The organism is Gracilibacillus ureilyticus (assembly GCF_900111195.1).
GTDB classification, from domain to species: domain Bacteria; phylum Bacillota; class Bacilli; order Bacillales; family Amphibacillaceae; genus Gracilibacillus; species Gracilibacillus ureilyticus.
Map to the genome: position 1 here is coordinate 115,344 of NZ_FOGL01000003.1, position 57,671 is coordinate 173,014.

At 38.3% G+C, this 57,671-nt stretch carries 46 protein-coding genes and 2 pseudogenes (2 of these 48 cut by a window edge); 40 read left to right on the top strand and 8 right to left on the bottom strand.

Features of this window, described 5'->3' with window-relative positions:
- Positions 1 to 580 carry the end of an ROK family protein gene (locus BMW36_RS04965; protein ID WP_089739643.1) on the top strand. 590 nt of this gene lie to the left of the window's left edge, so only the last 580 of its 1,170 coding nucleotides appear in the window; its start codon lies off the left edge, out of view; the stop codon is at positions 578 to 580.
- Positions 581 to 627: 47 nt separating this feature from the next.
- On the opposite strand, the gene nagB is transcribed toward BMW36_RS04965, so the two are convergent.
- The gene (nagB, locus tag BMW36_RS04970) at positions 628 to 1,347 is read right to left on the bottom strand and encodes a glucosamine-6-phosphate deaminase (RefSeq protein ID WP_089739646.1); all 720 of its coding nucleotides are present in this window, start codon (positions 1,345 to 1,347) and stop codon (positions 628 to 630) included.
- A gap of 4 nt (positions 1,348 to 1,351) precedes the next feature.
- Positions 1,352 to 2,509 carry an N-acetylglucosamine-6-phosphate deacetylase gene (gene nagA / locus BMW36_RS04975; protein ID WP_089739648.1) on the bottom strand — a complete coding sequence of 386 codons (1,158 nt, stop codon included), beginning with the start codon at positions 2,507 to 2,509 and terminating at the stop codon, positions 1,352 to 1,354.
- A gap of 208 nt (positions 2,510 to 2,717) precedes the next feature.
- Here nagA and BMW36_RS04980 point away from each other — a divergent pair, with 208 nt between their 5' ends.
- Positions 2,718 to 3,890 carry a TraB/GumN family protein gene (locus tag BMW36_RS04980; RefSeq protein WP_089739649.1) on the top strand — a complete coding sequence of 391 codons (1,173 nt, stop codon included), beginning with the start codon at positions 2,718 to 2,720 and terminating at the stop codon, positions 3,888 to 3,890.
- Between the two features lie 193 nt (positions 3,891 to 4,083).
- Here BMW36_RS04980 and BMW36_RS04985 read toward each other — a convergent pair whose 3' ends face one another.
- Both BMW36_RS04985 and BMW36_RS04990 read right to left on the bottom strand, forming a co-directional pair.
- Positions 4,084 to 6,339 carry a YcdB/YcdC domain-containing protein gene (locus BMW36_RS04985; RefSeq protein ID WP_089739651.1) on the bottom strand — a complete coding sequence of 752 codons (2,256 nt, stop codon included), beginning with the start codon at positions 6,337 to 6,339 and terminating at the stop codon, positions 4,084 to 4,086.
- Between the two features lie 165 nt (positions 6,340 to 6,504).
- Entirely contained in the window at positions 6,505 to 7,389 is an 885-nt protein-coding gene (locus BMW36_RS04990) for a TIGR01777 family oxidoreductase (RefSeq protein WP_089739653.1), read from the bottom strand.
- Between the two features lie 252 nt (positions 7,390 to 7,641).
- On the opposite strand from BMW36_RS04990, the gene BMW36_RS04995 reads away from it, so the two are divergent.
- From BMW36_RS04995 to BMW36_RS05105, 23 genes are all read left to right on the top strand, one after another.
- Positions 7,642 to 8,208: a cysteine hydrolase family protein gene (locus tag BMW36_RS04995; protein ID WP_089739654.1), complete on the top strand. Its 567-nt coding sequence runs from the start codon at positions 7,642 to 7,644 to the stop codon at positions 8,206 to 8,208.
- 2 nt (positions 8,209 to 8,210) lie between these two features.
- Positions 8,211 to 9,674 carry a nicotinate phosphoribosyltransferase gene (locus BMW36_RS05000; RefSeq protein WP_089739656.1) on the top strand — a complete coding sequence of 488 codons (1,464 nt, stop codon included), beginning with the start codon at positions 8,211 to 8,213 and terminating at the stop codon, positions 9,672 to 9,674.
- An 18-nt stretch (positions 9,675 to 9,692) separates the two neighbouring features.
- Entirely contained in the window at positions 9,693 to 10,520 is an 828-nt protein-coding gene (gene nadE / locus BMW36_RS05005) for an ammonia-dependent NAD(+) synthetase (protein ID WP_089739658.1), read from the top strand.
- 169 nt (positions 10,521 to 10,689) lie between these two features.
- Entirely contained in the window at positions 10,690 to 11,673 is a 984-nt protein-coding gene (locus BMW36_RS05010) for a ring-cleaving dioxygenase (RefSeq protein ID WP_089739660.1), read from the top strand.
- A 262-nt stretch (positions 11,674 to 11,935) separates the two neighbouring features.
- Positions 11,936 to 13,573 (top strand): Ig domain protein group 2 domain protein, encoded by a 1,638-nt coding sequence (locus tag BMW36_RS05015; RefSeq protein ID WP_089739662.1) that lies wholly within the window; start codon positions 11,936 to 11,938, stop codon positions 13,571 to 13,573.
- A 151-nt stretch (positions 13,574 to 13,724) separates the two neighbouring features.
- Positions 13,725 to 14,831: a phosphate/phosphite/phosphonate ABC transporter substrate-binding protein gene (locus BMW36_RS05020; protein WP_089739664.1), complete on the top strand. Its 1,107-nt coding sequence runs from the start codon at positions 13,725 to 13,727 to the stop codon at positions 14,829 to 14,831.
- A gap of 108 nt (positions 14,832 to 14,939) precedes the next feature.
- Positions 14,940 to 15,722 carry a phosphonate ABC transporter ATP-binding protein gene (gene phnC / locus BMW36_RS05025; protein ID WP_089739665.1) on the top strand — a complete coding sequence of 261 codons (783 nt, stop codon included), beginning with the start codon at positions 14,940 to 14,942 and terminating at the stop codon, positions 15,720 to 15,722.
- Positions 15,715 to 16,530 (top strand): phosphonate ABC transporter, permease protein PhnE, encoded by an 816-nt coding sequence (gene phnE, locus BMW36_RS05030; protein WP_089739668.1) that lies wholly within the window; start codon positions 15,715 to 15,717, stop codon positions 16,528 to 16,530. Before phnC ends, phnE (BMW36_RS05030) begins: the two co-directional genes overlap by 8 nt.
- Positions 16,531 to 16,555: 25 nt before the next feature.
- On the top strand, positions 16,556 to 17,362 hold the full coding sequence (phnE, locus tag BMW36_RS05035; protein WP_089739669.1) for a phosphonate ABC transporter, permease protein PhnE: 807 nt from the start codon (positions 16,556 to 16,558) through the stop codon (positions 17,360 to 17,362).
- Positions 17,363 to 17,442: 80 nt separating this feature from the next.
- Positions 17,443 to 18,288, top strand: a complete 846-nt coding sequence (locus BMW36_RS05040) for a putative RNA methyltransferase (protein WP_089739672.1) — start codon at positions 17,443 to 17,445, stop codon at positions 18,286 to 18,288.
- Positions 18,289 to 18,413: 125 nt separating this feature from the next.
- Positions 18,414 to 19,412: a substrate-binding domain-containing protein gene (locus BMW36_RS05045; RefSeq protein WP_089739673.1), complete on the top strand. Its 999-nt coding sequence runs from the start codon at positions 18,414 to 18,416 to the stop codon at positions 19,410 to 19,412.
- Positions 19,413 to 19,431: 19 nt separating this feature from the next.
- Positions 19,432 to 21,228 carry a cache domain-containing sensor histidine kinase gene (locus tag BMW36_RS05050; RefSeq protein WP_089739675.1) on the top strand — a complete coding sequence of 599 codons (1,797 nt, stop codon included), beginning with the start codon at positions 19,432 to 19,434 and terminating at the stop codon, positions 21,226 to 21,228.
- Positions 21,229 to 21,233: 5 nt separating this feature from the next.
- Positions 21,234 to 22,436: a response regulator transcription factor gene (locus BMW36_RS05055; RefSeq protein ID WP_089739677.1), complete on the top strand. Its 1,203-nt coding sequence runs from the start codon at positions 21,234 to 21,236 to the stop codon at positions 22,434 to 22,436.
- A gap of 256 nt (positions 22,437 to 22,692) precedes the next feature.
- Positions 22,693 to 23,799, top strand: a complete 1,107-nt coding sequence (chvE, locus tag BMW36_RS05060; protein WP_089739679.1) for a multiple monosaccharide ABC transporter substrate-binding protein — start codon at positions 22,693 to 22,695, stop codon at positions 23,797 to 23,799.
- Positions 23,800 to 23,874: 75 nt separating this feature from the next.
- Positions 23,875 to 25,425 carry a multiple monosaccharide ABC transporter ATP-binding protein gene (gene mmsA, locus BMW36_RS05065; RefSeq protein ID WP_089739681.1) on the top strand — a complete coding sequence of 517 codons (1,551 nt, stop codon included), beginning with the start codon at positions 23,875 to 23,877 and terminating at the stop codon, positions 25,423 to 25,425.
- The gene (mmsB, locus tag BMW36_RS05070; RefSeq protein ID WP_089739682.1) at positions 25,409 to 26,569 is read left to right on the top strand and encodes a multiple monosaccharide ABC transporter permease; all 1,161 of its coding nucleotides are present in this window, start codon (positions 25,409 to 25,411) and stop codon (positions 26,567 to 26,569) included. The genes mmsA and mmsB overlap by 17 nt, the downstream gene beginning before the upstream one ends.
- A gap of 408 nt (positions 26,570 to 26,977) precedes the next feature.
- Positions 26,978 to 27,829, top strand: coding sequence for an ABC transporter permease (locus BMW36_RS05075; protein ID WP_425431923.1), 852 nt, complete (start codon positions 26,978 to 26,980; stop codon positions 27,827 to 27,829).
- Positions 27,830 to 28,699, top strand: a complete 870-nt coding sequence (locus BMW36_RS05080; RefSeq protein ID WP_089739686.1) for a carbohydrate ABC transporter permease — start codon at positions 27,830 to 27,832, stop codon at positions 28,697 to 28,699.
- A 31-nt stretch (positions 28,700 to 28,730) separates the two neighbouring features.
- On the top strand, positions 28,731 to 30,275 hold the full coding sequence (locus BMW36_RS05085) for an extracellular solute-binding protein (RefSeq protein ID WP_089739689.1): 1,545 nt from the start codon (positions 28,731 to 28,733) through the stop codon (positions 30,273 to 30,275).
- A 121-nt stretch (positions 30,276 to 30,396) separates the two neighbouring features.
- Positions 30,397 to 32,670 carry an AraC family transcriptional regulator gene (locus tag BMW36_RS05090; RefSeq protein ID WP_089739691.1) on the top strand — a complete coding sequence of 758 codons (2,274 nt, stop codon included), beginning with the start codon at positions 30,397 to 30,399 and terminating at the stop codon, positions 32,668 to 32,670.
- Position 32,671: 1 nt separating this feature from the next.
- Positions 32,672 to 34,720, top strand: coding sequence for a glycoside hydrolase family 65 (locus BMW36_RS05095; RefSeq protein WP_089739693.1), 2,049 nt, complete (start codon positions 32,672 to 32,674; stop codon positions 34,718 to 34,720).
- Between the two features lie 32 nt (positions 34,721 to 34,752).
- Entirely contained in the window at positions 34,753 to 37,155 is a 2,403-nt protein-coding gene (locus BMW36_RS05100; protein ID WP_245711591.1) for a glycosyl hydrolase family 95 catalytic domain-containing protein, read from the top strand.
- A 13-nt stretch (positions 37,156 to 37,168) separates the two neighbouring features.
- Positions 37,169 to 37,843: a YesL family protein gene (locus BMW36_RS05105; protein WP_089739697.1), complete on the top strand. Its 675-nt coding sequence runs from the start codon at positions 37,169 to 37,171 to the stop codon at positions 37,841 to 37,843.
- A gap of 140 nt (positions 37,844 to 37,983) precedes the next feature.
- On the opposite strand, the gene BMW36_RS05110 is transcribed toward BMW36_RS05105, so the two are convergent.
- Positions 37,984 to 39,549, bottom strand: a complete 1,566-nt coding sequence (locus tag BMW36_RS05110; protein ID WP_089739699.1) for a Vga family ABC-F type ribosomal protection protein — start codon at positions 39,547 to 39,549, stop codon at positions 37,984 to 37,986.
- A gap of 427 nt (positions 39,550 to 39,976) precedes the next feature.
- Between BMW36_RS05110 and BMW36_RS05115 the strand changes: the two genes are divergently transcribed.
- Together BMW36_RS05115 and BMW36_RS05120 are read left to right on the top strand one after the other, a co-directional pair.
- The gene (locus BMW36_RS05115) at positions 39,977 to 40,459 is read left to right on the top strand and encodes a DUF2798 domain-containing protein (protein ID WP_089739701.1); all 483 of its coding nucleotides are present in this window, start codon (positions 39,977 to 39,979) and stop codon (positions 40,457 to 40,459) included.
- 101 nt (positions 40,460 to 40,560) lie between these two features.
- Entirely contained in the window at positions 40,561 to 41,556 is a 996-nt protein-coding gene (locus BMW36_RS05120) for an NADPH:quinone oxidoreductase family protein (RefSeq protein ID WP_089739704.1), read from the top strand.
- A gap of 50 nt (positions 41,557 to 41,606) precedes the next feature.
- On the opposite strand, the gene BMW36_RS05125 is transcribed toward BMW36_RS05120, so the two are convergent.
- Positions 41,607 to 42,563: a diguanylate cyclase domain-containing protein gene (locus tag BMW36_RS05125; RefSeq protein WP_175480356.1), complete on the bottom strand. Its 957-nt coding sequence runs from the start codon at positions 42,561 to 42,563 to the stop codon at positions 41,607 to 41,609.
- Positions 42,564 to 42,912: 349 nt separating this feature from the next.
- On the opposite strand from BMW36_RS05125, the gene yfkAB reads away from it, so the two are divergent.
- From yfkAB to BMW36_RS05150, 5 genes are all read left to right on the top strand, one after another.
- A complete protein-coding gene (gene yfkAB, locus BMW36_RS05130) occupies positions 42,913 to 44,043 on the top strand; it encodes a radical SAM/CxCxxxxC motif protein YfkAB (protein ID WP_089739709.1) in 1,131 nt (376 codons plus the stop codon).
- A gap of 125 nt (positions 44,044 to 44,168) precedes the next feature.
- Positions 44,169 to 45,221, top strand: coding sequence for a Delta(5) desaturase DesA (desA, locus tag BMW36_RS05135; RefSeq protein ID WP_089739712.1), 1,053 nt, complete (start codon positions 44,169 to 44,171; stop codon positions 45,219 to 45,221).
- Between the two features lie 120 nt (positions 45,222 to 45,341).
- On the top strand, positions 45,342 to 46,481 hold the full coding sequence (locus BMW36_RS05140) for a sensor histidine kinase (RefSeq protein WP_342707249.1): 1,140 nt from the start codon (positions 45,342 to 45,344) through the stop codon (positions 46,479 to 46,481).
- Positions 46,478 to 47,077 (top strand): response regulator transcription factor, encoded by a 600-nt coding sequence (locus BMW36_RS05145; RefSeq protein WP_089739716.1) that lies wholly within the window; start codon positions 46,478 to 46,480, stop codon positions 47,075 to 47,077. The genes BMW36_RS05140 and BMW36_RS05145 overlap by 4 nt, the downstream gene beginning before the upstream one ends.
- Before the next feature lie 108 nt (positions 47,078 to 47,185).
- On the top strand, positions 47,186 to 48,601 hold the full coding sequence (locus BMW36_RS05150; protein WP_089739718.1) for an MDR family MFS transporter: 1,416 nt from the start codon (positions 47,186 to 47,188) through the stop codon (positions 48,599 to 48,601).
- A 39-nt stretch (positions 48,602 to 48,640) separates the two neighbouring features.
- Here BMW36_RS05150 and BMW36_RS05155 read toward each other — a convergent pair whose 3' ends face one another.
- The gene (locus BMW36_RS05155; protein ID WP_089739720.1) at positions 48,641 to 49,465 is read right to left on the bottom strand and encodes an MBL fold metallo-hydrolase; all 825 of its coding nucleotides are present in this window, start codon (positions 49,463 to 49,465) and stop codon (positions 48,641 to 48,643) included.
- Positions 49,466 to 49,728: 263 nt separating this feature from the next.
- On the opposite strand from BMW36_RS05155, the gene BMW36_RS05160 reads away from it, so the two are divergent.
- Both BMW36_RS05160 and metA read left to right on the top strand, forming a co-directional pair.
- Positions 49,729 to 50,334, top strand: a complete 606-nt coding sequence (locus tag BMW36_RS05160) for a YpjP family protein (protein WP_089739722.1) — start codon at positions 49,729 to 49,731, stop codon at positions 50,332 to 50,334.
- Positions 50,335 to 50,521: 187 nt separating this feature from the next.
- Complete coding sequence (gene metA / locus BMW36_RS05165) at positions 50,522 to 51,427, top strand: homoserine O-acetyltransferase MetA (RefSeq protein ID WP_089739724.1); 906 nt, start codon at positions 50,522 to 50,524, stop codon at positions 51,425 to 51,427.
- Positions 51,428 to 51,469: 42 nt separating this feature from the next.
- On the opposite strand, the gene BMW36_RS05170 is transcribed toward metA, so the two are convergent.
- Positions 51,470 to 51,829 (bottom strand): carboxymuconolactone decarboxylase family protein, encoded by a 360-nt coding sequence (locus tag BMW36_RS05170; protein WP_089739726.1) that lies wholly within the window; start codon positions 51,827 to 51,829, stop codon positions 51,470 to 51,472.
- A 110-nt stretch (positions 51,830 to 51,939) separates the two neighbouring features.
- Here BMW36_RS05170 and BMW36_RS05175 point away from each other — a divergent pair, with 110 nt between their 5' ends.
- From BMW36_RS05175 to BMW36_RS05195, 6 genes and pseudogenes are all read left to right on the top strand, one after another.
- Positions 51,940 to 52,149, top strand: coding sequence for a CDGSH iron-sulfur domain-containing protein (locus BMW36_RS05175; protein WP_089739728.1), 210 nt, complete (start codon positions 51,940 to 51,942; stop codon positions 52,147 to 52,149).
- Between the two features lie 459 nt (positions 52,150 to 52,608).
- Positions 52,609 to 53,986: pseudogene (locus tag BMW36_RS05180) on the top strand (PTS fructose transporter subunit IIC); the annotation flags it as partial.
- Positions 53,987 to 54,078: 92 nt separating this feature from the next.
- Positions 54,079 to 54,540 (top strand): annotated as a pseudogene (locus BMW36_RS20835) (PTS sugar transporter subunit IIA); the annotation flags it as partial.
- Between the two features lie 213 nt (positions 54,541 to 54,753).
- Positions 54,754 to 56,025: an ammonium transporter gene (locus BMW36_RS05185; RefSeq protein WP_425431921.1), complete on the top strand. Its 1,272-nt coding sequence runs from the start codon at positions 54,754 to 54,756 to the stop codon at positions 56,023 to 56,025.
- 25 nt (positions 56,026 to 56,050) lie between these two features.
- On the top strand, positions 56,051 to 57,013 hold the full coding sequence (locus tag BMW36_RS05190) for a DUF294 nucleotidyltransferase-like domain-containing protein (protein WP_089739733.1): 963 nt from the start codon (positions 56,051 to 56,053) through the stop codon (positions 57,011 to 57,013).
- Positions 57,007 to 57,671: the 5' portion of an exonuclease domain-containing protein gene (locus BMW36_RS05195; protein ID WP_089739735.1), read on the top strand. Its footprint extends 64 nt past the window's final position; only the first 665 of its 729 coding nucleotides appear in the window; its start codon is at positions 57,007 to 57,009; its stop codon lies beyond the right edge, outside the window. The genes BMW36_RS05190 and BMW36_RS05195 overlap by 7 nt, the downstream gene beginning before the upstream one ends.

Below are 57,671 nucleotides of genomic sequence, written 5' to 3' on the forward strand. Positions count from 1 at the left end.
TACAGCAGTGCTTGGCGAATATAAAAGGATGAAAGCTGCAAAGGAACAAACTATTCTTTACTGTATCAGCGGGCGAGGATTACGATGTGGTGTTTTGCATCAGGGGCAGATAATCCAGAATAAAATCGGGGATGCCAGTGCTTTTGGGGAAATGATCCTTCATGCGGCCTCTCCTGTGAATATGGAGCATAACCAGACCCTTTCACAGTTCATTTCGCTGGAGACTTTAAAGGAAAAAGTTAATCAGCAATTAGACCGGGGAGAAATAGATTCTAGTGAAGAATTATTACAAAGATTAAATGAAGGCGATCCGTTTGTAAAAGAAGTAGTATTAGAGTCAGCCTATTATTATGGAATAGGGATAGCTAATATGATTAATATTATCAGTCCGGACCGGATCATTCTGAACAGCCCGATCCTAAAAGTTTTCCCGGCATATTATGAAAAAGTTGTGGAAACAGCTAAAGCTTACATATACCGTCTTGACAGGCATCCGGGCAATTTTGAAATGGGATCAGAAGATGAAAACGCTGTTTCCCTTGGCGCTGCAGTGATGGTATTTAACAGCTTTTTTGAATAACAGAATGAAAGCAATCAAAGCTTTCATTCTGGAGCTGCGAGAAATAATCAGCATACCGTTTCCTTATCGACAATAACGGTACAGTTGTCGTGCTTGTGTAAAATAGAGGCGGGAAATGTTTCTGTTATTTCTCCATCAAGCAGTCGCTTATATGCATTGTATTTCGTTTTCCCAGATATCAGTAAAATAATCTGCTTACTCCTCATAATTGTCTCAATACCGACTGTAATTGCTTTTGCTGGCACTTGCTCCATGGTCGGGAAAAATCTTGCATTCGCTTCTCTGGTTGATTGATCAAGACAAATGATATGAGTCTGTGCTGAAAAAGGTGTTCCAGGTTCATTGAATCCAATATGTCCGTTCCCGCCTATCCCGAGAATCTGCAAATCAATACCTCCGGATTTTTCAATTAATCGCTCGTATTTTTTACATTCCTCCTGCAAGTTTTCCGCCATTCCGTTAGGGATATGTCTGTTTTCTTCTTTAAGATCAATGTACTGAAAGAAATGCTTTTTCATAAAATAATGATAACTATTTGAATCGGAAGCAGGAAGGCCTACATATTCGTCTAAATTGAATGTAATGGTGTGCTGAAAGCTAAGTCTTTTCTCCTCGTACAGCTTTACTAGTTCTGTATATAATCCCAGAGGTGTTGAACCTGTTGCAAGGCCAAGTGCAGTGTCAGGCTTTGAATTTATTTCCCTGGCGATGATTTGTCCTGCAATTCGGCTCATATCCTCATAGTTTTCCGCTTCAATGATTTGCATGCTGTCACCCCTTATATGCGAGCTCACCGCGGCAGAAGGTATAGGCAATATTCCACTGGTCGTCTACAATAAGAATATCCGCATCTTTTCCTTCTGTGATGGAGCCTTTTTTTGAAAAAATATTAACCCTTTTGGCTGGATTGGAGGAAGCCATTTTAATAATATCTTCTGTCCCGGCATTAGTTAGTTCTGCTATATTCTTAACGGCATCTATCATTTTCAATGTACTGCCGGCAAGTGTTCCATCTTCTAAAATAGCCTTATTGCCTTTAACAGTTACTTGCTGTCCCCCCAAATCATATATTCCATTTGGAAGTCCCTTAGCACGCATCGCGTCCGTAATTAACAATAACCGGTCACTGCCAGTATTTTGATATACAATCTGTAACATCTCCTTGGATAAATGGATCTTATCTGCAATTACTTCTGCATATAACGAGTCTAGTAGAAATGCAGCACCGACCGCACCGATGTCCCGGTGATGGATCCCGTTCATCGCATTACATAAGTGTGTTAATTGTGTCACACCATTTTCTGCTGCTTCTTTTATCTGGGTATAATTTGCATTCGTATGACCTGCTGACATATTTACAGAAAGATTGCTTAAATGTTTAGCGAATTCACAGGTCGTATCTAATTCAGGGGCAAAGGTGACGGTTCGAATTAATCCTTCCGCATCTTCTTCCCAACTGTTAAATAATTCAATATCTGGGGTAGTGATATATTCAGTCGGTTGTGCTCCTGCCTGACTTTTTGCGATGAATGGTCCTTCCAGGTGGATTCCGATAATTTCTGCAGTATTATTTTTTTTGGGGAAATCAGCTATGTTATGTAATGCTTTCTTAATCATCTGAGGTGATTGAGTAATGGTTGTAGCAAGGAAACTTGTTGTTCCCTCTTGTGGCAGTTTTGTCGTAATGGTTTCAAGCGCTTCGCTGGTTCCATCCATGATATCCGCACCATAAGCACCATGTATATGACCATCAATGAAACCGGGAATTACTTTCATCTGATTCGCGTCAATAACATTATCTGCTTGAATAAAAGGGTTCTGCTGATTAAAAATAGAATAAATCTTCCCATCTTTCATCAGTAATGATCCTGCTTCAAGGACCGCTTCTTCTGTGTAGACACGAGCATTGGTAATTAGTGTTGTACTCATTTCATCCATCCCTTTTTCCAATAACTTAACATATATGTGTAGAGTTGTCTATTTGCATTGACGCTGGAAGAAGTATTGCTTGTGTAGTCGGAAATATTCTAAAATAGTGTCAGATAATCAGGAGATTTTTAATAAGGAAAATGGTGGGCTTTCTTAACTAGTTACTATATAATAAAGATATAGTTCTTAAAAAAGGTAGGAATAGTTGATGACGGAGGAAAATCATAATATAACCAGGATTGAGCTTGACGGGAAAGAATATATTTTAATAGGAACAGCCCATGTCTCCAAACAAAGTGCTGAACTAGTAAAAGAAGTGATTGAGAAAGAACAGCCAGATTCTATTTGTGTCGAATTAGATAAGCAGAGATATGAGTCGATTGTTAATGGTAACAAGTGGAAGGAAATGGATATATTCCAGGTTATTAAAGAAAAAAAAGCTACTTTATTACTGATGAATTTAGCGATATCTTCCTTTCAAAAGAGAATGGCAGCACAATTTGATATAAAACCAGGGCAAGAGATGATTCAGGGAATTGAATCAGCAGATGAAATAGGTGCAGAACTCGTACTGGCTGACCGAAATATCCAGATTACCTTTGCCAGAATATGGGGTAATATCGGGTTTAAAGGGAAAATGACCTTATTAACACAGGTAATTGCAGGTGTTTTTTCTAAAGAAGCTATTACAGAAGAAGAATTGGAAAAAATGAAAACACAGGATGCAATTGATAGTGTATTAAGTGAGTTTACCGAGAGCTTTCCAAAGCTGAAGAAACCACTGATTGATGAACGTGACCAATATCTTGCACAAAAAATTAAAAAGGCACCTGGTGAGAAAATAGTAGCAGTGCTCGGTGCAGCACATGTTCCAGGAATTACGAAGGAAATCCAGAAAGAGCATGACTTAAAAGCTTTAACAAAAATACCTCCAAAATCGAAAACACCAAAAATTATAGGCTGGACGATTCCGTTCGCTATTGTTGCATTAATTGCCTACACATTCTGGGCTAATCCAATGGCCGGATGGCAGCAAATAATGAGCTGGCTTATTTGGAATGGAGGCTTTTCGGCATTAGGGGTTATTATTGCATTGGGTCACCCGCTGGCAGTATTAACTGCACTTGTGGCAGCACCGATTACATCACTGAATCCGTTAATGGCAGCAGGATGGTTTGCCGGCTTTGTACAGGCACTTGTCAAACGCCCGCATGTCTCTGACTTTGAGTCACTTTCAGATGATGTTTATACAATTAAAGGATTTTGGCAAAACAAAGTAACCAGAATACTGTTAATTATTATTCTGGCTAATATCGGAAGCTCTATCGGTACTATAGTGGCAGGTACAGATATCCTGCGCGTCTTCTTCGATAATCTATAAATATAGATTGTATATAGACAAAAGGATTGACACATACCAATACTGGGGTAATGTAAATTGTGCTTAATGTCGCTCCCTAGGAACACTTCGCGTCTAGTGGGGCCGGCTTTAGCCTCCTCAAAAATAAATTCTCATGAACATTCGATGCATGAATGGTTCATGAGAATTTTTAATTTTATCGTATTAAGATCTCTTAGTAATAAATATGAAAATTCTCTGATGTGATTAATTTTACTAATTTAAGGTTTGTTACAGCAATTTGCGCATAAGATACTTCATCTTTTGGATGGAAATAATTTTCCTCACCATGTTCCAGTAAACCAAACGAATTAGAGAGAGCAACATAACCGCGATATTGATCACTGATTTCATCAGCACCTTCAAAATCATACTGGAACATATCGTGCTTCTCTCCTATATAGTCAAGTCCCAACGCTTTTACATACCATGAAGCCAATTCTTCAGTAGTTATTGCTGCATTTTCATCAAATGTTTTCTTATCTGTGTCTAAGATTCCCATCTCAACAGCTTGCATTACGACAAAATAGAGCGGGTGATCTTTGCCGATATTGTTGAACGGAGAATCTTCCAGTTCCTCATAATATGGTCTGTCATCAACATATGTTAAAGACTTTAATACAATTTCTAATGCTTCACCTTTTGTTATATTAGCATCCCCATCAAAATTATCCGGGTCATCGACTGTTATAATACCATTGCTAATTAAGAAATTCAGTTCGTCCTCTGCCCATGGATGGCTAACCAGTACATCTGTATTTTTATCATCAGGTAACTGGACGTAAGGATCTAACTCTTCCCAATCCCCGCTAATTGCATTGAAGAAGACCGGATTATTTCTGTCATCCCTTAAATAGTTCAGTTTATATTGTAATGTAGGGTTTTCCTCAAATATTTCTTCAGGATTGTCATTCACGTAATATAGTTCCAGGTCAATCTCTTCTTTGATTGCTTCCAGCGCAACTTCTTCACTAATAGCATCATCCGCTGACGGCCAATTTGTTATATTTGAGCGTTGCTTGAACAGTATTACTAAAGATCCGTCTCTTTTGGAAATACCGACATGAATACTGTCACCTTCCACAAGAAGGCCATTTTTCACTCTAGGGAAACTGAAAGAGTGTACATAGTCTCCAGGACTGTAAAAGTCAGAAGAAGATATAGGATATGCATATTCCTCCATATTAGAATAAGCATATTGTTCAATATACTCCACAGCTTTATTTAATGCATCTTCCCTTGATATTACTTCCTCGACCTCTTCAGAATGGTCGAAATTCCCATCTTTATGGAAGTCCAGCAGTTCACCGGTATTTTTATTTACTGAAATAGAGGAACCGAACCCGCCATATTCATCACTATACATGTAGTGTACTTCAAATACTTCTGTACCATCTGGCAATTTTCTTTCAAACACCTGATCAATAGAAAGAGTTGCCCCATCTACTGTCGAATCTAGTAAACTTTCTACTAATGCTTTTGCTTCCTCTTTTGTAACGGCAGCCGGCTCTTTTGAGCTGCTTTCTAGAAGTTTGATCTGATGCTCGGCCTTTTCCAGTTCATCCACATATTCACCATTAATAAAGTACTTCCCGTTCTTAGCAGAAATCCCTTGAACCGCCGGGACTTCGCGATAAGTAAGATAAGCTTCACTGCTGTTTCCTGTAATGTAATCAGGCATCACAATGTATTGTAATTCAATATTCAGCTCATCTTTTAAGTTTTGTAAAAGCGTGTCTTTATCAAGAATTCCTGTAGTAGATTCATATTGGCCGGAAGTTTGACTGAATGGTGAATTAAATGAACCAACCTCACCATTTCCGTAGATAGTTACATAGATGTTTTGATCATTAACCGGAATTCCGTTTTCCAGTTTGTTAAAATGGAATTCGTATTCAATTGGTTCAGTTAAAGGGCGATTGTAATTATAATAGTAAAGGCTGGAACCACTATCACTTAATTCGAATTCATCCTCTAACCCTAACTGGTTAATAAAATCAATGGCAAGTTGTTCAGCTTCTTGTTTGGATACTTGTGGGGGATATAAGGCGTCAGACATATCTTGCTGGTAGAAGTTATAATGAAGAAGGCTTAAATCCTCTCCCGCAAATTCAAAACTGGCATCCATTTTCGGGCTGGCATAATAAACACTATATACGTCTCCATATTCCGGAGATGGTGAGAAATATTCGAGATGAAAGTCTTCAGAAGATGCAGAACCAAATTTCTCTGGGAACAGGTCTTTAATTTTAGCAATTAAATCAGCTTCTGATACCTCTCCTTGTATGACGGCATCTTTAGCTTCTGTCTGCTTTTCCTCAATTGTAACAGATTCCTTTGTTGAACTTTCTTCTGCACTCACAGTAGATGCTAATCCTCCCACTGCGATGGCAGATGTTAGTGTGATTGCGCTAACAATTTTCCATTTCATGAAAATTAATCCTCCTTTTATCTTAATAGTACATAGTATATCATAGTGAATACCAATATTCACCAAAAATATTAGAAATTTATCACGATACTAACTTCCTAATTACTATAACTATATGAGAAAAGAAAGAACATTAGAATATATATTATCTAATGTTCAGAAAGTTTAAAATATATTTGCCAGGGCCCCTTTAATTGTAGGGAAGTGAAATTCATAGCCTGCTTTGAGAAGTCTCTCTGGTATTACCCATCTGCTTTTTAAGATCAATTCTGTTTCAGTTCTGATAAATGCTGCTCCAAGTTCGAGTACAGGTCTTGGGGCAGGAAGCCCGTATGGCCGGTTCAGCTGCTGACGAAGCGCATTCATAAATACATAATTTTGGATAGGATTTGGTGATGAACAATTAAATACACCTTCTAAGTCTGTTCGGTCTTTTAAAAACATGATGATTTGAAACAGGTCTTCTATATGAATCCAGCTGAACATTTGCTGTCCATCTCCCTGGATACCGCCTAGCCCGAGTTTTACCAGGTTTTTATATGGAATGAGTACCCCGCCATCTGGTCCTAATACGATAGAGATTCGCAGAGCAACCTGTCTGGTATTTTCGAATGCAAAACTAAAGAATGATCTTTCCCACTTTTTGGCTACTTCTACCGAAAAGCCATTACCGTACTCTCCGTTTTCTTCTGTCATTGGCCGGTCATCTGCATGACGGTATATAGTTGCCGTACTAGAGTTAATCCATAATTTTGGAGGGTTTGAACATAATTTTATTGCATCACCTAAAAGTCTTGTTGTCCCTACTCGTGATGTAATGATTTCCCGCTTATTGTTTTCATTATATCTGCAGTTGACAGATTTACCTGCGAGATTTATAACCATTTCGGCATTTTCTAATGCTTTTACCATTCTTTCTTGATCATTCCATGTAATGGCAGGTTTTCTTCTTGAAATCATATGAACTTCATAGTCTAGTTCTTCCAGTTTATTTTTAATATATGTACCAATAAATCCCGAGCCGCCTGCTAATACAACTTTTTGTTTCATTCTGTCACCTCCACTGTTTCCCTTATCCTATCATATATTGATATCCAATAGTTGTTAAAATTTCTGAAAATCATGTGAAGATTTGATATAATAATAAAGTGAGACGTTTGATCATTGGCGAAACTTATCGATGCTTAGTACCTGTTAGCCCCCACTTACTTCCTTTGTATTACTCAAAAACTTGAAGTGGGGGTATTACACGTTTAGCACTGGGATAAATTCATGAGAACGTGAAAAGAGGAGGTATATTTAATGAAGGAACGCGCACTTATTAATATCGACTATACATATGATTTTGTTGCATCAGAGGGTGCTCTAGCTTGCGGCGAACCAGGTCAGCAGATAGAAGGAAAGATTACAGAAATTACTGAGTCATTTATTCTTCAGAATGATTTTACTGTGTTTGCCATTGATGTGCATGATAAAGATGATCCTTATCATCCGGAAACAGATCTATTTCCTCCCCATAACCTTCGCGACACAAAAGGGAGAGATTTATATGGTACTTTAAAAAACGTACATGAAAATTATAAACATAAGGAAAATGTGTATTATATTGACAAGACCAGATATTCAGCTTTTGCCGGAACAAATCTGGAAATATTACTTCGAGAAAGAAAAATAAATGAGGTACACTTAGTAGGGGTATGTACAGATATATGTGTTCTGCATACGGCTGTGGATGCATACAATAAGGGTTTTGACATTGTAATATACCAAGATGCTGTAGCTTCTTTTAATCAGACCGGTCATAAATGGGCACTGGGTCATTTTGCCCAGTCGTTAGGAGCAACTGTGAGAGAATTTGGAGGAAAATAATAATGACTTATGAAGATGATAGCTTAATGCTGCATACAGATTTATATCAAGTAAATATGGCGGAAACCTATTGGCGTGATGGAAAGGCAAACAAAAAGGCCGTATTTGAGTTGTATTTTCGAAAACTGCCCTTCGATAACGGATATGCTGTATTTGCAGGATTAGAAAGAGTGCTTGATTTCCTTGAGAACTTTGGGTTTACTGATAGTGATTTGACTTACTTGAAGGAAATCGGTGGTTATGAAGACGATTTTCTGGAATACCTACGCAATATGAAATTTAGTGGGACAATACGCTCTATGAAGGAAGGGGAAGTAGTTTTTGCTAATGAACCGTTAATTCGGGTAGAGGCACCTTTAGCAGAAGCACAATTAATTGAAACACCTTTATTGAACATTGTGAATTACCAAACATTGATCGCCACAAAGGCAGCGAGGATTAAGCATGTGATCGGAGATAGTGTAGTAATGGAATTTGGTACGAGAAGAGCACATGAAATGGATGCTGCGATTTGGGGAACGAGGGCTGCATATATTGGCGGCTTTTCTGCGACAAGTAATGTCAGAGCAGGGAAACTTTTTGGCATTCCTATAGCTGGAACACATGCTCATTCGATGGTGCAGGCATACCGCAGTGATTATGTGGCATTCAAAAAATATGCAAGTACCCATTATGATTGTGTCTTTCTTGTTGATACGTATGATACTCTTCGGTCCGGTGTACCAAATGCAATAAAAGTGGCAAAAGAATTTGGAGATAAAATTAATTTTAGGGGAATTCGCTTAGATAGCGGGGATATGGCTTATTTATCGAAAAAAGCTCGAAAGATGTTAGATGAAGCGGGATTCCATGATGCACAAATTATTGCTTCTAATGATTTGGATGAATACACGATATTAAACCTGCAGGCACAAGGAGCGAAAATTGATATATATGGTATTGGTACCAAATTGATTACTGCATATGACCAGGCGGCACTTGGCGGTGTATATAAATTAGTTTCAATAGAAGAAAATGGGGAAATGGTAGATACAATCAAAATTTCAGCAAATCCTGAGAAAGTTACTACTCCCGGCAGTAAGCGTGTGTACCGGATCATTAACAATGAAAACAAGCATTCAGAAGGCGACTATATCGCATTAGACCATGAGAGGCCTCAGGATGAAGAGCGATTAAAGATGTTTCACCCTGTACACACTTATATTAGTAAGTTTGTGACTAACTTCACAGCAAAAGACTTGCATGTAGATGTAGTGGTAAATGGAGAAATAAAGTACCAGTCGCCAGGTTTAGACGAGATTCAAAACTATGCCAGTGAAAATTTGAAGCTTTTGTGGGAGGAATATAAACGTACGATGAAACCGGAGGAATACCCTGTTGACTTAAGTGAGCTCTGTTGGGAAAACAAAATGGAACGGATAAAAGAGATCAAAGTGAAAGTAAAGGAAATGAATGGCAAATCTTAAATAAAGGAGTTTGTTATGATGCGTTCATTACAGAAGGAAATTATTACAGCATTAAAGGTAAAACCCGAAATCGACTATCAGGAAGAATTTCGACGCAGTGTCGACTTGATTAAATTATATTTAAAAAAGCACAGTTTCCTGAAAACTGCCGTACTTGGAATTTCCGGCGGTCAGGATTCTACGTTGGCCGGGTATATTAGCCAAACGGCGATCAATGAGTTGAACGAAGAAGCTGGTGGAGAGGAATACCAATTCATTGCAGTTCGGCTGCCATATGGAGAACAGGCTGATGAAGAAGACTGTATAGATGCCTTAGAGTTCATTAAGCCAAGTAAAACGGTACGGGTTAATATCAAGGCAGCAGTAGATGCCAGTCAGGCAGCTGTTGAGAAAGAACTAGGCCCGATCAGCGATTTCGTTAAAGGAAATACAAAAGCGAGAGAGAGAATGAAAGTGCAATACGACATAGCGGCATCATTAAATGGTGTGGTGATAGGAACGGACCATGCTGCAGAAGCAGTAACTGGTTTCTTCACAAAATATGGTGATGGAGCGGCAGATATCGTTCCACTTTACCGCCTGACGAAACGACAAGGAAAAGAAATACTGAAAATGCTGGGCTGTCCGGAACATTTGTATTTAAAAACTCCGACTGCAGACTTGGAAAGTGATAAACCTCAGTTGCCTGATGAGGTGGCGTTAGGTGTATCTTATGAAGTAATTGATGCCTATCTGGAAGGAAAAGAAGTTGCTGAAAAAGATGCAGAAACGATTGAAGACTGGTACGTAAAAACAAGACATAAACGCGAAGAACCTGTTAGTGTGTTTGATGACTGGTGGAAATAATGAGGAAATAACAGAGCTGTCCGAAATATCCGGACAGCTTTTTCAGGTAAAAAGATGTTTGAAAATGATAAAATGAGGAAAAATAAGTATACGAGTGAGCAAAATTGACGGAGTTTACATCAGGGTGCTATAATTATCTTGAATTCGAGATAACAGGAGATGACTAATTATGAACGGTTTAAAGGGTTTACACCATGTTACAGCTATTACTAGCAGTGCTGAGAAAAACTATCATTTTTTCACATATATATTAGGGATGCGTTTAGTAAAAAAAACTGTCAACCAGGATGATATTCAGACATATCACCTATTCTTCGCTGATGATAAAGGCAGTCCGGGAACAGATATGACATTCTTTGACTTCCCTGGTATTCCAAAGGGGACACATGGTACAAATGAAATATTTAAAACCTCGTTTAGGGTTCCAAGTGATGAAGCGATTGATTATTGGCTAAAAAGATTTGACCGTTTAAATATAAAGCATTTCGGTATCAAGGAACAGTTTGGCAAGAAGACATTGAGCTTCATTGATTTTGATGAGCAGAACTACCAGTTGATTTCTGATGAAAATAATACGGGCGTAAAATCAGGAACACCGTGGCAAGAGGGACCTATCCCTTTGGAATACGCTATAACAGGTCTTGGTCCGTTATTTGTCCGTATCCAGGACTTTAAATATTTTAAACAAGTGATGGAAAGAGTACTGCTTTTTAAAGAAATTGCAGAGGAAGATGCCAAACACTTATTTGAAGTGGGTGAAGGTGGAAATGGTGCACAAGTCATTGTGGAAGAAAATAAGGTGATGCCAATGGCTCTGCAAGGCTACGGGACTGTTCACCATGCCGCTTTTCGAGTTGATGACAAAGCAACATTACTGGAATGGGATGAGCATTATCGTAAATTTGGCTTCCAGACGTCTGGTTTTGTTGATCGATTCTTTTTTAAATCCTTGTACACAAGAGTGGCTCCCCAAATACTGTTTGAGTTAGCGACTGACGGGCCAGGATTTATGGGTGATGAGGATTACGAAACTTTAGGTGAGAAATTATCGCTCCCGCCGTTTCTGGAGGATAAAAGGGAACAAATAGAAGGAATGGTTCGGCATATTGATACAGTAAGAAGTACGAAGAATATTGAAAAAGAATATGAATAATCTCAACAGACTTTCTTTCTTAATTGGGAGAAAGTCTTTTTTATACAAAAAAATAAGGAAGCATAACAAATATCTAGTCAAAAAGAAGCCGAATGCATTAGTTGGTTTTAATGGAAGATATATAATTATTTACAAAAAATTTACTGAATAGAAATTATTCCAATATATTATTATGGTAGTTTTTAATAGGTAGAGAAAATGGAAGAAGGAGGATAGGATACATCTTTAATTGTATGTGAATCTATTAATTAGGAGGAGAAAGATGCGAAGTAAATTTACTCAATTAACACTCATTGTTGTTATTGGTTTGTTTCTTTTTATCCCGACTTTAAGTGCGGAAGGACCAATGGATCCTGCCCCGGAAATCTTACCATCTGGCTCAGTAAATGGGAAGTCTGTATTATTTGATAACATGCATGGTCAGACAGCAGGAGCGGCGGACTGGGTAATTGACGGTGCGTTTTCCGATTTTGCTGAGGCAATAGCAGGAGAAGGTTACTATGTTAAAGAATTACGGAAAGAAGGCCGGTTTACACTTAGTGATTTAATTGATTATGATGTATTTGTTATTCCCGAAGCAAACATTCCTTTCTCTACAGGTGAACAACAAGCAATGTTAGATTATGTAAACAAGGGTGGAAGTATTTTTTTTGTTGCCGATCATTATAATGCTGATCGAAACAAAAACAGGTGGGATTCATCAGAAGTATTTAATGGATATAGAAGAGGCGCGTGGCAAGACCCTGCAGCAGGTATGAGTGAAGAAGAAGCTAATTCATTTTATATGCAGGATGTAGAAAACTCAGATTGGTTATCAGATAACTTTGGGATAAGAATTCGTTACAATGCGTTAGGTAACATATACTCTGATGTCATTGTACCACCGTCACAATCTTTTAATATAACAAATGGTGTGCAGACAATGACAATGCATGCTGGATCCACATTAGCAATAACCGATCCCGATAAAGCTAAAGGGATAATCTATATGGAAGAAACGAATGATGCTTGGTCACATGCGGTAGACCAGGGTGTATACAATGGTGGAGGGTTGGATGAAGGACCTTATGTTGCGATATCTAAAGCCAATTTAGGGAAGATAGCAGTTATAGGTGATTCTTCCCCGGTAGAAGATATAACACCAAAGTATAAACGAGAAGAAACTGGTGGTACAAAAACTACTTATGACGGTTTTTATGATCAAGATAATCATATTTTACTTGTAAACTTAATCAACTGGCTGGCTGAGCAGGAGGATTATACATCGTTAAATCAAGTTTCCGGTTTAGAATTAGATCAAGAAACAAATCTATTAGCAATAGAAAATCCGGTAACATCTACAGAACCGCAGTCAGAGCCATGGAGTCAACCAGCCAGTGGCTATGAATGGTGGGATCCGTCTACATTTAAAGAAGGATCATATGGATATGAGGAGGCGGATGGAAATGACGGCGATCCAGTAACTGAAGCGGGATCGGAATTATTTGAGCAGGGTTCAAAGGCTGCATATGCCGAATCTTCTGTCTCGTTATTATCAGGTGTATGGAATTTTGATAATGCACTATTGGGCGATTTAAGTTCAGACAAGAAAAACGGAACACAGTCAGCTCGTATTCGTTCAAATGGTTCCATATCGATGAATTTCAATGTAAATGGAACCAGTAAATTATCTGTATCTCATGCAAACTTCGGAAATGATAGCGGAGCATACTGGACGTTACAAAAATCGACTAACGATGGTTTAACATGGACTAATGTAGCTGGTCCGTTTACTAGTACTAGTTCCTTACAAACGGAAGAAATAAGTGTGAATGAACCGGGTTCACTCAGGTTTCGGATTTTAGTTGGCGGAGTTTCTGGTGCACGGATTAATATTGATGACATGATTATTACACCCTAATTATGTGTCCAATTTATAATACGCTACCCACAGACTTGTGGGTAGTTTTTCTATTTTTACAGTAATTTTACAAAAGTCGAGTATTTACTTAATATTTCTAAATTAAAATACAAGTAGTGTTTAGACAAGTATTCTACTAGGGGGAAAAAAAGTGAAAAAATTATGGTTGTTACTTATTGCATTGTTATTTGCAACAATATTAGCGGCATGTGGTGACTCTGAAGAAGGTTCAGCAAATGAATCTGATAATGAAGCAGAGGCATCAGATAAAGAAAATAGTTCTGCTGATAGTGAAGAGGATTCAGAAGAAGCTGCAGGTGAATCGATCGATACATTATCTATTGGATTTGTTCCATCAAGAGATCCTGAGGAGATCATTACAGCAACAGAACCGCTGAAAGAACTTTTGAAAACAGAGATGGCAGGCTTAGGTTATGATATTGGTGAGGTAGAAATTACAGTTGGTACAAATTATGAAGCGGTTGGAGAAGCACTTTCTGCCGGATCAACAGATGTTGGTTTAATCCCTGGCGGTACATATGTCCTTTATGACGACGGGGCAGAAGTCCTTTTAACATCAACTCGTGCCGGATTAAGTAATGACTCGGACGATCCAAAAGACTGGAATGATAATAAGCCAACAGAACCTGTAGATGAACAAGTAACTTATTATCGATCTTTAGTTATCGCAGGCCCATCTGCTAAGGGACAAGAACTTGCAGAAAAGGTGAATAACGGTGAGGAATTGACTTTTGAAGATTTAAACAGCGCTTCATGGGCGGTAATGTCTTCTTCCTCTTCGGCGGGATATATTTACCCAGCTCTATGGCTGCAGGAAAATTATGATAAAACAATTACCGATTTAGAAAATCTCGTACAAGTAGATTCTTACGGCAGTGCATTTGCGAGACTTGCAGCAGAACAAGTGGATATAGTGGTTTCATATGCTGATGCAAGACGTGATAATGAAGAAGCATGGCAAGGTGAATTCGAGCGAGAAGGAAGCATCTGGGATGAAACAAACGTTGTAGGTGTGACGGATAAAATCTATAATGACACAATTAGTGTGAGCAAAAATTCTGAAATAATGACAGATGATTTAAAAACGGCAATCCAACAGGCATTCATTAATATTGCACAAACGGATGCTGGAAAAGAAGTTATCTCCATTTACAGTCATGAAGGGTATCAGGAGGCATCCTCTTCTGACTATGATAATGAAAGAAGTGCACAGGAATTTTTACAAAGCTTAAACTAAATCTAAATATAAGAGATAAATGAGAACATCAAACGGTGTTCTCATTTTCTCACGATATTTTTCAGTGGTTATAACGTCTTTACTTAAAACCTAGAATGGAGTTTTAACATGATAGAATTTATAAATGTCGATAAAGTGTACCAAAACAACGTGAAAGCATTACAAAATATAAATTTACAAATTGATAAAGGTGAATTTGTGGCGGTTATCGGTTTATCTGGAGCAGGAAAATCAACGTTAATCAGATGCATCAACCGGATGCATGATATTTCACAAGGTCAGCTGATTGTTGACGGAGTGGAAGTAGGCAAATTGAAGGGAAAAGAAGTGCGTAAATTCCGCAGAAGAATTGGCATGATTTTTCAATCCTTTAATCTGATCACACGTACTACGGTGTTGAACAATGTATTAGTCTCATTTGTTCCTGAACTATCCTATATACGGAAATTAACTGGTTTCTTTTCAAAGGAACATAAAATAAAAGCATTAACTGCACTTGATCAGGTAGGAATACTGGACAAGGCGTATGTTAGAGTGGACCAATTATCAGGTGGCCAGCAACAGCGGGTTGCGCTTGCAAGAACGTTAGCCCAAAACCCCGATATCATACTAGCTGATGAGCCAATTGCTTCACTTGATCCGGTAACGTCTAAGCAAGTTATGGATGATTTCCAGCGTATCAACCGGGAGATGGGAATATCGGTGATCATGAACATTCACCATGTAGAAGTTGCGTTGGAATATGCTGAACGAATTATTGGTGTCCGTGAAGGACAAGTTGTATTTGATGGTAAAGCGGCAGAAGTAACGGCGGAGATCCTTGACTATATTTACAAAGGAAAAGCAGAGGAAATTCTGGAGAATTTAGAAGGGGAAGAGGCTTATGTATGACAAAATATTCCCGCCGAAAAAAATACAAATGCCAAATGGCAAAACAGTATTAGAAAAAAGATCCCGAACACCTCTGGTTATTATATTGATTATGGCCGGATTGTTTTTTTCAATAGAATTGACGAATTTTGATATAAATCAAATTATCAAAAACGGCTATAAATTTTACATGATTATAGAAGAAATGATTCCACCAAAATGGGAGCACTTACCAAATATATGGACACCCTTAATGGATACGATAAAAATGTCCTTATTAGGATCAGTACTAGGTTCATTAGCTGCTATCCCATTTGCCTACTTAGCTTCTTCTAATATTGTAAAAAGCAATGTAATAAATACTGCTGCACGGATTTTTCTCAGTCTTTTAAGAACGATGCCGGCATTAGTTACCGCATTAATTGCAACCTTTGTGTTTGGTTTAGGTACTTTAGCTGGAACTGTAGCGATTTTCTTATTCACTCTCTCTTATGTAGGGAAATTATTATATGAACAGATTGAAAATGCTGGTATGGGCTCATTTGAAGCAATGGAGTCATTAGGGATGACAAAATCCCAGGCATTCAGGCAAGCCATTTTCCCGCAGGTATTACCTAATTATTTATCTACATCCCTTTTCTGTTTTGAAGGAAATGTCCGCCATGCGGCAATTCTAGGTTATGTTGGTGCAGGAGGAATTGGACTGTTACTGGATGAAGGAATAGGATGGAGAGATTATGCCAGCGTCGGAATGATCTTACTAGTACTTGCGATTACTGTTTTTGCTATCGAAACAGTTAGTGAACATTTCAGAAAAAAATTAGTATAAAAGAAGTACCAGAAGGGGATTTACAATGAATCATGTTGAAAAACAATTATATGCTGCACCGAGAAATTACCTGTATCTCTATACAGTAGCTTTTATTCTTACCGTGCTGTTTGTATGGTCTGTTTCAGCGGTTAGTTTGAATGATGTGAAAGAAAGTGGCTTGTCGATTGCTGTTAATATTATATCTGGAATTCTCACTCCGGATTTAGAGTTATTGTTAACCTTTAACTCAAATGGGGTTGCCTATTTATTAGTAGAAACAATTGCTATTGCATTTTTAGGAACAATTATCGGATCCATTCTTGCCATACCTTTAGCATTTTTATCTGCTTCTAATGTCGTGCCAAAACCTGTCGCATTTCTTACAAGGTTACTGTTAATCTTTATTAGAACCGTTCCGGCAATCGTATACGGGTTAATGTTTATTCGTGTTACCGGACCAGGTCCATTTGCCGGTGTACTAACAATCGGGATAACTTCCATTGGCATGTTATCGAAATTATATGTTGATGCGATTGAAAACTTAGATACAAGTGTACTTGAATCAATGACATCGATCGGTTGTACAACTATGGAGAAAATTCGTTATGGAATTGTCCCGCAATTGTTTTCGATGTTTTTATCCATTATGATTTATCGTTTTGATATGAACCTGCGTGATGCCTCCGTATTGGGCTTAGTCGGTGCAGGTGGTATTGGCGCACCATTACTTTTCGCAATGAATTCCTACCGCTGGAATGAAGTAGGTTCCATCTTAATCGGGCTTGTCATTTTAATTATTATTGTTGAATTGGCATCAAATAAAATGCGCAGCAAGCTGATCAAAGGATAACCACCCACCATGTGTTTGAAGTTGCGTTAGCTGGTTCAGCGAGTTAAGATGTAACTAAAACCGATGGAGTGGCTCCTTACATGAAGAAAATAGAGAAGACGGCAAGGCTGATAGAAAAACATGATCAACTATTTGCATGCCCAATATGCGGCAGAGAGATAAAAGTAGAAGGCAATACAGTAAGATGCCCGGGAAATCATCCGTTTGATATTGCTAAAAAGGGTTATATCAATTTATTAATGCAAGCTTCTCCTGAAGATTACAGCAAGGAACTATTTAATGATAGACATACAATTATTATGGCAGGAATGTACCGGCAGATGCATATAATGATAGCAGAGCAATTGAAGCAGGTCCTGTCACCGTCAGATACTGCATGTTTGGATGTGGGTTGTGGGGAAGGGTCCCATCTTGTGCAAATACTTGAATATATTAATAAGGAAAATATGATTGGTGTTGGAATCGATATCTCAAAAGATGGCATAATGACCGCGGCTAAATATTATGAAGATGTGATTTGGACTGTCGGTGATTTATCGAAGAGTCCGTTCCAATCCAAACAGTTTGATATCATATTGAATATCCTGTCTCCGGCTAATTATCATGAATTCTCACGGTTATTAAAAGCCACTGGTCTCATGATCAAAGTAATTCCGCAAGCAAACTATCTGCGGGAAATAAGGGAACAGGTTCTTGATGAAGAAAAGAGAAAATATACGAATGACCAGACGATAGAAAAATTCCGCAAGCATTTCCCTGAAATGGAGAAAAGAAGAGTTCAATATAAATGGCAAGTAGATCCGGTTTATCAGGAGGCACTGTTAAACATGACACCATTGACATGGGGAAAGGACAAAGCTAATCTTTCTTTAGAAGAAGTGACAATTGATTTAGACATTTTGATTGCAAAAAGCACACAAATGTAATTGTGTGCTTTTTAGTTATGGCATTATCATATATACCTAGGTATTTAGATGGTAATAAAATAGGTTGTATAAATGATAGATATCTTTTACTATATAGGAGAACCTATTATGAAAGGGGTTACAAGATGAAGAAGCTACTATTTGTTTATCTCATGCTAATCGGTCTATTTGTCTTATATGTTTATCAATACCAAACAGATGATACAACAAATAGTCAGTGGTCAGATAAAGAACTGCGGGGGACAATTGATGAAAATTATGTCATGGTAACATTCCAGTCTGGTATTGATTACTGGAAACGGGCACTCAAAGGATTTGAGGATGCTGCAGAAGCATTAAATGTTTCTGTAGAATACAGGGGTGCCACACAATATGATGTAAACGAGCAAATTACTGTGCTAGAGCAGGTGATAGCCAAAAAGCCGGCAGGAATAGCTGTATCTGCGATGGACCCTGTTGCGCTTAATGATGTTATTAATAAAGCGGTAGATGCCGGCATCCCAATAGTCATGTTTGATGCAAATGCACCAGATAGTAAAGCGTTTTCCTTTTTAGGAACAGATAACTATTATGCCGGAACAGCTGCTGCCCACAAAATGGCTGAATTACTTAATGAAAAGGGTCAAATAGGAATAGTGACACATCCAAAACAATTAAACCATCAGGAACGTACCAATGGTTTCCGTGATACGATAGCTTCAGATTACCCTGATATGGAAATAGTTGCGACACAGGATGGCAGGGGGGATCAGATGACCTCAAAAGAAGTGGTCGATGAAATGATTCGGGATTTTCCCGAATTAAAGGGGGTTTTTGCTTCGGAAGCTAATGGAGGGGTGGGTGTTGGTCAATCGGTATTAGAACAGCAGAAAAAAGATGAAATACGTATTATCAGCTTTGATACAGATAAAGGAACATTAGATATGGTTGAGGAAGGTGTTATATCAGCAACGCTTGCCCAAGGTACATGGAAAATGGGATATTGGTCATTGCAGTATTTATTTCATATTCAGCATGACCTTGCAAATGATGTAGAAGCAGGCACCAACCTTCCGCGTTATGTAGACACAGGCATTACGTTTGTGACAAAAGAAAATGTCGACGAATTTTACCCCAATGAATGATAAGAATGGATGAGTGATTGTGAAAAGATGGATACAGATTAATAATATACCGATCAGATATAAACTCATCTCTCATTTTCTGCTGATTGGTATTCTTCCGATCCTTTGTTTAGGTATACTCGTCAGCCTCACAGTGGAAAGAGTGCTGGAGGAACAGGCTAATGATAACACAATGCAGTTAATCGGTAAGGTGAATCAGACCTTTGAGTTTTATATTAATAATATGCAGAGTATCACCTATATGATTGCATCAGATAATGAAGTCCAACAGTTTCTGGATGAGCCTGAAGGTATTAAAAATAAGTATGAAATTCAGCGTTTTTTGAGAAGTTTTACAACTATTACTTCGGAAGTAGCTGGAATAATGGTCATTAATAAAGAGGGGGAATATATCAGTAATGAATTGTATGCCCCTTCCATACTTGATCTCACAGAAAGTTTCTGGTATCAGGAAGCAGTAGAAAGTGACGGTATTTTCCATATTATCGGAAGGCCTGATGGGAGAAGGCTGACGTCGATAGTAGATTACAAAAATGATGACGTGGTATCTGTCGTAAGGGCGGTGATTGATCCTTTTACTAATGAAGTAAGGGGTGTTATACTTATTGATTTAAAATTACGGGTCATTGCTGAGACTGCAAGAGATATTCGGCTCGGAAAAAGCGGATATTTAATGGTCGTGGACAATAAAGGACAGAATATTTATTTGCCAAATCAGCCTATCATTGAGGAAGTGCCATTAGAATGGATTAGTAATCAACCTTCAGGAAACTTTTCTAAAACAATTAATGATGAAAAGATTCAGTTTATTTATCAGCGTTCCCCATTTGCTGATTGGACGACAGTCGGTGTATTTCCTGCAGAAGAGTCGTTACTAGAGCTTCGGGAAATTCGTTTTTATTTAATAGTTTTTATCTTTCTCATTATGCTTTTTGGGATTCCTGTCAGTTACTATCTGTCACATTCCATTTCAAAACCTATTGTTGAACTGATGACATTTATGAGAAAGGCAGAGAGCGGTGATCTGCATGTTCGATATAAGGATAAACGTTATGATGAAATCGGATTGCTTGGCAGAAGTTTTAATACAATGCTTCAGCAGGTGCTGGAACTTATGCGCCTGACGGAAAGACAGGAAAGACAAAAACGTGACGCAGAATTCCGCAGTTTACAGGCGAATATTAATCCGCATTTTCTTTACAATACTTTGGACACCATTCAATGGATGGCCAGAAAGCATAACGCAATTGATGTAGCGGAAGTGGTAGAATCATTAGCTAAATTGTTTAGAATAGGGCTGAGTAAGGGCAGAGACACGATAATGGTCTCAGAGGAAATCGAGCACATTGAAAGCTATTTAAAAATACAAAAGACGAGATATCAGGATAAATTGAATTACTCTATCGAGATGGATCCCCATGTGCACTCATATTATACGTTAAAATTTATTTTGCAGCCAATTATTGAAAACGCTATATATCATGGGATCAAAGAAAGAAGAGGACCGGGTCATATTCAGATAAACGTAGAGAAAGAGGAGGATCTGTTACTTATTACGATTGCAGATAATGGGGCAGGGATGACGCAAGAACGGCTTGATGAAATGAGAGAAGCATTACAAGAAGCTGTGAGCAGAACGGAAAATACAGAAGGGTCCAAGACCAAAAAGGGATATGGAATATTAAATGTCCAGGCAAGAATACAATTAGCATATGGAACTGATTATGGATTGGAAATAGACAGTGAAACAGGACAGGGAACACAGGTAAGGCTTCTGTTACCGGTAATTCGAGAGCAATATTTAGAGAAGGGGTAGTAACAATGGCTAGGTGGAAAGTATTAATAGCAGATGATGAGTTTATTATTCGGGATGGCATCAGGTCAGCTGTGGATTGGGCACAATTGGATATGGAGGTTGTCGGAGAAGCAGAGGACGGCGAGGAAGCAGTAGAATTAGCACTAAATAAAGGTATTGATATTTTGTTAATTGACTTGAATATGCCAATTTTAAATGGCATTGAAGCAATGAAGACAATTAAAGAAAAGATAGAATGTAAAATGATAGTTATTTCCGGATATGATGACTTCAGATATGCCCAGGAAGCGATCCGCCTTCAGGTCGAGGATTATATATTAAAACCGGTAAACCCTGAGAAACTGAAGGAGATCCTGTTTGAGGTGAAGAAAGAGCTGGAAGTCAGGAAAGAGCAGGAAGCTTATTTAGAACAGGCATCTAACCAGATTAAAAAAAATCACTCTCAATTAATGGAGCGCTTTTTCTTTGACTGGATGCACAATAGATTAACAGAATCGGAAATCAAATCACAACTTGAATTTTTACAGCTACCCGGAAACACACCAAAACGCCTGCTTTTGATTAAGTGGTCAGAAGAACAGATTAACCATGAGTTACTATCGGAAGAGGACAGAAAAACCTATTTATCTGCTATCGAAAATATAACGGCAGAAATCCTCGAGGGATTTGAGAAGGTGATTCTTCAGGATCAGAAAAAATGGATACAGGTGTTTATTTGGGACGAAACAAATAAGGATATTACTATTCAGATTGAAGATGCAGTGAAATTATGTATCAACCAGGTTGTATATGCGAGAATGACAACTATTGAAAATGGAGACTATCAACAGCTCACTTATGCTTATGAACGATGTAAAAATGAATTAAATAACTATATTCATTTAACTCCACTTGTAAGACAGGCACTGGCCTACATTCGGAAGCATTATCGTGAACAGGATCTGACATTGGAAAGTGTTGCAAGTACACTGCATGTTTCGGCAGTTTATTTGAGTAAAATGATCAAAAAAGAACTAGGCCAATCTTATGTCCATATTGTTACACAAATGCGGATAAAAAAAGCAAAAGAATTATTAAGATATTCAGATTTAAACATTCGGGATGTTGCAGAAGAAGTAGGATATGATTCCCAGCATTATTTTAGTACAGCATTTAAGAAAGAAGAAGGTATGTCACCGAAGCAGTTTAAGACAAAAGAAGCCCAGTAAAACTCCATGGCAAAAAAGCTTTAGCCAAATTTAGGATCGAACTATGCCCGAATTTTTTACGCATAAGTTCGGTTTTTTTGTTTTCCAGGATTTTTTACTTGTAATCCCCGCTGATTAAAAGTCCTGATAAAAAACGAACAGGTTAATTTTTTATAAAAACTGTTTAAATAAATGTAAAGCCTTACATTGGAAGTTTGGTGTACAGTATAACTAAGCAAGAAAGAATATGAATAAAGAAATGAAAGGGGATTCATTTATGAAAAAGTTTAGTTTACTTGCACTATTTTTAAGTCTTATCTTATTCCTTGCTGCTTGTGGCGGCGGAGAAGAATCGTCAGGGGGAGGCTCTGAGGATGGCGGAGAAGCAGCAGAAGGCGGTTTAATAGGTGTAGCGATGCCGACAAAATCTTCTCAGCGCTGGGTAGACGATGGGAACAACATGGTAGAGCAATTAGAGGCATTAGGTTATGAAACAGATTTACAATATGCAGAAGATGATGTAGATAAGCAAATTGAGCAAATTGAGAACATGATTGTAAAAGGGGCAAAAGCTCTTGTTATTGCTTCAATTGACGGTACTGCACTTACCAATGTATTAGAGAAAGCAAATGAACAAGGAATTGAAGTGGTTTCTTATGACAGGTTAATCATGGAATCTGAACATGTAAGCTATTATGCAACTTTTGATAATTTCCAGGTAGGGGTATTACAAGCATCATATATCGAAGAAGCGCTTGACTTACCAAATGCAGAAGGTCCATTCAACATCGAATTATTCGGCGGTTCACCAGATGATAATAATGCATACTTCTTCTGGGATGGCGCAATGAGTGTGTTACAACCATATATCGATGAAGGAAAACTAGTTGTACAGAGTGGTCAAACAGATTTTGAACAAGCGGCAACAATGCGCTGGGATGGTAATACAGCAAAATCACGTATGGAGAATATTTTAAGCAGTTCTTACTCAGGTGGGGAGACTGTTGATGCAGTTTTATCTCCATATGACGGAATTAGCCGTGGGATTATTCAGGCACTTACTGGGGTTGGTTATGGTTCAGATGATTTACCATTACCTGTAATTACGGGACAAGATGCTGAATTAGCATCAATTAAATCTATCATTGCAGGAGAACAAACTCAAACTGTGTTTAAAGATACTCGTGATTTAGCAGCAGTAGCTGTAAACATGACGGAATCTATTTTGAAAGGTGAAGAAGCAGAAGTGAATGATACAGAAACATATGATAATGGAGTAAAAGTTGTTCCAACATATCTAGTAGAACCTGTATCTGTAGATATTAATAATTACCAGGAAGTAGTTATCGACAGCGGCTACTACTCTGAAGACGAACTTCAATAAATAATGAGTTTAGTGGTGGTCCCGATCACCACTAAACCTGTTATATGATGTAATCTCCTGAAGGTGGTGAGTATCATGTCCAAATTTATACTGGAAATGCAAAATATTACAAAAGAATTTCCGGGTGTAAAAGCACTGGATAATGTGAATTTGCAAGTGAAGCGTGGGGAAATCCATGCATTGGTAGGTGAAAACGGGGCAGGTAAATCTACGTTAATGAAAGTACTCAGTGGAGTTTATCCCCATGGATCATATGAGGGATCAATCCTGTTTGAAGGTCAGGAATGCCAATTTAAAAATATTAAGGAAAGTGAAGAGTTAGGGATTGTAATAATACATCAGGAGTTAGCCCTTAGTCCTTACTTATCCATTGCCGAAAATATATTCCTTGGAAATGAAAGACATTCAGGTAAAGTAATAAAATGGCAGGAAACGTTCTCGGAATCCAAAAAGCTTCTCGAGAGAGTAGGATTGAAGGATTCTCCAGAGACAGCGGTTATGAACATTGGGGTAGGTAAACAGCAGTTAGTAGAGATTGCGAAGGCACTCTCTAAAAATGTAAAACTGCTAATCCTTGATGAACCTACTGCAGCATTGAATGAGACGGATAGTGAAAACCTGTTAAAGCTATTGCTAGATTTGAAGAAGCAAGGAATTTCCTCTATTCTAATCTCCCATAAATTAAATGAAGTTTCTGCAGTGTCAGATTCGATAACGGTATTACGTGATGGGCAAACGATAGAAACAATGGATACAAGTGTTGAGCGAGCATCTGAGGAACGAATAATTAAAGGCATGGTTGGTCGTGAATTGACAAGTCGCTTCCCTGACCGCAATCCAAATATTGGGGATGTATTGTTTGAAGTGAAGAACTGGAACGTTTATCACCCGCAGCATAGCGACAGGAAAGTAATTGATAATGTGAATATTCATATTAAACGCGGGGAGATTGTAGGAATTGCTGGTTTAATGGGTGCAGGCCGGACGGAATTTGCAATGAGCATGTTCGGCAAGACATATGGTAACAAAATTTCCGGCGAATTGTATAAGAATGGTCAACAAGTGCAGGCAAATACGGTAAGCCAGGCAATCGAGGCAGGAATTGCTTACGTGTCAGAGGACCGTAAAACTTACGGGTTAAATTTAATAGATGATATTAAACACAACATCACATTGTCCAACTTAAAGCGTATTTCGAAAAACACTGTTGTTAATGAAAATCAGGAGATAGTAGAGGCACAGGGATTAAGGGAGAAATTAAATATAAAAACTCCTTCCATTCAGCAGGTTGTTGGAAATTTGAGCGGTGGAAACCAGCAGAAGGTTGTGCTTAGTAAATGGATTTTTACTGAACCTGATGTTTTAATTCTGGATGAGCCAACTAGAGGTATTGACGTAGGTGCAAAATTTGAAATCTATACACAAATTAATGAACTGGCAGAACAGGGCTTAGCTGTGTTAGTTATTTCATCAGAATTACCGGAAGTGCTCGGCCTTTCGGATCGTATTTATGTAATGAATGAAGGACGGATTACAGGTGAATTGATGCGTGATGAAGCAAATCAGGAGAATGTAATGCGTTACATGACAGGAGCAGGGGGGACTAGTCATGCAGACAATCGTTAATTTATTCCGCAATAATATGCGTGAATACGGTATGGTTATTGCATTAATTTTAATAACAGGGCTTTTCTTTTTCTTATCAGATGGAGTCAATTTGAAACCACTTAACTTAACGAACCTAATCTTACAAAATGGGTTTATTTTAGTATTAGCTGTCGGAATGGTATTGGTCATTATTACAGGAAATATTGATTTATCGGTTGGTTCTGTAGTTGCAATTATTGGTGCGATCGCTGGCGTGCTGATCATCAATATGAATGTACCAGTATGGGCAGCTGTTGTTATTGCTCTTGTAGCAGGGGCACTTATCGGTGTATGGCAAGGTTTCTGGATTGCTTATGTAGGGATTCCCTCATTTATAGTAACACTTGCCGGTATGTTAATATTCCGGGGTCTTACACTCTATTTACTGGATGGTCAATCTTTAGCACCATTCCCGGACTCCTTTCAGAAGATAAGCAGTGGCTTTATTCCGGACCTGTTTGGTTCTGGAGGATTGCATATTACCACAATGGTTTTATCAATCATTTTGTCAGTAGTACTTGTGTATTTGGAATTCAATAAACGAAAAACACAAATTCAATATCAGTTTACGGTAATGCCATTATGGGTTACTTTAGTGAAATTAGTGGCACTAATCCTTGTTATTAATTGGTTTGCTTATCAATTGGCATTAAATAAAGGTATTCCAACAGTTCTTATAATCGTGTTTGTTTTAATTATTGCTTACACATTCATTATGAAGAATACCGTTATGGGGAGACATATTTATGCAACTGGTGGTAATAAGAAGGCAGCGGATCTTTCAGGGATTAAGACCAAACGTGTTGTTTTCTGGGTATTTGTAAACAACGGTGTCTTAGCAGCATTAGCTGGATTGATGTTTGCTGCAAGGTTAAATTCTGCCACTCCAGCAGCTGGAAACATGTTAGAGCTTGATGCAATTGCTGCTGTATTTATCGGTGGTGCCTCAATGGCTGGTGGTGTTGGTACGGTCATTGGATCCATTGTTGGTGGTCTCGTTATGGGTGTGATGAACAATGGTATGTCATTGATTAGTATTGGAATTGACTGGCAGCAATTTATTAAAGGTATGGTACTGTTGATTGCAGTAGGGTTCGATGTATATAATAAAAATAAAGGTTAAAACTCTTTCTGGAAAACTGAGCCTATTTTGCTGGGCTCGGTTTTTTTGTTTAAGCTATTAATATCCTCAAACCGAGGCTGAGGGTATAAAGTAATGAAACTGACTGCATCATCAACTTAGGAATTGTTGGTGATGCAGTCTTTTTTAAGTGCATTATAAGAACTAACCATTTCCGTACAGGCTGAACAAATCATTGATATGAAACGGAAAATAAGAAATGAATAGTGATTGTAGAAATGGTTGATTGTGCATTTCCTTCACATGACGATATGATGAATCCAAAGATAAGAAAGGGGGGAGCATATGGCGGAGCGTGCCGACACGTTAGCCGGTAAAAAAAGTAATAATCAGCAGTTGATAAATAGTCGTCTGGTAAAAAATATCAGGAAACACTGGGTGTTGTATCTGATGATTTTGCCGGGAATCATTTATTACATTATTTTTAAGTATATTCCATTGATGGGTAGTGTAATAGCATTTCAGGATTACCAGATTTTCAAAGGAATATTAGCAAGCCCTTGGGTAGGATTTGAAAATTTCCGTTTTCTGTATAACTATGAAGATTTTCATGAGGTATTAAGAAATACAGCATTGATAGCTTTTTATCAATTAATCTTTCAATTTCCGGCACCGATAATTTTAGCTCTGTTATTTAATGAGATAAGGATACTCATTGTAAAAAAAACTGTGCAAAGTTTATTTTACCTTCCACATTTCCTTTCATGGGTAGTAGTTGGGGGAATTGTGTTCGAATTGCTGGCAAATCAAGGGATCGTCAATGCCATTAGGGAAATGTTTGGTTATGCACCAATACTGTTTATGCAGGAAGAATCCTATTTCCGATCCATTGTAGTAATTTCTGGTATTTGGAAAGAAGTAGGCTGGGGTACGATTATTTATTTAGCAGCAATAACAGCAATTAACCCAAGTCTTTATGAAGCAGCAGTAATAGATGGGGCAAATCGGTTTAAACAAACGCTCTATATAACATTACCGTTAATGCTGCCAACAATTACTGTGCTGTTTTTATTAAATATTGGTAATTTCCTCGAGCTTGGTTTTGATCAGATTTATAATCTTTTAACACCAATGACTTATTCTGTTGGTGATATTATTGAAACATATGTATACAGGGCCGGGGTACTTCAAGGTCAGTATAGTTTAACAACAGCAATCGGATTATTTCAGTCTGTTATCGGCTTTGTTCTGCTATGGATTTTTAACAGGCTTGCAAGAAAATCAGAACAGGGGTTGTGGTAAATGAAACTAACTATAGGAGAGAGATTATTTCAGGTAGTTAATTATACGTTGTTGCTAGTTTTAGCCTCAACAATGATCGCACCACTCATCCATCTGCTGGCAGTTTCATTTAGTTCGCCTATCGCTGCGGATTCCAAAGAAGTGTTTCTGATCCCTGTGGAATTTACACTAGCGACATGGCAGCATATTCTCCAAAATGAAGTACTGTGGAGAGCATTCGGTGTAACAGTGTTTATTACAGTTGCAGGAACTTTTCTAAGTATGTTATTCACTGTATTGACAGCGTTTCCATTATCACGTAAAGAATTTATGCTGAGAAGGCCTGTCATGCTAATGATGGTAATTACAATGATCTTTAATGCACCAATGATCCCTTTTTTTCTAACGGTTAGAGAAGTTGGCCTAATGGATTCTATATGGTCTTTAATTATTCCTGGGTTAGTCAGCACGTTTAACATGGTTATTGTTAGAACCTTTTTTATGAGTATTCCGAAAGATATCGATGATGCGGCACGCATAGACGGCTGTAATGAGTTCCGGTTATTGTTCCAGATATATTTGCAATTATCGAAGCCTGTATTAGCAACAATTAGTTTGTTTTATGCGGTGGGTTACTGGAACACGTTCAAGACTGCGGTACTTTTTTTAAGAAATCCAGATTTATGGCCATTGCAAATGAGGTTAAGAGCATTTTTTACTTCAGAAGAAGAACTGGCAGCAGTTGACCTGATTATGGGAGATTTCGATTTTAATACAACCACTTTGAAAGCGGCTACAATAATATTTGCTACCATACCTATTGTTATCGTTTATCCATATTTGCAAAAGTATTTTGTTAAAGGAGCAGTTCTTGGTTCATTAAAAGAATAGATATGAAAAACTACAAGGGAGGTTTTCCAGAATGAAAAGAAAGTATTATTTTTTATTGGCAGCTGGACTGTTTTTATTTTTCCTGATTGGTTGTTCTTCCAATGAGAATGCAAGTGAGACGCAAGATGATACGGAAGGAGATCAGGAGACGGCAGAGTCAGGTGAAGAGGGAGCGACGGTTACTGTGTTTAAAAGTCATATGGGGAAAGGTACTATTCCAGAAAGTGATGATCCACATGTGCAGTATGTAAAAGATAAGACAGGTGTGGAGTATCAATTAATGACAACACCACCAGGTTCGGAGCCTGCTGAGTATATCAATCTAATGATCGCATCTGAAGATTTCCCTGATATTTTGAGACCAATAGGCGGGGTGGAACAAACACTGATTAATCAGGGCGGCGCATTAGCACTGGATGATTTGCTCCCAGAGTATGCTCCAAACGTTTGGGAGAGAATTCCTGAAGAAGCATGGAATATTGTCCGGTCAGCCTCTCCGGACGGGAAAATATATTACGTACCAAAAGTCTATTTAATCCCTGAACGTGCGGCTCTATTAAGACAGGATTGGCTGGATGCTGTAGGGATAGAGATGCCCGAAACCATCGAAGATTATAAAGAAATGTTGATTGCGTTTCGTGATCAGGACCCGAATGGAAATGGACAGCAGGATGAGCTGCCTACAAGTGGAAGGGAATTCGGCCGGTGGATGGACCATTTATTTGCCATGTTTGGTGTCGCGATGTGGGAAGGTTATCCGGAATGGGATATTTATAATGGTGAGATTAATTATGCTGGAACATCAGAAAATATGAAAGAAGCCATCAAATTTATTCGGGATTTATATGCAGAGGGTTTACTTGATAATGAAACATTTTTGAACAAGGGTGATGTATGGACAGCTAAGATTAATAACAATTTGGTTGGCAGCTGGTATCACCTTCCGGCAAACTTAAAAGAAAGATATGCTGCAATGAAAGAAGGTGCCCCGGATGCTTATGTTGTTGGTATGCCACTTCCTGAAGTGGAGGGATTTGACGGTTTTATTACCCAAAAAAGTATGGGCGAGCCTGAATGGATGATTCCGGCAGCCTCTGAAGACAATGCAATTAACTCACTAAAGCTGCTTGATTTCTTCTATGATCCAGCGAATGCAGATTTTGTACAATATGGTATTGAAGGAGTACAGCATGAGGTAGTTGACGGTGAGAAAGTATTACTTCCATCATCAGACGATAAGCCGCTTGCTTTAGGAATGTTAAATTTAACGACAGACGAATCAATGAATATTAGAATAGAAAACTCTTTCTCTGAAGAAGAACAGGAAATGGTGAAAGATATCTTTGAGGTAAGCAAGGCAGATGCGAGGAGAATCGCGGGAGACGGGCTGCCTTCAACCGTATATGAAGGATATCCAGATATTCAGTCGCATAAGTTGTTCCAAGAGTATTTAACAAAAATCGTCATCGGTGAATGGCCGATTGAGAAATTTGATGAATTTGTCGACAGATGGTATCAGTCAGGTGGCGAAGAAGTAACACAACGTGTTCAGGAATGGTATGACACCGCAAAGTAGTCAATCCGCTCCTTCTCTATGTTAAAAGAGAAGGAGTGAACTATTTTTAGATTATTTACCAAAGAATTCTGTCATATACTATAATAAGAAGAAAAACTGAGAGACAAAGGCAGGTGGGTTGATGAAGAAGGGTATAACCAATGTGCTTAGGAGAAAATTATCTGATACTCAAACGAGATTGCTGTTTCTGTTAATGGTATTGGTTATTTTTATTATTCTCACAGTAGGATTTTCTTCTTATTACACATCAAAAGAGGTATTGAAGCAGGAATTAAATGAACCACAGCAGCAAATGCTTAAAATTAACAAAAACTATATTGACGAGTACATTCTTGATTCCGATCAGATTGCTGTGCAGTTGGCGCTTGACCAGAATGTTTATCAATTTCTCACAAATAATGGGCAAAGTTCTTATCGGAATGTAAGAACTATTTATAATAAACTAACAACCATTACCCAAAATTCATCAGTAATCAAAAGTATTTATGTTTATAATCTAAAGGAAGACAGCTTTGTCGCAATTCCTCAAGGCTACAGTTCAAGCAGTGCCAATTTCAATGATGCGGAATGGACGAATGTCATTAATGAGTTAAAAAATACCCCAATGATTGTAAAATACCGTACATTGCCAGATGGAGCAAAGCATAAAGGTTCAAACATTTCACTATTTCGAAAAGTTAGCACACAAGGTGAAGCGATAGGACTCATTGCGATAAACTTAGATGAAAAAGAGCTTTTTTCTAAATTGAAGTCTTCGAGTGAACCTCAATCTAACAGTATGCAATATATCGTTGATCAGAATAACACCATTCTTTATAAAACAAATAATCATGTATTCGATACAGAGACGGTCGAGTATGTTAATGAAAAAGTAAAAAATGGCAGCTTAATGGATATCAGTTATAATAATAAGATTTTATTAACAAATCAGATAGCATCCCGGTATACTGGCTGGAAGTATGTATCTGTAGTATCACAGGAGAGTGTTTTGGCTAAATCGAAAACAATAAGGGATGTAGTTTTTACTGTATCTTTAATTGCCCTGGTGCTTGGCGGGATCGCTATTTTCTATATTCATTCTGTTGAGTTGAGACCAATCCGCAGATTAAAAGAATTACTCTCGGTAGATGAACAGCAAGAATATAAGCGCGATTTACTATATTTAGAGAATATTATTGATGACCTGGTAATTGACCATAAACATTTATCACATTTAATTAATAAAGTGAAGATAGAGGCAAAATCCAAATTTATATATGATATTTATATAGGTAAGCTAGTTAATAAAAAGGAAATTACAGAAAAATGGCAGACATACTTTGCTGAGTGGAATAATGAGGCTGTCCATTTACTTGTCGTGTCGATTGATAATTATCCGAGATGGAGGAAGAAAGTAACTCCAAATTACCACCCTGTTATTAAGTCTGGTATGGCAAATATTATTTCAGAAGTTTTGTCAACCCATTTCCGAGTGGAAGCTGTTGATATAGGTGCAGATAAGATGATATTTATTATTCAGCCAACTGATGAAAAGGTAGGCTTAGTAAACCATTTAAGGATAGCGCTTACAAAAGTGGAGGGTATACTAAAATTTACAGTATCGGCAGGGGTAAACAGAGGTTGTGTTCCTGTTAAGGATGTAAAAGAAGCAATGCTCCAGGCCGAGTCAGCTTTGCAATACCGATTATTGAAAGGATACGGAAAGGTATATATGCTTTCAGAAAAGACCGAAGGGAATACAGGGTTTTTAACTGATGAAGAGCAATTATTAAAATCTTTTACTAGAGCAGAGCCCATGCAGCAGGTAGAAATGATTAATCATTTACGCCATCGCATTGTGAAAGAAAGGCTTCACCCGAGACAGGTATTGCATTTAATGAAAAAAGTAAAGGAAGAAGTTTGGGAAGAGCACCATAAGGAAGCCGCCGTTGCAGATTTTGAATGGGAAACAATGGATATTGGTGATATTTCTGTTTGGTTGAATGAGATTATCACAGAAAAGATTGAAAAAATAAAAAAACTCAATGAATCAAAGAAATATATTATGTGTAAGAAAATGATTCAATATATGACAGACCATTTAAACGAACCAATTGGCATCCCTGAGATAGCAGAATCTGTCGGAATAAGTGTCAGCCTTGCCAGTCAATGGTTTAAAGAAGAAATAGATGATACAATCTATGGTTATTTTACCAGATTACGAATGGAACGGGCGGAACAGTTATTAATAGATACAGATAAAAAAATCGCAGACATTGCCGTAGAGATTGGTTATCAGCATGAGAACAGCTTTATCCGCAAGTTCCGTGAATACCATGATATGACCCCGGGGAAATATCGACGAGTAAATGCAGTGATGGAAAATATCGAACAGACTGCAAAAGGAGGTATGTAATTTGGATAGAAAACGTATTGTGCAGAAGCATAACCCAAAGATAAAGTCAGTAGAGCCATTATCCCCCCTTTCGATTGGAAATGGCAGTTTTGGCTTTAGCCTGGATTTTACAGGATTACAATCGTTTCCCCACCTTTATGAAACCCCATTAGGTACCGAGTCGAATTGGGGATGGCATTACAGCAGAAGAAAAGGATATTACCTTGATAGTGATATAGAGTATCAATTATATGACCATGACGGACGTCAGGTACCTTACCCTATGCTTCCTGGAAATAAAGAAGAAGCTTATCACTGGTTAAGGCAGAACCCGCACAGAGTACAGCTTGGCCAAATATCCTTTCAGTTTATCGGTGAAGACGGAATGGAAATTCCTTCAAGTAAAATAACTGAGATAAATCAGGAATTAGATTTATGGTCAGGCATTGTCACGAGCTGTTATAAAGTTCAAGGTGAGAAAGTGATTGTGAAAACAGTATGTGACTCTGATTCCGATACGGTCGGAGTAACGATAAGCTCTACCTTATTACAAAAAGGAAGAATCCGAATCATTCAGTCATTTCCATGTCCGGATATCAGCCATCATTCCTGGGATAAAGCTACCAATCTGAACTGGGACCATCAGAATAGACACCATACTTACACAGTGAGCCGCAATAAACAGCAAGTCCGGTTAAAACGGGAAATGGATGAGGATTTCTATTTTGTAGGATGGATGTTGAATGGAGCGGATTTTGTGCAAGTGGACACTCATCAGTATCAGTTAATACCTCCAGAATCCAATGAATACAGCTTTACTGTTACGTATTGTCATGAGGAAGAGATCGCGGTAAAGTCTTTGGAAAATATAATGATGGATACTCGACTTTTCTGGGAGGATTTTTGGCAGAACGGGGCATTTGTTTCCTTTGAAGGCAGTTCTGACGAAAGAGCTGAGGAATTAGAGCGCAGAGTTATTTTGTCACAGTATTTAACGGCCATCCACAGCAGTGGCGAAATACCGCCGCAAGAAACAGGGCTGATGTACAACAGCTGGTTCGGTAAGGCTCACCTTGAAATGCATTGGTGGCATGCTGCCCATTTTCCGCTATGGGGCAGGGCAGACAGGCTAAGCAAAAGTTTGAATTGGTATATAACAATCCTGCCAATCGCCAGAGAGCTCGCTGCGAAACAAGGTTATGACGGGGTAAGATGGCCGAAAATGGTCGGTGCAGATGGCAGACAGAGCCCTTCACCTGTAGCTCCGGGTCTTATATGGCAGCAGCCGCATCCTATTATGCTGGCTGAGCTGGTCTATCGTGATAGTCACTCACTAGCTGTCCTTCATCACTATAAAAAAATAGTTTTTGAATCTGCTAATTTCATGGCTGATTTTGCTAAATGGGAGGAGGAAAGTGAAGCTTTTGTTTTAGGTCCGCCCCTTATACCTGCTCAGGAATGTCACCGAATGGAGGAATCGAAAAATCCGCCATATGAGTTAGAGTACTGGAAGTATGGATTGGAAACGGCAGTAAAGTGGGCAGAGAGGTTAGGCGATGAACCTGATGAGAAATGGATTCAGGTTGCAGGCAAGCTAAAGAAGCCTCGTGTACTTGATGATGTCTATCTTGCCCATGAAAATTGCGATAATACTTTTTCTGATAAAAACCATGATCATCCTTCCATGGTGGCAGCACGGGGAATGCTAAGCGGAACATTGATAGATGAGAAGATAATGAAAAATACATTGAATAGAGTAAAGGTTCAGTGGCAATGGAATACAGCTTGGGGTTGGGATTTTCCGATGTGTGCCATGACAGCAGCCCGGTTAGGTGAACCGGAGCTGGCAGTTGATTTTTTATTAATGAAGGCTGTAAAAAATACGTACTTACCAAATGGACATAATTATCAAAGACCGGGTTTAACGGCATACTTACCTGGCAATGGTGGATTATTAATTGCCATTGCGATGATGATTGCAGGCTGGGATGGAAGCGGTGATGGAGAATATCCAGGATTTCCAAAAAAGAATTGGAACATTCAAGCAGAGGGTTTTCAAGCATATATATGATTTTTCCCTAATGGACAAAGAAAGGGCTTGATATGATGTTTAATAATGTGGCAGATCGGAATAAACTGCTTTTACAATATCCAGCTTCATGGTGGAGAAATATGTGGCGGGAAGCGCTCCCGGCAGGAAATGGAGAGATTGGTGCAGCGGTTTATGGAGCGATTAAAAAGGAGACAATCTTAATCAATCATTCAGAATTATGGCATTTAGGTGTAATTGGTGATTTGCCTGATGTGAGTCATACGTTGACAGAAACAAGGGCATTAATGGATCAGGGGGAATACCACAAGGCCAACTGGCATTTAACAGATAAGGTGAAGAAGGAAGGTTATTTCTCTAAGTTAGCCAATCCGCTGCCATTAGTAGACCTCTGTATAGAAATGCCCTGTGATGAAGCGTTCAGTGAATATTGTCGGGGGATTAACATGGAAACAGGTGAGGTTGGGGTGACATGGAAAGAAGGTGACGTGAAGTTTAGCAGACATTTATTTGTCTCACATGCTGACAATGTGATTGTCTATCAGATTGAGACTGATAAAAGTGATGCACTTTTTGCAGAATTAGGATTTGCATTGCATCCGACCGACTCAGTCAATATGAAAGACAGATATGAAGAATTGCTGGAGACAGTGAAAATACAAGTAGAAGATAACTTTATGTATTATAAAGCAACGAATGAAGATGGCGAAGATTTTGGGGCTGTAGCAAAAATAATAGCAGAGGATGGATTCTTAAACGAAACGGATGATGGAATGCTTCAGTGTGTTGACACCAGCCGTCTGACTGTACTTGTAAAAGTTTTTATCCATGGGGATAATGAACAGCAATGGTCCCTGTTAAAAAGAGAGTTATGTAATCTGAATGAAAATTATGAAGATCTGTTATCAGCACATCTGCAATTTTATCAGCCTTTATACTTCTCATCTTCCTTGCAATTAACTACAGGCAAGGATAACTATTTAAACGAAGAAATGCTGTTACAGGCATATAGAAGGAAAATATCAAAAAGGTTAATAGAGAAATTATGGGCATTTGGCCGCTATCTGTTTATTTCAGGGACAAAATCAGAGGGTCAGCCTTTTGGGATGTATGGCCTCTGGCATGGAGATTATCAATTAATGTGGAGCCACCGGATGGCAAATGAAAATATTCAGATGATGTACTGGCACACCAACGTTGGTGGATTATCAGAATTGAACCATTCCTTAATAGATTATTATATTCGTTTAATGGATGATTTCCGTGATAATGCCCAAAAGTTGTTTGGCTGTCGGGGAATCTATATACCTGCAGGAACAACACCCGGGATTGGGAAGCCGAATCAGCTCGTTCCGGTTATTATGAACTGGACATCTGCAGCAGGCTGGTTAGCTCAGCATTTTTACGCATACTACCAATTCAGTGGGGATAAAGCATTTTTGACAGAGAAGGTACTTCCTTTTATGAAAGAGGTGGCGAGATTTTATAAGGATTTCCTGATTATTGATAACAATGGGCTGTACAAGTATTACCCTTCTGTTTCACCTGAAAACACACCGGCAAATTATATGCCGGATTGTAAAGAGCTGGTACCGCACCCTATGCCATCAACAATTAATGCAACAATGGACTTCGCTGTGATGAAGGAGCTGCTGCAAAATTTAATCGAGGGATGTTCGCATGTTACGCCAAATGAGGAAGAGATCAATATTTGGACAGATATGCTGAAAAGAATTCCTGAGTATCAATTGAACGAGGATGGATCAGTTAAAGAATGGATGGATAATCATTTTCATGATAATGACAAGCATAGACACCTCTCACATATTTATCCGGTCTTTCCCGCACAGGAAGTGGTGAAAGAAGAGAATAACCAGCTCTACAACGGGTTTCGAAAGGCAGTAGAGAAAAGGGAACTTGGGGCACAAACCGGCTGGTCTTTTGCGCATATGGCTAGTATTTACGCAAGATTAGAAGATGGTAATCGAGCATTGCAATGTCTCGATAATCTGTCCCGCTCCTGTCTGCTCAATAACTTGTATACTGTCCATAATGACTGGCGCAATATGGGCTTGTCCATGGATATCAATTATGCTCCAGTCCAACTCGATGCGAATCTGGGGATAGTAAATGCAGTTCAGGAAATGTTGCTTTATGTATCCCCCCGTCTCATCAGACTACTGCCGGCATTGCCCGATGAATGGCTGGCAGGGCGTGTTAGTGACTTTCGTTTCACTTCCGGAAGAATAAGCTTTGACTGGAATGTACCGGAGGGTACCTTTTCAACAGAAATCTTTTCCGAAAGAAAAACAGAAATCACGTTATGTTTGCCAGAGTTTTTAAATGATTTTGTGTGGATTAGTGATGGGGATGTTACGAAATCCGCATATGGAAAGGGATACCTGGATATTACCATGAAGGCAAACCAATCGATAAAAATATTTTCGAACGAATAGAAGGGGGATAAAAATGCAAAATTCCGGGGTGTTTAGCAGCTTTTATATGATTGCAGACTGGATTTACCGATATACATCAGTAAACATAATATGGGTCATTTTCAACCTTCCTCTGGTGTTCCTTTTATTTAATTTGCTGTTAGCGGATAATCTTGGGGTTATCGTAATACTTGCAGGATTGATGTTACTACTTTTACCATTTGTTTTTTATCCGGCAAATGCTGCACTCTTTTCCATTGTGGATCTTTTTATAAAAAAAGAGGATGTAAAAATTTTGCGAGAGTTCTGGCTCTGTTTTAAGAAAAATTATAAAAGGAGCATGAAAATAGGTGGGATATTTACTGTTCTTTGGTCATTCCTTTTAATTGATTTATTCTATGTTATCAATCTGGGGAATTCCGCATTAACATATCTATTTATTGTTTTATGTTTTTTTGCTTTTGTTTACCATTTGCTAGTATGCAGCAGTACTAATTATTTACAAGCTGATATTATCTCCACACTTAAAAAGGCTGCTAATCTGATGTTAACACACCCGATTCTATCTATTTCACTTGGCTTCATCGGTTGCGGTTTTCTTTATACCATTACTAATATAACGCCCATTTTCCTACCTTTCTTTTCAGGTTCTGTATTAGCTTTTCTCTCACTGTTAGTATTTATTAAGATTCATCGGGAAAAAGTGTAAGATATTGTTTGATTGAAAAGAGGGTGGGACCTAACTATTTAGTTCCACCCAAAAGTATGTTAAGTTTATACAGCACTCCGGCAGATCGCTAGTGTAATTTACATGATCATTCCGAATATGGTATATGACAATACTTTGTCTCAGCGTCCTTCCAGTGCTTGCTTCTCTTTTAATAATGCCTGAAACTCTTTTTCCAGCGCATCGGATGGTTCCATGCTTAATCTGCTTAGGGTGTCAGTTATTTTTGTTTCGATTAACAATTTCTGTTCCGCTAAACTATCATTCTTTACTGTTTTTCTATTCTTCCATTGGTGATAAGTGCCTGCAAAATAATGCATTTGCTGCTTTTCAATTGAAATAACTTTAGTGGCAATCTTTTCAACAAATCTCCGGTCATGCGAAACAAAAATTAATGTGCCTTCATAATCGGTGAGCAATTTCTCGAGGGCCTCCATTGCTTCCACATCAAGGAAATTGGTCGGTTCATCAAGGATTAATGTATTGCTTTCACTGAGAAACAGCTTGGCTAAGGCAACTTTTACTCTCTCCCCGCCACTTAAAATGTCAATCTTCTTATACACATCCTCTTTAAAAAAATGAAGTCTTGCTAATACTGTTCTAATAAGAGTTTCATCGTATGTGGAAGTTTCTCTGACATTTTCGATAATCGATTTATTTAAGTGAAGCAGGGAAAGATCCTGATTAAAATATGCAATTTGACATGCAGAAGAGATAGCTATTTCTGGGCCGTTTTCAATAATTTTACGGATAAATGTAGTTTTCCCTGAACCGTTTTCACCTATTACCGCTACTTTATCCCCGCCTTTTATCAGGGCGTTTGCATCCTTCCAAAGTATCTTATTTCCCACTTTCGCGCTAAGTTGCCTGATTTGAATTAAATTACGGTCTTTTATTTTCTCCTGTTTTGGCAGATCCATCTGTAGAGGTTTCTCTGTATAAGGTTTTTCAACTTTTTCGATCTTTTCTAGACGTGTTTCTATTGCTTTCGCTGTTTGCTGTAACTTTTTCTGTTTCTTGGCAAAATAAGGTTTAGCCCCGGTGATTTTAGCTTCAGACCGGCTAGTCTGTGCTGGTTTTTTTGTTGCACGGTTCGCTTTTTGCTCTTTTAGTGCTAGTGCTCGCTCAAGCTGTTGCTTTTTCGTTTGGTAATTTTCGTATGCCTGTTCCTGCTGATGTAGTTCTTGTTGTTTTTGATTCTGGTAAGCTTGATAATTACCTTGATATTCACGAATGGTTCCACTATTTACTTCCCATATTTTTGTACAAACGGCATCCAGGAATGCACGGTCATGGGATACAACAATAAACGCACCCTGCCACTTTTTAATTATTTGCTCCACCCATTCAATATGTTTCGCATCCAAATGGGTTGTAGGTTCATCCGCTAGCAATAGACCGGTTTGATTGGAGAATGACTGTTGAATATATTGTTGAGTAACTTCTCCACCGCTTTTATTACCCTGCTGTTGTTTTAGCTGTGGCAGCAGTTCCATTTTCGTGTAGGAAATGATGTCCCCTTGCTCAGGTTCCATTTGCCCTGCAATAACATGAAGGAAGGTGGTTTTACCAGTTCCGTTCTTTCCGACTAATCCTATCCGGTCACCTTCATGTACTTCCAATGAATCCACTTCCACTAATGTTCGCGATGGCACAGAAATGACAAGCTGTTTAACTTGTAAAAGCATATTAGATCGCTCCTTTAGATTGGAGACAAATAAAAAAGTCTCCATATTCTGAGTCAGAACAGGAGACATACAGATACCGTTAAAGGGCACAAAAATAGTGACAAAATTACTGAGCCTTAGGAATTGTATAATCCTATTCTGAATATTAACCATAAAGACAGACTGCTCCCGTTGTTCATTACAGGAAGAAGCTTTATGAAAATATTACGAGAAAACAGGATTATAACTTCATTGGCCTAAGGTTCACCCTTTCCTAATCGATTAATTCCAGTTTATGCAAATGAATAGATAATGTCAATCATAATTGTAAAACCAATCAGGAAAACCTGAGCATAATTATTCCTTAACAAATGTTCACAGAATGTTCACTTATGATAAAAAAATTATTTTGATATACTGATCATCTAAAAATGAAAGGATGAATATTATGCCAACAAATAAAAAAGAAAGCTTTCTATTCGGTCTCATTATGTGTTCTGGAATGGTTGCAGTGATGGCCACTTATAATCTCTTAATGATGGGGAATCTGGAGCAATTGACAATGCAAAATGTACTAGTAGAGGTCTTCATTGGATTTATTCTGGCACTCTTATTAGATTTATATATTGTCGGGCCTATTGCTAAGAAATTGACCCTGCGATTACCTTTTGACAAGTCAAACAAGGCACTGTTCGTGTTATGTATGTCTACTTCTATGATTATTGGAATGGTGTTTTTTATGTCTGCGTTTGGGCTGATTATGTCTTTCCTTGGTCAAGGAATGGATGGCAGAGGAATACTTAGTGCATATGGAATTATCTTTATGAAAAATTTTATTGTTGCTTTTCCATTGCAATTATTAATCATGGGGCCAATTGTTCGCTATATATTTAATAGGTTCATTCAGAAAGGGAAATATAAAATGGCATAAATACTCATTGAGAATTTGGGTCGTTTTAAATATTTGTAAACCACCGATATTTTGCTTAGTATTATGATAAATAAGTCAACACTTACACAGGAGGAATAATAATGTCTGATAATACTTTTGAAGCCTTAGTGGTAAATAAAGAAGAAGATCAATTTTCAGTAAATATACAACGATTATCACATGATGACTTGCCACAGGGAGAAGTGCTTGTGAAAGTCCATTATTCCGGTGTTAACTATAAGGACAGCCTCGCGACAGTGCCAAACGGTAATATTGTAAGGAACTACCCGATGGTGCCTGGGATAGACCTGGCAGGTGTGGTAGAATCGTCCACAGATCCGCAATATAAAGCAGGAGATAAGGTGATTGCAACCAGTTATGAAATTGGTGTTTCCCATTTTGGAGGTTATAGTGAATATGCAAGAGTTCCGGCAAAATGGGTTGTTCCCTTGCCGGACGGATTGACATTAAAGGAAGCAATGGTTATCGGTACTGCGGGATTTACAGCAGGATTGTCGGTGAGGAGTCTTATGCAAAATGACATTACTCCTGATAAAGGAAAAGTGTTAGTAACAGGCGCTACTGGTGGTGTTGGAAGTTTTGCTGTCTCTATCCTCTCTAAGTTAGGTTACGAGGTGGAAGCAAGTACGGGTAAAGAAAGCTCGCATGACTATTTAAAAAGTATTGGCGCAGCCTCTGTTATATCCAGAGAAGCAGTTTACAATGGTGAATTAAAACCACTAGACAAGCAAAGGTGGATCGGTGCTGTTGATCCTGTAGGCGGTGAACAGTCATCCTCCGTGCTTTCTCAAATTAAATACGGAGGAACAGTTGCAGTTAGCGGTTTAACAGGTGGTGCCAAAATCCCTGCAACTGTTTTCCCGTTTATATTGAGAGGTGTTAACTTGCAAGGAATTGATTCAGTATATTGTCCAATGGATACGAGACAGGAAGTATGGACATTGTTAGCAACAGATTATAAGCCTGACAAATTAAATGAACTAATCCAGCAGGAAGTAACGATACAGCAATTGCCGAATGCTCTTCCATCATTACTTGAAGGAAAGGCAAAAGGCAGAATAATTGTAAGGATGTAAACTGGAGGGAGAGTCTGTCACCGGCTGACAGACCTCCCTGTTTTCGTCAATCAGCTGTAATTTACCGTTTCATTCGTGATAAAACAACTGCACTTTATCGCCTTGCATTCTTTTTTGATTTTTGTCGCACTATATACGATCTCATCCCCATTCTTGAAGAAGTTAAATTGATTAGATACTGCGGCAATAGAAATAGAAACAAGTGGAATATTTTCGATGATGCCATTTCGGTTCTCTGCAAGCACGTACCCTTGTTCTTGGTGGTCAGTGGTATAGAAAGAGGCGATAGATTGGTCAAATGTGTTGATAATCTCCTCACATAGGGTCTCACACTCCCAACTATATAAAATAACAATAAAGTCATCTCCTCCGATATGACCGACAAATGCCTGATATGGATGGGCATGTGCTTGTAATATGGATGCGGTTTCCTGAATAATCCTGTCTCCCTTAGCAAAACCGTACATATCGTTATATACCTTGAAATGATCCAGATCAATATAAAGAACAGTGTACTTCTCTTTAGCGGGTAATGCCTGGATGTGTTCATCGATGATGCGGTTACCTGGCAGTTTTGTGAGTGGGTTCAATGATGAAGCGACTTGAGATTGTATACTGGCAAATGTCATTAATAACGATCGAATAGATACTACCCCGTAAAACTGATTTTCTCTTGTAACAATTATATCATCATATAATTCATTCGAACTCCGGTCCATTGCTTTTTCACTTACATCGATGATAGAGGTGTGATAATCAAAGCAAAGAATATCTTCTTTTATCAGAAGAGAAACAGGTCTGTTAATATACAAATTAAATCCATATAATGAACCGAGTTTTTGATAAAAATCTGTCCTTGTTATAATACCGGTCGGTGTCTCCTCTTCAGTTATTACAATTCCGTGTGTATGAATATTGTTTTTGAAAAGCTGGTCTATTTCACTATTAGCTGTATCGGCACTTACCGAGACAGCATACTCGACAATATCACCAATCTCAATTTTCATTTTGCTTCCTCCATTTTGCTGTAAACAAATTAGAAATCCGTCAGTCATTGTTATAATGCATTTTAGGTAATTAGTTCTATCGTACTATATGACTATATTCAGTATAAATTACTATTATGAATATATTGTTAAGTTTATGTAAAATTTGGTTTATATTCGCCTTTCGACTAACGAATATAAAGAAGAGAAATGAATAAATTTGTAAAAGGGTATGTTTCACTCGATATGTTGATCAGCTATCATATCTTCATTTTCTTCTGGGCATCGGAACGGAAAGTTTGATAGAATAAGGAAGATTAATAGATTTATTCATTTTTATATAATCGACTAAGGGAAGGATGTTCTTTGAATGACATCAATAGATACATTGACACAAATTACCCCGGAGTATGACCCGTGGGAAGCCTATATGGATATTGAAGATTATGGGAAAATGATGTTAACCAATATAGAATTTACTACAACACACTTATGTAATATGAGGTGTGCTCACTGTGCGGTAGGTTATACTTTAAGAGATCGGGATCCTGAGGCATTACCGTTCGAATTATTAAAAAAGAGGCTTGACGAAATACCTTATTTACGCACATTAAGCATCACAGGCGGAGAACCAATGATGTCCAAAAAATCTGTTCGGGAATATGTTGTTCCATTACTTAAATATGCCTGTGAGCGTGGTGTACGTACACAGATAAATTCCAATTTAACCTTACCTTATTCGAGGTATGAAATGATTACCCCTTATCTGGATGTTCTTCATATATCCCATAATTGGGGAACGCCCGAGGAATTTGCTGAAACAGGTTTTGCAAATATGGAAAGAAAGCCAAGCGAAGAAAATCGGAAAAGATACTTTGATACGATGGTACAGAATTCTCAAAGGTTAGCAGCGGAAGGTGTAATGGTCTCTGCGGAAACGATGTTAAATAAACAGACTTATCCATACTTGGAAAAAATCCATGATCATATTGTGGAGATGGGGTGTGTAAGACATGAAGTCCATCCGATGTATCCGGTAGATTTCGCCAGTAATCTGCAAACATTATCACTGGAAGAGATGCAAACGGGTATTGAGAGACTGCTTAATCACCGTAATCAGGATATTTGGATGCTTTTTGGCACATTACCTTTCTACCCTTGCAATAAAAATGAGAAAGAATTGGCGTTATTACAAAGACTTTACCGTGAAAAGAATGTAACGGTTAGAAATGACCCTGACGGCCGCTCAAGGTTAAATGTTAATATTTTTTCCGGGGAAGTGATTGTAACAGATTTTGGTGATGAGGAAGAACCTTCTTTAGGTAACATTCAGACTACACCGTTACAAGATGCATATTCTACGTGGATGCAATCGAAAACAGCGAAGTCACTCAATTGCCATTGTCCAGCAGTCAAGTGCCTTGGTCCGAATATTTTAGTGAAGAACACCTATTATCAGGGAGTAGATTTTACGAAAAGATCCGCAAATATTAAAAAATAATCAATCCTCAGTTTGATATGAGAATATGACAAATGTCATATTGAATATCTGACAGATGTGTCTAATAATCATCTCTGTTTTGTCGTAAACTTTTCTTAATAGAAAGTTTAGAAAGAGGGATGATGATGAGTAAACAGAAACAAGCTCAGTTACGTAAAGATGTAATGCCATATGCAACTTCTCAAACGAAAAAGAGTGTTATTCAGATATTTAATACAATCATACCATTTTTCCTTTTATGGTTTTTGGCTTATCAGAGTTTATCTGTCTCGATTTTCCTTAGCTTAGGCATCTCCATAATAGCTGCAGGATTCATGGTAAGAACGTTTATTATCTTTCATGATTGTGCTCATCAGTCGTTTTTTAAAAACAAAAAATTAAACCGCATATTAGGAACTATTACAGGTGTAATTACACACTTTGCATTTGAAAAGTGGAAACGGGAGCATTCTATTCATCATGCGACAAGTGGGAATCTCGATCAGCGTGGTACGGGAGATATCTGGATTATGACAGTGGAAGAATATAAACAGGCTTCAAAGTTTGAACGTCTGCAATACCGCTTATACCGTCATCCGCTTGTTATGTTCGGATTAGGGCCGTTTTTGTTATTTTTATATGAGAACCGTGTAAACAGAAAAGACGCAAGAAAGAAAGAACGTTTAAATACGTACTTAATTAATATCTTGTTATTGATAGCCTATACGGTAATTGCACTTACATTAGGCTGGAAAGCAATATTGCTTGTTCAGTTACCAATTGCATATATCGCTGGGGTACTGGGGATCTGGCTGTTTTATGTTCAGCATCAATTCGAAGATTCTTACTTTGAAAATGAATCAGAGTGGGATTATGTAAAAGCAGCAGTTGATGGAAGCTCTTATTACAAGTTACCTAAATGGCTGGAATGGTTAACAGGTAATATAGGTTACCACCACGTCCATCACCTTGCACCAAGAGTGCCAAACTATAATCTGGAAAAGGCACATCAGGAAACTCCGCCATTGCATAAAGCCACGACAATTACTTTAAAGACAAGCTTAGAGTCGATTCGGTTCCGTTTATATGACGAAGACCAGAAAACTTTTGTCAGCTTTAAAGAAATGGGAAAAATGGTCAAGGATAAAGGAAAGAGAACTATCCAGACAGGCAAAGCATCACAAACGCTTCGTTCTTAATGCGAAGCGTTTGTTTTTTTATTTATGAGAGAAATGGAAACAGCCTGCCTTTATTTACATGTATTCGCTATATCCAGTTACCAATCAATGGTATAATAATGGTAAATAGGACAGGAAAGGATGTTGGGAGTGCAGAACTGGTATCATATCTTCCCGAAAAATACCGGGTTAAGTTTATACATATGGATTATTTTTTGTGTGCTTCCATTTTACTTTATTTTTCGTTCGACTTCATTAATTGAAATAGGTATTGGCATCGGTTTAACTTTAATCTTTTTTGCGGTTTACTGGATAACCTTTTCCTCCCGCGGAAAGCTTGTATATGTAGGAATAAGCGTAGAATTCCTCATTAATATCGCGATGATTATTTTATTTGGATATGTATATTTTGCATTATTTACTGCTTTCTTTATTGGTAACATAAAAAGGAAATCTGGATTTATTACAATCTATGTTATACATCTGGTAACGACAGTTTTAGCTATACTTGTTGCCTTTCTGTTAAATTATTCTTTGATTGTCGGCCAGTCACCATTCCTTGTGATGACAGTACTTGGAATAATCCTGATTCCGATTAACCGTTATAACCGGCTGAAACAAGAAGAGCTGGAAGGTAAGCTTGAGGATGCCAATCGAAAAATTGCGAGGTTGGCGATAATCGAAGAAAGGAACAGGATCGCCAGGGATTTACATGATACTCTTGGACAAAAGTTATCAATGATAGGATTGAAAAGTGAATTGTCTGGTAAATTGATTGATAAAGATAGTTTAGCTGCTAAGAAGGAAATGGAAGATATTCAAAAAACTGCAAGGCAGGCATTAAAGGAAGTCCGTGAGATGGTTTCTGAAATGCGCAGTGTGAAAATAACCGATGAAATTGAGCATGTGAAGCAGTTGTTACATGTAGCACAAATAAAACATAAGGTGAAGGTAGAACTGAATGAAGAAAGTATCCCGCTCTTCATTGAGAATGTGTTAAGTATGTGTTTAAAAGAAGCTGTTACAAATGTTGTCAAACATAGTCAGGCAACTTTTTGTAATATCCTGATAAAAGAAGATCCGGAACAATTTCTTATGGCAATTAAAGATGATGGCAGCGGTGCTGAAGGATCAATTGTTTATGGGAATGGCTTAAAAGGGATGAAAGAAAGGTTGGAGTTTGTAAACGGGGATGTAGATGTAAATGTTCAGCAGAATGGGTTGTTGCTGTCTGTTACCATTCCTAAAGTTATTAAACAGTTGGGGGAGGGATCTCATTGATTCGTATCGTTTTAGCAGAAGATCAGCAGCTCCTGTTGGGGGCGTTAGGGTCTTTGCTGGATCTTGAAGATGATATGGAAGTTGTAGGCAAAGCGAAAAATGGGGAGGAAGTAATTGATCTTGTCAATAAAGAGAATCCGGATATTTGTATTATGGATATCGAAATGCCCATAAAGACAGGACTTGATGCAGCAGAGGTATTAAAGGAGCATCAATGTAATGTGATCATTTTAACTACCTTTGCACGGCCTGGCTATTTTGAAAGGGCAAGAAATGCTGGGGTCATGGGATATTTATTAAAAGACAGCCCGAGCGAAGAATTAGCAGACTCCATTCGGAAGATCATGGAAGGGAAGCGTATTTATGCACCTGAATTAATTGATCTGGCATTTACCGAGTCCAATCCCTTAACAGACAGGGAAATAGATGTGATGAAATTAATGGCTGCGGGAAAAACAACAAAGAATATTGCGAAAGAACTTTATTTATCAAATGGTACAGTACGGAATTATATCTCTATCATTTTAGATAAGTTAGAAGTGGAAAATCGGATTGAAGCGATTGCAAAAGTAAAGGAAAAGGGATGGCTGAAATAGAGACAGGAATTTAGTCTCTATTTTTTGCTTTTTATTAGGAAAAAGAATACAATATCTTTCGTGATTAGAAACAAATTGGATAAAAAATTAAAGGAAAGGTGTGAATAGATGACTAATTCAGTTCAAAAGCGTGGAACGATTGTTGCACTATTACTGGCAGGTTCGTTTATCGCAATTTTAAATCAGACACTAATGATTACAGCAATACCACCAATAATGGAAGAAATGGGGATTACAGCAAACTCCGCCCAATGGTTAACAACGATCTTTATGTTAATTAACGGTATTATGATCCCGATAAGCGCATTTTTAATAGACCGATTTACAACAAGGCAATTATTTATTTCAGCGATGAGTGTTTTTGCAGTTGGAACATTAGTAGCAGCACTTGCTCCGAGCTTTTCTGTATTACTGGCAGGGCGAATTATTCAATCTGCTGGAGCCGGTGTAATGCTTCCGCTAATGCAAACTGTCTTCTTAATGATCTTCCCGGTAAATAAGCGCGGAAGTGTAATGGGGTTAGTCGGTTTAGTTATTTCTTTTGCACCTGCAATTGGTCCGACTCTATCTGGATGGATAACAGAATATTATTCATGGCGTGTATTGTTCTATATTATCCTTCCTATTGCTATAGTTGACATAGTTATCGCATACTACGTAATGAAAAATGTAACCGAAGTATCGAAACCGAAAGTCGATATTATATCAATTATCTTATCATCATTTGGCTTTGGTGGACTGTTATACGGTTTTACAAGTGCGGGAAATAATGGATGGGGCTCTCCTGTAACTATCATTGTGCTAATAGTGGGGGCATTATCGTTAATTGCATTCATTGTTCGTCAATTAAAATTAAAACATCCGATGTTGGAATTCCGTGTCTTTAAATATTCTATTTTTCCATTGACTGTAACTGTTGGAATGATCTCTTTTATGGGATTAATTGCGGTGGAAACATTGATTCCGCTATATATGCAAGAAGCGCGTGATTTTACAGCGGTGGATGCAGGACTGGTCATTTTACCTGGTGCACTAATCACAGGGTTTATGTCACCAATAACAGGGCGTATTTTTGATAAAGTTGGGGCAAAGTGGCTTGCTATTCCAGGATTGACATTAATGACAATTGGATCATTCTTGTTTACGATATTGGATGAAAATACTACAATGACTTATTTGACCGTTGTATTTGCCATTCGAATGCTGGGTATTTCAATGGTAATGATGCCAATCGCGACAGCTGGACTAAATCAGCTGCCTAAACGCTTGATTGCTCATGGCGCTGCGATGGACAATACATTGCGAAATGTTTCTGCATCAGTCGGGACAGCTGTGATCGTTACAGTTTTAACAACAACAGAAACAGCGGCTGAACGAAGTGGTGATCCTTTTCCAGGTATCGTTGGATCAAATGTAGCATTTTTAGTATTATCAATTATCACAGTGGCTGGTTTGGTTATTTCTTTCTTTATTAAAAACAGCCGGCCATCTGATATTGATCAGGAAGCATATGAGAGAGATTAGCGATGAGCTGATCTCTCTTTTTTAACGGACATTACCTAATTAGTGTCTTTTGTGTTTTGGAATGGCCCTTTCGATAAAGTTAGCGGCAAGTTCTTTTAATTCTTTTTGCATTGTTTCTCCATGCATTGGAATCCCGTGCCCTGCAATAATGGTTTCAGGGTTTAATTCCGCAATCTTCTTCAAGGATTGTTCTGCACTCATCCAGTCTTCAGTAAAATATGCAGGTGGTCCGTAGATGTGTTGAAATGGAAATAATACAGACCATGAAGATTCAGGCTTTTCAGTGGAAACCGCATCACCCGCAATTAAAATTTGGTCACTATCCCTGTATAAGCTAATATGGCCTAATGTATGGCCGGGAGTTTTAATATAACGCCAGTCTTCTAAAAAGGGAATACTTCCGTCAGAAGGCAAAGGTTTGACGATATTCTCCAAATGCTCAGGCTTTGTCGGGAAGGCTGCTGATAATAAGGAAATAAGACCGCCTCCAACTGTCGGATCTCCTGGTGGATAGGCTTTCTGACCTGTAACATATTCCATTTCGTTTTCGTGAACATACACCGGAACTTGCCAGTGATCGGCTAACTTTTTTGCAGATCCTGCATGATCAAAGTGACCATGTGTCAGGATAATTGCTTTTGGCGGTTTTGTCCCATAACGTTCTTCACAGGCGTGTAAAATCCGGTTATGGTATCTGCGCAAACTCGTATCAACTAACACCCACTCCTCATCAGGTGCTCCAATCATAACAATATTTGATAATAGTGTACGGTAATATGCCACATCTCGTACAATCTCTTCTGCAACTGCGTGGTCAAAATTCTTCTCATATTCCTGCCACTTCTCTGAGTAGTTTCTTTCCATAGTATGCATCGCTCCATTCTTACTTAACTATTCATACTTTTCCATGAATGACAGTAATTTATACAATCACCAGATCATCCTCATTGCCTCTGAACCGGCTGTAAACAATTAAGTGAAAAAGAGCAGCAGGACTGGCGGAATAATTTAACTCAGACGAACATATGTAAAATATGTGAAATTCTCTTTAAAACACGATACATGTATGGACAAATGCTGAAAACATGGTAAAATTTTAGTTAAGATATCTGAGGGAGTTCGATACAATGAATATGTGGATGAAAAAAATAACCGTTTTGATGGTCACTATCTTAACATTAGGGCTTTATGTTCCGCCAATTTATGTTGATGCAGACCTAGATGATTCAGATAAAGGGGAAGTTTCTCCAGGTAACAATGATCTCTCCGATGTTTCACAGCAGCAAGTGGATGTGGAACTGGAAGGTGATTCAGTTGTTACCGACAGTAATGAACTCTATCTGGAAGCATTAACAGATCAGGCGAAGTATCAACTCATGGAAAAACTCGGTGAAAAAATAGCTTCGGGGATCGATTATGAGTTAGAAGAAGTAGTGTTACCAAATATGGAATTAGTGCTGGATCAATTGTACAATCAGATCGGTGAACAGCAAAGCCAATATCTCGTCATAGCAGAAGACCCGGCTTCAGGATATGGTGAAAGAATCTTTAATCTGTATGATGTGGACCAGAAAAGCGATGTGGCTACATTCCATGTAAAGAGAGTGAAGCGTCCGCAAGAAGGTTATTATTTTCAGTTTCATTATCATTTAGCAAAAGACAATTTTGAAGAACATTATACAATTGCTGACATTTACTGGGGGAAGAATACGCCACCTAAATGGATGTCATAAGAATAAGTCGGAAGGATGCCTGGTGAAAATGGAAAGGCATCTTTTTTGCACATGTTTGTATGAATACAAACATTTTCCTTTATTTTATCGTTGGAAATAGGTAAAATAGAATTTATCGTATTAATTTTAATCACATGTGCAGATTGCTTGTATTGCAAGTAATTTTCAAATAAAGGAGTTTCGCAATATGCCTATTAAAGTGCCGGATTTATTGCCTGCTAAGAGCAAATTACAGGAAGAAAATATATTTGTTATGGATGAAAGTCGTGCCTTTAGCCAGGATATTCGTCCGCTTAAAATTTTAATATTAAATCTGATGCCATTAAAGCAACAAACGGAAACGCATTTATTGCGGCTTTTAGGAAATAGCCCATTACAACTGGAAGTAGGACTGTTGCATACAAGTACGCATACATCGAGAAATACATCTGCAGAGCATTTAAAACAGTTTTACCAATCAATTAATGATGTGAAAGCCAATAGATATGATGGATTAATTATTACAGGGGCACCGATTGAAAAACTTCCATACGAAGATGTAACCTATTGGGAAGAACTTTCTGAAATTATGGAATGGAGTAAATCGAATGTGACATCTACTATGCATATTTGCTGGGGAGCGATGGCTGGACTATACTATCACTATAATATTGATAAATATATGATGGATGAGAAATTATCGGGAATTTTCACCCATTCTTTAACAGATCCGTGTGAAAAATTGTTAAGCGGATTTGATGAAGAGTTCGTTGTTCCGCATTCACGTAATGCCGATATTAGAAAGTCCGATATTGAAAAGATTCCTGAATTAAAAATATTAAGTGAGTCAGAACAGGCTGGTGTATATATTGTTGCATCAAAAGATGGCAAGCAAATCTTCGTTACTGGTCATCCGGAGTATGATGCTTTTACACTTCAAAAAGAATATGAAAGAGATAAGGAAGCTGGATTGAACCCTGTTTTGCCAGTTAATTATTACCCTGATGATGATTCGGAGAAAACACCCAAATTACGTTGGAGAACCCACTCTAATATGCTAATATCAAATTGGCTGAACTATTATGTTTACCAGGAAACGCCATATAAATTGTAATAAAAAATGCTTGAATAGAATCTTATTCAAGCATTTTTTAAATTAGTGCAAAGTTTGCTGATAATGTGTATAGGTATCCATTGCTAAAGTCACAGCCTGTGCAAATGCGGCACCACCGCCTAAGGCAGCACTTATTGCTAATGTCTCCATTATTTCAGTCTCACTCGCACCATGCTCCACTGCCCCTTTTGTATGATATATAATACAATATTCATCCTGGGCATAAATGCTTATCGCCAATGCCATTAACTGTTTGCTTTTTTGGTCAATCGTACCTTCACGAAAAGCTTCTTCAGTAAAATGAAAGTACCCTTTCGTCATATCGGGTAAATGCTCTTTCATCCGCGAAGTACCGCGCTTGTAATCTTCAATTGCCTGATCGAAGTAATTGCTTGTTTCCATTCAATATCCCACCTTTCATTTTAATATCTGTCTCTATATTCTTTTTATACATATATCATCTGGACATATTGTCTGGAAACCGATAATATTTTTAACAGGGGGTAATAAAAATGACAGAAAATAAGAAAGTGCAATTAAAAGTAAGGGATAATGGCTCTATACTTGTCACCGGGGATGTAGAACTGGTTGATGCGGAAGGAAACCCTTTTGTTACGAAGGAAAAATTCTCGTTATGTCGTTGTGGAGCATCTAAAAACAAGCCTTTTTGCGATGGGTCGCATAAAGAAATCGGATTTCAGGATCAGATAAGAGCAAAGTGAGTACACAGTTAACCTTGACTGTGTACTTTTTTTATTACAGTTTTACTAGTTCTACAAAAAAATTTAGTCAATAAGGCTTATATCTGTTTCACGCTCTTTTTTTCTGGGTATATATATCTGTAAAAACCAGAACGGGAGTGTGAAATATGGATGAAAATAATGATATAGAGTTTCAGAAGAAAGAGAAGAAATCTGACTCCAGCAAAGTCGGTGTAGCAGCGATTAAATATATAACATACCTGATAATATTTTTTGGGATATTATAGTTTTAAATTAATTATGTATTTGGGCAATTATTATAATTATAACAAAATGCTAAACATCCTTATAAGTCTCACTCTATACAGGCTCTGTTATAAACTCCATTGTTCCACCACAAACAATGGAGTTTTCTGTGTGCAAGGTTCTGATGAAAGACCATTTCGAAGGGGATACTAATCAAAAAAATGAGGTGATGGAATGAAAGTGCTGGCTATAACATCCTGTCCGAACGGGATAGCCCATACATATATGGCGGCTGAAAACTTACAAAAAGCAGCGGAGGACATGGGAGTAGACCTGAAAGTGGAAACACAAGGTTCGATTGGGGCAGAAAACGAATTAACATCCTCAGAAATTGCAGAGGCAGACGCTATCATAATTTCAGCAGATAAAGCAGTCGATAAAAGCCGGTTTGTTGGAAAAAAGTTAATTGCAACAGGGGTTCAGGAAGGGATCAGAAATCCCAGGCAATTAATAGAGAGAGCTATCAGTAACGAGGCTGCTGTTTATAAAGGGGATAACCAGGAAAGTAGGGACTCATTGCCTACATCCTCTAATGCAGCAAAGCAAAATCCTGTTTATCGTCATCTGATGAATGGTGTATCTTTCATGATTCCTTTTATTGTAGTCGGAGGTCTGCTGATCGCGATAGCATTAACAATCGGCGGTGTGCCTGGTGAAGAAGGGATCGCCATTCCGGAGGATTCATTCTGGAAAACCATTGAACAAATTGGTGCAGCTTCCTTTAGTTTTATGGTGCCGATTCTGGCAGGTTATATTGCATACAGTATCGCAGATCGTCCCGGGCTTGCACCAGGGATGATTGGAGGGTATATTGCAGCCAATGGAAGTTTTTATGGCAGTGAGGCAAGTGCGGGGTTTCTGGGAGGAATTATCGCAGGGTTCTTGGCAGGGTATGTAGCACTATGGATTAAAAAGGTAAAAGTACCGAAAATGATGCAGCCGATTATGCCGATTATTATCATTCCTGTATTGTCATCCCTGATTGTTGGCCTGTTATTTGTGTTATTGATCGGTGCTCCAGTAGCTCAAGTCTTTGAATCATTAACAAACTGGCTGGAAGGGATGCAAGGCACAAGTTCCATATTTTTAGCACTGATACTTGGTGCAATGATTTCCTTCGATATGGGCGGACCAGTTAATAAGGTTGCATTTTTATTTGGTTCCGCAATGATTGGTGAGGGAAATTATGAAGTTATGGGCCCTATTGCTGTAGCCATCGCTGTACCGCCAATAGGTCTCGGTTTAGCGACATTGCTGTTCAAAAGGAAATTCGAAAAAACCCAGCAGGAGGCAGGAAAGGCATCCATTACAATGGGCTTTTTCGGGATAACTGAAGGAGCGATTCCTTTTGCAGCACAGGATCCGCTTCGAGTAATACCAAGTATTATGATCGGCTCGATGGCAGGGTCCGTCATTGCGATGCTCAGCAATGTTGGAGACAGGGTAGCGCACGGTGGTCCGATTGTGGCAATATTGGGAGCGGTGGATAATGTACTTATGTTCTTTATTGCAATTATTATAGGTGCTGTTGTAACAGCATTGATGATTAAATTGCTCAAAAGAGATGTTGCGGGTTCAGTTGAAGAGCCAATTATCAGGGGACAGGAACCGGCAGCAGTTGACGGACCGACAAGGCAACTGGAAGAGATAAACAAATTAAGTGATATTACTAACATGGAATTAATTGATACAAACCTGAAGGGTGAAACTCGTGATGAAATTATTGATGAATTAATAGAAATGCTGGATAAACAAAATATAATATCCTCGAAGGAAGACTTTAAACAAGCTATTTTAAATCGGGAAAAAGAAAGCTCAACAGGAATAGGTATGAATATTGCTATTCCTCACGGTAAATCTGATGCAGTAAAAGTGCCGAGAGTAGTATTTGGCTTAAGAAGAAATGGAGTGGACTGGTATAGTGTTGACGACTCATTGGCTAAAATGGTTTTTATGATTGCAGTGCCAAAAGAAGCGCAAGGTGATGCCCACTTGAAAATTCTTCAACTATTATCAAGAAAGTTAATGGATGATGAGTTCAGAGAGAGATTGCTTAATGTACAATCAGATGAAGAAGCATATGAGTTATTAGAAGAAATTAAATGATTAATAAAAACCCCGTGAACAATCCATGCATGGACTGTTCACGGGGTTTTTACATGATTTACACGAGCAGACGTGCGTTTAATCGTATATCAAAACAGCTAATGAAAAACCATGTCAGATAATCTAACATAGGAATTGTGAGTTTTTCTAATTCGTTTTAAACTGTGTTTAACAGTTGATGTTAATTAAATTAACAAGGAGAGGAAAAACATTATGGAAACTGTACTTATGGATAATTTATGGGTCATTATTGGTACTTTTTTAGTTTTATTAATGATTGGCGGGTTTATTTTACTTGAGGCTGGTTCGACTAGAATGAAAAATGCCGGACACATTGCCGGAAAAACCATCTTTACTATTGGTATTGGTTCTCTAGTATTCTGGGCAGTCGGCTATGGATTTATTTACGGTGAAGGTAACTGGTTTATTGGACTTTCAAATTTCTTTTATGGTGATACAACTTTCGCAGAGGAAGGATTGTCACCGGCAGTTGATTTTATGTTTCAGATGATGTTTGCACTTATCGCTTTAACAATCGCTTTTGGAGGTTTTGCTGAGCGTGCGAAATTATCAGCATATGTCGTATTCGCCGTATTATTCTCAGCTTTAGTATACCCGGTTGTTGCTCACTGGATCTGGGGCGGCGGCTGGTTAGCAGATCACGGTAAACAGGACTTTGCCGGTTCTACAGTTGTTCACTTAACTGGTGCCATGGCGGCACTTGCAGCAACAATTATATTGAAACCACGGATAGGAAAATACAATAAAGACGGTTCATCTAACGATATAGCAGGTCACAACCAGGTTTATACAGCATTGGCAGTATTGCTTTTATGGGTAGGCTGGTTTGGGTTCAATGGGGCAAGTACTTTCGGAGTTTCAGATGCATTTTTCGGTTATGTAATCTTAAATACACAGTTAGCGGCAGCGGCTGGTGCGATTGCAGCGATGTTTATTGTATGGGCATTTACAGGAAAAGCAGATGTGCCAACAACATTAAATGGGGCATTGGCAGGTTTAGTAGCAATTACAGCATCTTGTGGTTTCGTTGAGCCTTGGGCAGCTGTTCTTATCGGTGCAATTGGTGGTTTAATGGTATATGGAAGCATGCGACTATTTGACCGTGCCAGAATTGATGACCCAATCTTCGCACTGTCTGTACACGGAACAGTAGGTGTTTGGGGGACTATTTCAACAGGTTTCTTTGCAACACACGAATTGTCAGTTGGAATGGAATGGGGTCTTCCGGGTCTATTCTACGGTGGCGGATTCGAACAACTAGGTGTACAAATATTAGGTGTCGCAGCAAGTGGTGTTTACGCATTCGTCGTATCATTTATTATTTTAAAAGTAATGGATAAAGTGATGGGTGGAATTAGAGTTTCAGAAGAGGAAGAAATTATTGGTCTTGACTTAAGTGAACATGGAAGCTACGGTTATCCTGAGAATATTCCGCATCCAAGTGAGCAGCAGGCAGCGAAGTAATTATTTAAAGGAGCTGACTTCCGATATGGACTATGAGGAGATCAAACTCTTTCGGGAGCGATATATTCACAAACAAAAAGATTATCAAAGTTTAAATACATTTCATGACCGATTAACGTGGCAGACGATAAATACAGCAATACAAAAAGTAGAGGAAGAGCAGGGGAAATCACCTGCTCCCTTCGCGTTTTTTGTAATGGGCAGTGCTGGCAGGTGTGAGCAGTCAGTCTGGACGGATCAGGACCATGGGATTGTGTATAGAGGGGGAAGTGATGAAAAAGATTATTTCCTCGAGTTAGGTGAAGAAATTGCCGCAGGACTGGAAGTTATCGGCTATCCAAGATGTGAAGGAAAAGTAATGGCATCAGAACCGATGTGGACACATTCAACAGACAATTGGATAAATCAAGTGGAAAAATGGCTGGAAGAAGCTACGTGGCAATCGTTAAGGCATTTCTCTACATTTTTTGATTCAAGAGTTGTTATAGGAGAGTCATCCTTATTAGATGAAATAAAACGATCCACATTCAATTTTTTAGACAATAATCCGGAAGTTTACAGGAGATTAATAGATAATGTTTCGTTTTTGAGAAAAGGAATAGGCATCTTTGGGCAATTACTGCCCGAACAGTCAGGGCCAATGACGGGCAGCATTCACCTGAAAACAACGACTTTCTTTCCGTATGTCAACTCATTAAGGCTTTTGGCGTTAATGGATCATCACTTGCGTGCTTCCACAGTTGACAGGTTTATTTATTTGAAGGAAAATTACCCCTTTTTAATCGAATATGAAGACCAGTTTAAAAGATTATTAGAATTCCGGTATGAACATACGAGATTGGCCAGGAATTATGAGGAAGTACATTATGTATCCCTTGCAAAGTTGTCAAAAAGTGATAAACAGGAGTTGAAACAGTTCATGAAAAGTGGGGCGGAGTTATTTGAAAAAACTAAATCTTTGATTGAAAAAGAGTGTTTATCATGGTAATGAATCAAATGCTGAAATTTATTAAACAAATGTCTGGGTACGGGAATGATGTAGCATCTATTTCTAATCAGACTGATGCGGGAAAAATAGCTTATATGCGAAATTTACAACGAGAGCTTAAGAAGAAAGATGTGTTAAATATTCCTTTTAGTCAGCTGCCAATCGTTGTGTTCGACATTGAAACAACTGGTTTTTACCCATACAATGGAGACAGGATCTTATCAATAGGGGCGATAAAAATGATTGGCTCAGAAGTCCAGAAAGAGCAGATGTTTTATAAAACAATCTATAACAATTCCCCTATAGCGGAAGAGATAAAAACATTGACTGGATTAACTGCTAACGAATTGCATCAAGCTGCACCCCTTGAAGAAGTATTGAGGCAATTTTTTCAATTTGTCGGCAGTGATACCCTCGTTGCCCACCATTCAAGTCATGAGAAACAATTTATGAAACATGCCAGCTGGACAGCACTTAAAACGAGTTTTCAACATCGGATAATTGATACAGCCTTTTTAACTAAAGTTGTGGCCCCTGAGGCACAGCAAGTTACATTAGATGAATGGTGCGAATACTACAAGGTGGATATAGGGAGGAGGCATCATGCTTTGTATGATGCGGTTGCCACCGCTAAGATATGGTCAGAATGTGTAAAAAA

Excerpts from the sequence above, each read along its gene's own strand:
- BMW36_RS05140 (WP_342707249.1), top strand. The coding sequence starts at position 45,342 with ATGTTGGGAGTGCAGAACTGGTATCATATCTTCCCGAAAAATACCGGG.
- BMW36_RS05090 (WP_089739691.1), top strand. The coding sequence starts at position 30,397 with ATGAAGAAGGGTATAACCAATGTGCTTAGGAGAAAATTATCTGATACT.
- mmsA (WP_089739681.1), top strand. The coding sequence starts at position 23,875 with ATGTCCAAATTTATACTGGAAATGCAAAATATTACAAAAGAATTTCCG.
- BMW36_RS05185 (WP_425431921.1), top strand. The coding sequence starts at position 54,754 with ATGGAAACTGTACTTATGGATAATTTATGGGTCATTATTGGTACTTTT.
- BMW36_RS05100 (WP_245711591.1), top strand. The coding sequence starts at position 34,753 with ATGATGTTTAATAATGTGGCAGATCGGAATAAACTGCTTTTACAATAT.
- BMW36_RS04990 (WP_089739653.1), bottom strand. The coding sequence starts at position 7,389 with ATGAAACAAAAAGTTGTATTAGCAGGCGGCTCGGGATTTATTGGTACA.
- BMW36_RS05170 (WP_089739726.1), bottom strand. The coding sequence starts at position 51,829 with ATGGAAACAAGCAATTACTTCGATCAGGCAATTGAAGATTACAAGCGC.
- phnE (WP_089739668.1), top strand. The coding sequence starts at position 15,715 with ATGTATGACAAAATATTCCCGCCGAAAAAAATACAAATGCCAAATGGC.
- BMW36_RS05105 (WP_089739697.1), top strand. The coding sequence starts at position 37,169 with ATGCAAAATTCCGGGGTGTTTAGCAGCTTTTATATGATTGCAGACTGG.
- BMW36_RS05010 (WP_089739660.1), top strand. The coding sequence starts at position 10,690 with ATGAACGGTTTAAAGGGTTTACACCATGTTACAGCTATTACTAGCAGT.
- BMW36_RS04985 (WP_089739651.1), bottom strand. The coding sequence starts at position 6,339 with ATGAAATGGAAAATTGTTAGCGCAATCACACTAACATCTGCCATCGCA.
- yfkAB (WP_089739709.1), top strand. The coding sequence starts at position 42,913 with ATGACATCAATAGATACATTGACACAAATTACCCCGGAGTATGACCCG.
- phnE (WP_089739669.1), top strand. The coding sequence starts at position 16,556 with ATGAATCATGTTGAAAAACAATTATATGCTGCACCGAGAAATTACCTG.
- BMW36_RS04980 (WP_089739649.1), top strand. The coding sequence starts at position 2,718 with ATGACGGAGGAAAATCATAATATAACCAGGATTGAGCTTGACGGGAAA.
- BMW36_RS05120 (WP_089739704.1), top strand. The coding sequence starts at position 40,561 with ATGTCTGATAATACTTTTGAAGCCTTAGTGGTAAATAAAGAAGAAGAT.
- chvE (WP_089739679.1), top strand. The coding sequence starts at position 22,693 with ATGAAAAAGTTTAGTTTACTTGCACTATTTTTAAGTCTTATCTTATTC.
- BMW36_RS05080 (WP_089739686.1), top strand. The coding sequence starts at position 27,830 with ATGAAACTAACTATAGGAGAGAGATTATTTCAGGTAGTTAATTATACG.
- BMW36_RS04995 (WP_089739654.1), top strand. The coding sequence starts at position 7,642 with ATGAAGGAACGCGCACTTATTAATATCGACTATACATATGATTTTGTT.
- BMW36_RS05055 (WP_089739677.1), top strand. The coding sequence starts at position 21,234 with ATGGCTAGGTGGAAAGTATTAATAGCAGATGATGAGTTTATTATTCGG.
- desA (WP_089739712.1), top strand. The coding sequence starts at position 44,169 with ATGAGTAAACAGAAACAAGCTCAGTTACGTAAAGATGTAATGCCATAT.
- phnC (WP_089739665.1), top strand. The coding sequence starts at position 14,940 with ATGATAGAATTTATAAATGTCGATAAAGTGTACCAAAACAACGTGAAA.
- BMW36_RS05075 (WP_425431923.1), top strand. The coding sequence starts at position 26,978 with ATGATTTTGCCGGGAATCATTTATTACATTATTTTTAAGTATATTCCA.
- BMW36_RS05110 (WP_089739699.1), bottom strand. The coding sequence starts at position 39,549 with ATGCTTTTACAAGTTAAACAGCTTGTCATTTCTGTGCCATCGCGAACA.
- BMW36_RS05085 (WP_089739689.1), top strand. The coding sequence starts at position 28,731 with ATGAAAAGAAAGTATTATTTTTTATTGGCAGCTGGACTGTTTTTATTT.
- nadE (WP_089739658.1), top strand. The coding sequence starts at position 9,693 with ATGCGTTCATTACAGAAGGAAATTATTACAGCATTAAAGGTAAAACCC.
- nagB (WP_089739646.1), bottom strand. The coding sequence starts at position 1,347 with ATGCAAATCATTGAAGCGGAAAACTATGAGGATATGAGCCGAATTGCA.
- BMW36_RS05150 (WP_089739718.1), top strand. The coding sequence starts at position 47,186 with ATGACTAATTCAGTTCAAAAGCGTGGAACGATTGTTGCACTATTACTG.
- BMW36_RS05155 (WP_089739720.1), bottom strand. The coding sequence starts at position 49,465 with ATGGAAAGAAACTACTCAGAGAAGTGGCAGGAATATGAGAAGAATTTT.
- mmsB (WP_089739682.1), top strand. The coding sequence starts at position 25,409 with ATGCAGACAATCGTTAATTTATTCCGCAATAATATGCGTGAATACGGT.
- BMW36_RS05040 (WP_089739672.1), top strand. The coding sequence starts at position 17,443 with ATGAAGAAAATAGAGAAGACGGCAAGGCTGATAGAAAAACATGATCAA.
- BMW36_RS05160 (WP_089739722.1), top strand. The coding sequence starts at position 49,729 with ATGAATATGTGGATGAAAAAAATAACCGTTTTGATGGTCACTATCTTA.
- BMW36_RS05000 (WP_089739656.1), top strand. The coding sequence starts at position 8,211 with ATGACTTATGAAGATGATAGCTTAATGCTGCATACAGATTTATATCAA.
- BMW36_RS05190 (WP_089739733.1), top strand. The coding sequence starts at position 56,051 with ATGGACTATGAGGAGATCAAACTCTTTCGGGAGCGATATATTCACAAA.
- BMW36_RS05045 (WP_089739673.1), top strand. The coding sequence starts at position 18,414 with ATGAAGAAGCTACTATTTGTTTATCTCATGCTAATCGGTCTATTTGTC.
- metA (WP_089739724.1), top strand. The coding sequence starts at position 50,522 with ATGCCTATTAAAGTGCCGGATTTATTGCCTGCTAAGAGCAAATTACAG.
- BMW36_RS05175 (WP_089739728.1), top strand. The coding sequence starts at position 51,940 with ATGACAGAAAATAAGAAAGTGCAATTAAAAGTAAGGGATAATGGCTCT.
- BMW36_RS05125 (WP_175480356.1), bottom strand. The coding sequence starts at position 42,563 with ATGAAAATTGAGATTGGTGATATTGTCGAGTATGCTGTCTCGGTAAGT.
- nagA (WP_089739648.1), bottom strand. The coding sequence starts at position 2,509 with ATGAGTACAACACTAATTACCAATGCTCGTGTCTACACAGAAGAAGCG.
- BMW36_RS05015 (WP_089739662.1), top strand. The coding sequence starts at position 11,936 with ATGCGAAGTAAATTTACTCAATTAACACTCATTGTTGTTATTGGTTTG.
- BMW36_RS05115 (WP_089739701.1), top strand. The coding sequence starts at position 39,977 with ATGCCAACAAATAAAAAAGAAAGCTTTCTATTCGGTCTCATTATGTGT.